The organism is Candidatus Planktophila sp. (genome assembly GCF_044348745.1).
Taxonomy (GTDB): Bacteria; Actinomycetota; Actinomycetes; order Nanopelagicales; family Nanopelagicaceae; genus Planktophila.
This window is the reverse complement of the sequence record NZ_JBIKSG010000009.1, coordinates 1-40,714: the sequence shown is the minus strand read 5'-3', so window position 1 is coordinate 40,714 and position 40,714 is coordinate 1. Positions and strand designations below refer to the sequence as shown.

Annotated in this window: 34 protein-coding genes; 19 read left to right on the top strand and 15 right to left on the bottom strand. The window is 45.6% G+C overall.

The features are described 5' to 3' along the window. The 3 genes from AC9UH7_RS03090 to xseA form a co-directional block, all read right to left on the bottom strand. Window positions 1–1,211 (bottom strand): fumarate hydratase (locus tag AC9UH7_RS03090; protein ID WP_509594913.1); only part of this gene is annotated, 1,211 nt, incomplete at its 3' end. Between the two features lie 7 nt (window positions 1,212–1,218). Next, window positions 1,219–1,410, bottom strand: a complete 192-nt coding sequence (locus AC9UH7_RS03085) for an exodeoxyribonuclease VII small subunit (protein ID WP_509594911.1) — start codon at window positions 1,408–1,410, stop codon at window positions 1,219–1,221. Between the two features lie 20 nt (window positions 1,411–1,430). Continuing rightward, window positions 1,431–2,633: an exodeoxyribonuclease VII large subunit gene (gene xseA, locus AC9UH7_RS03080; RefSeq protein ID WP_509594908.1), complete on the bottom strand. Its 1,203-nt coding sequence runs from the start codon at window positions 2,631–2,633 to the stop codon at window positions 1,431–1,433. Between the two features lie 25 nt (window positions 2,634–2,658). Between xseA and AC9UH7_RS03075 the strand changes: the two genes are divergently transcribed. Next, window positions 2,659–3,615, top strand: coding sequence for a 4-hydroxy-3-methylbut-2-enyl diphosphate reductase (locus AC9UH7_RS03075; protein ID WP_509594905.1), 957 nt, complete (start codon window positions 2,659–2,661; stop codon window positions 3,613–3,615). Here AC9UH7_RS03075 and AC9UH7_RS03070 read toward each other — a convergent pair. Next, complete coding sequence (locus AC9UH7_RS03070; protein ID WP_509594902.1) at window positions 3,612–4,034, bottom strand: hypothetical protein; 423 nt, start codon at window positions 4,032–4,034, stop codon at window positions 3,612–3,614. The genes AC9UH7_RS03075 and AC9UH7_RS03070 overlap by 4 nt on opposite strands. After that, complete coding sequence (locus AC9UH7_RS03065; protein ID WP_509594899.1) at window positions 4,031–5,179, bottom strand: DNA recombination protein RmuC; 1,149 nt, start codon at window positions 5,177–5,179, stop codon at window positions 4,031–4,033. The genes AC9UH7_RS03070 and AC9UH7_RS03065 overlap by 4 nt, the downstream gene beginning before the upstream one ends. A 49-nt stretch (window positions 5,180–5,228) precedes the next feature. Between AC9UH7_RS03065 and ychF the strand changes: the two genes are divergently transcribed. Further along, on the top strand, window positions 5,229–6,302 hold the full coding sequence (ychF, locus tag AC9UH7_RS03060) for a redox-regulated ATPase YchF (RefSeq protein WP_509594896.1): 1,074 nt from the start codon (window positions 5,229–5,231) through the stop codon (window positions 6,300–6,302). Here the strand turns inward: ychF and AC9UH7_RS03055 are convergent. Next, entirely contained in the window at window positions 6,299–7,651 is a 1,353-nt protein-coding gene (locus AC9UH7_RS03055) for an aspartate aminotransferase family protein (RefSeq protein WP_509594894.1), read from the bottom strand. The two genes, ychF and AC9UH7_RS03055, sit on opposite strands and share 4 nt — an antisense overlap. Window positions 7,652–7,714: 63 nt before the next feature. Between AC9UH7_RS03055 and AC9UH7_RS03050 the strand changes: the two genes are divergently transcribed. From AC9UH7_RS03050 to AC9UH7_RS03030, 5 genes are all read left to right on the top strand, one after another. Continuing rightward, the gene (locus AC9UH7_RS03050) at window positions 7,715–9,199 is read left to right on the top strand and encodes a CoA-acylating methylmalonate-semialdehyde dehydrogenase (RefSeq protein WP_509594891.1); all 1,485 of its coding nucleotides are present in this window, start codon (window positions 7,715–7,717) and stop codon (window positions 9,197–9,199) included. Between the two features lie 34 nt (window positions 9,200–9,233). Next, window positions 9,234–10,424 (top strand): acyltransferase family protein, encoded by a 1,191-nt coding sequence (locus AC9UH7_RS03045; RefSeq protein WP_509594888.1) that lies wholly within the window; start codon window positions 9,234–9,236, stop codon window positions 10,422–10,424. A gap of 135 nt (window positions 10,425–10,559) precedes the next feature. Beyond that, window positions 10,560–12,461 carry a translational GTPase TypA gene (gene typA / locus AC9UH7_RS03040; RefSeq protein WP_509594886.1) on the top strand — a complete coding sequence of 634 codons (1,902 nt, stop codon included), beginning with the start codon at window positions 10,560–10,562 and terminating at the stop codon, window positions 12,459–12,461. 83 nt (window positions 12,462–12,544) lie between these two features. Beyond that, window positions 12,545–15,652 (top strand): ATP-dependent helicase, encoded by a 3,108-nt coding sequence (locus tag AC9UH7_RS03035; protein ID WP_509594884.1) that lies wholly within the window; start codon window positions 12,545–12,547, stop codon window positions 15,650–15,652. After that, window positions 15,652–18,846, top strand: a complete 3,195-nt coding sequence (locus AC9UH7_RS03030; RefSeq protein WP_509594882.1) for an ATP-dependent helicase — start codon at window positions 15,652–15,654, stop codon at window positions 18,844–18,846. The genes AC9UH7_RS03035 and AC9UH7_RS03030 overlap by 1 nt, the downstream gene beginning before the upstream one ends. A gap of 27 nt (window positions 18,847–18,873) precedes the next feature. Here the strand turns inward: AC9UH7_RS03030 and AC9UH7_RS03025 are convergent, their stop codons facing one another. Next, window positions 18,874–19,680, bottom strand: a complete 807-nt coding sequence (locus AC9UH7_RS03025; protein ID WP_509594879.1) for an endonuclease/exonuclease/phosphatase family protein — start codon at window positions 19,678–19,680, stop codon at window positions 18,874–18,876. 27 nt (window positions 19,681–19,707) lie between these two features. On the opposite strand from AC9UH7_RS03025, the gene nudC reads away from it, so the two are divergent. From nudC to AC9UH7_RS03005, 4 genes are all read left to right on the top strand, one after another. Further along, window positions 19,708–20,664 carry an NAD(+) diphosphatase gene (nudC, locus tag AC9UH7_RS03020; RefSeq protein WP_509594877.1) on the top strand — a complete coding sequence of 319 codons (957 nt, stop codon included), beginning with the start codon at window positions 19,708–19,710 and terminating at the stop codon, window positions 20,662–20,664. Next, the gene (locus tag AC9UH7_RS03015; RefSeq protein ID WP_509594874.1) at window positions 20,652–22,331 is read left to right on the top strand and encodes an ATP-dependent helicase; all 1,680 of its coding nucleotides are present in this window, start codon (window positions 20,652–20,654) and stop codon (window positions 22,329–22,331) included. The genes nudC and AC9UH7_RS03015 overlap by 13 nt, the downstream gene beginning before the upstream one ends. A gap of 115 nt (window positions 22,332–22,446) precedes the next feature. Continuing rightward, on the top strand, window positions 22,447–22,605 hold the full coding sequence (locus tag AC9UH7_RS03010) for a hypothetical protein (protein ID WP_509526618.1): 159 nt from the start codon (window positions 22,447–22,449) through the stop codon (window positions 22,603–22,605). A 145-nt stretch (window positions 22,606–22,750) separates the two neighbouring features. Continuing rightward, a complete protein-coding gene (locus tag AC9UH7_RS03005; RefSeq protein WP_509594872.1) occupies window positions 22,751–23,149 on the top strand; it encodes a WhiB family transcriptional regulator in 399 nt (132 codons plus the stop codon). Here the strand turns inward: AC9UH7_RS03005 and AC9UH7_RS03000 are convergent. The 4 genes from AC9UH7_RS03000 to AC9UH7_RS02985 all read right to left on the bottom strand — a co-directional run bounded on the left by AC9UH7_RS03000 (window position 23,146) and on the right by AC9UH7_RS02985 (window position 26,242). Beyond that, window positions 23,146–23,958: a type II secretion system F family protein gene (locus tag AC9UH7_RS03000; protein WP_509594869.1), complete on the bottom strand. Its 813-nt coding sequence runs from the start codon at window positions 23,956–23,958 to the stop codon at window positions 23,146–23,148. The genes AC9UH7_RS03005 and AC9UH7_RS03000 overlap by 4 nt on opposite strands. Next, window positions 23,955–24,671 carry a type II secretion system F family protein gene (locus tag AC9UH7_RS02995; protein ID WP_509594866.1) on the bottom strand — a complete coding sequence of 239 codons (717 nt, stop codon included), beginning with the start codon at window positions 24,669–24,671 and terminating at the stop codon, window positions 23,955–23,957. Before AC9UH7_RS02995 ends, AC9UH7_RS03000 begins: the two co-directional genes overlap by 4 nt. After that, a complete protein-coding gene (locus AC9UH7_RS02990) occupies window positions 24,668–25,708 on the bottom strand; it encodes a TadA family conjugal transfer-associated ATPase (protein ID WP_509594864.1) in 1,041 nt (346 codons plus the stop codon). Before AC9UH7_RS02990 ends, AC9UH7_RS02995 begins: the two co-directional genes overlap by 4 nt. A gap of 99 nt (window positions 25,709–25,807) precedes the next feature. Continuing rightward, window positions 25,808–26,242 (bottom strand): nucleotidyl cyclase domain-containing protein, encoded by a 435-nt coding sequence (locus AC9UH7_RS02985; RefSeq protein WP_509594861.1) that lies wholly within the window; start codon window positions 26,240–26,242, stop codon window positions 25,808–25,810. Window positions 26,243–26,271: 29 nt separating this feature from the next. Here AC9UH7_RS02985 and AC9UH7_RS02980 point away from each other — a divergent pair, with 29 nt between their 5' ends. Further along, window positions 26,272–26,649: a hypothetical protein gene (locus tag AC9UH7_RS02980; RefSeq protein WP_509594858.1), complete on the top strand. Its 378-nt coding sequence runs from the start codon at window positions 26,272–26,274 to the stop codon at window positions 26,647–26,649. A 23-nt stretch (window positions 26,650–26,672) separates the two neighbouring features. Here AC9UH7_RS02980 and AC9UH7_RS02975 read toward each other — a convergent pair whose 3' ends face one another. After that, window positions 26,673–27,392, bottom strand: a complete 720-nt coding sequence (locus tag AC9UH7_RS02975) for an SDR family NAD(P)-dependent oxidoreductase (protein ID WP_509594855.1) — start codon at window positions 27,390–27,392, stop codon at window positions 26,673–26,675. A gap of 144 nt (window positions 27,393–27,536) precedes the next feature. Here AC9UH7_RS02975 and AC9UH7_RS02970 point away from each other — a divergent pair, with 144 nt between their 5' ends. Beyond that, on the top strand, window positions 27,537–31,199 hold the full coding sequence (locus AC9UH7_RS02970) for a multifunctional oxoglutarate decarboxylase/oxoglutarate dehydrogenase thiamine pyrophosphate-binding subunit/dihydrolipoyllysine-residue succinyltransferase subunit (RefSeq protein ID WP_509594852.1): 3,663 nt from the start codon (window positions 27,537–27,539) through the stop codon (window positions 31,197–31,199). Window positions 31,200–31,225: 26 nt separating this feature from the next. Then, window positions 31,226–31,543 (top strand): hypothetical protein, encoded by a 318-nt coding sequence (locus tag AC9UH7_RS02965; protein WP_509594849.1) that lies wholly within the window; start codon window positions 31,226–31,228, stop codon window positions 31,541–31,543. A 107-nt stretch (window positions 31,544–31,650) separates the two neighbouring features. On the opposite strand, the gene AC9UH7_RS02960 is transcribed toward AC9UH7_RS02965, so the two are convergent. Then, on the bottom strand, window positions 31,651–31,986 hold the full coding sequence (locus AC9UH7_RS02960) for a hypothetical protein (protein WP_509594846.1): 336 nt from the start codon (window positions 31,984–31,986) through the stop codon (window positions 31,651–31,653). Between the two features lie 273 nt (window positions 31,987–32,259). On the opposite strand from AC9UH7_RS02960, the gene AC9UH7_RS02955 reads away from it, so the two are divergent. From AC9UH7_RS02955 to AC9UH7_RS02935, 5 genes are all read left to right on the top strand, one after another. Continuing rightward, on the top strand, window positions 32,260–32,688 hold the full coding sequence (locus AC9UH7_RS02955; RefSeq protein WP_509594843.1) for a hypothetical protein: 429 nt from the start codon (window positions 32,260–32,262) through the stop codon (window positions 32,686–32,688). A gap of 208 nt (window positions 32,689–32,896) precedes the next feature. Beyond that, window positions 32,897–33,568 carry a hypothetical protein gene (locus tag AC9UH7_RS02950; protein ID WP_509594840.1) on the top strand — a complete coding sequence of 224 codons (672 nt, stop codon included), beginning with the start codon at window positions 32,897–32,899 and terminating at the stop codon, window positions 33,566–33,568. Window positions 33,569–33,842: 274 nt separating this feature from the next. Beyond that, window positions 33,843–34,757 (top strand): S1C family serine protease, encoded by a 915-nt coding sequence (locus AC9UH7_RS02945; RefSeq protein ID WP_509594837.1) that lies wholly within the window; start codon window positions 33,843–33,845, stop codon window positions 34,755–34,757. A 901-nt stretch (window positions 34,758–35,658) separates the two neighbouring features. Further along, complete coding sequence (locus tag AC9UH7_RS02940) at window positions 35,659–35,859, top strand: hypothetical protein (RefSeq protein WP_509594834.1); 201 nt, start codon at window positions 35,659–35,661, stop codon at window positions 35,857–35,859. 88 nt (window positions 35,860–35,947) lie between these two features. Continuing rightward, window positions 35,948–38,707: a class I SAM-dependent DNA methyltransferase gene (locus tag AC9UH7_RS02935; RefSeq protein WP_509594831.1), complete on the top strand. Its 2,760-nt coding sequence runs from the start codon at window positions 35,948–35,950 to the stop codon at window positions 38,705–38,707. A 288-nt stretch (window positions 38,708–38,995) separates the two neighbouring features. Here AC9UH7_RS02935 and AC9UH7_RS02930 read toward each other — a convergent pair whose 3' ends face one another. Together AC9UH7_RS02930 and AC9UH7_RS02925 are read right to left on the bottom strand one after the other, a co-directional pair. Continuing rightward, window positions 38,996–39,535 (bottom strand): helix-turn-helix domain-containing protein, encoded by a 540-nt coding sequence (locus AC9UH7_RS02930; RefSeq protein ID WP_509594828.1) that lies wholly within the window; start codon window positions 39,533–39,535, stop codon window positions 38,996–38,998. A 227-nt stretch (window positions 39,536–39,762) separates the two neighbouring features. Then, window positions 39,763–40,512 (bottom strand): tyrosine-type recombinase/integrase, encoded by a 750-nt coding sequence (locus tag AC9UH7_RS02925; RefSeq protein WP_509594826.1) that lies wholly within the window; start codon window positions 40,510–40,512, stop codon window positions 39,763–39,765. Window positions 40,513–40,714 lie beyond the last annotated feature (202 nt).

Here is a 40,714-nt window from a genome sequence, read left to right as displayed (position 1 = left end):
AGCGCTTTGATCTTGGCGTGGGCAAGGTCTCGGGCCACAACTAAGGTGCCAGTGAGTGAAAGTCGGGTCTTAACAGGGTGCTGTGAGAGTTGGGCTAACACATCTGCCATTGGCTGATTCAAATCAATTGCAACCACATCATCATTGAGGTGGGCATCAGTTGTTTCAGGTAAGAAATGTGCAGGATCGCGCTCTAGTTCTTCTAGGAAAATTCCATCCTTAGTGATCTTGGCCTTTGCTTGACGATCCGCCGAACAGGAAACTGCGATCGCAATAGGCAGTGATGCACCATGTCGCGGCAAGCGAACAACTCGAACATCGTGGCAGAAGTACTTGCCACCAAATTGAGCACCAATTCCTAGAGTGCGGGTGAGTTCTAGAACCTTTTGTTCCAACTCAAGATCTCGGAACCCATGCCCGGTTGCTGCATCCCCTGAAGTTGGCAATGAATCCAAATACTTAGTGCTGGCAAGCTTTGCTGTCTTCACCGTGTGTTCGGCACTTGTGCCACCAATGACAATTGCCAAGTGATACGGAGGACATGCCGCCGTTCCAATCGAGCGCAGCTTTTCATCCAGCCAATTCATAAATGAGGTGGGGTTTAAAACTGCCTTTGTTTCTTGATATAAAAATGATTTATTAGCACTTCCGCCGCCTTTGGCGATAAACATAAAGTTGTACTCATCCTGATGATCGCTATCTGCATAGATCTCGATTTGGGCGGGCAGGTTGTTACCTGTGTTTTTCTCCTCCCACGTTGTGACAGGGGCCATTTGTGAATAGCGAAGATTGAGTTGGGTATAGGCATCATAAATACCTTGAGAAATCGCAACCTCATCTTTGCCGGTCGTTAATACGTATTGGCCCTTCTTGCCCATAACCAATGCGGTTCCTGTGTCTTGGCACATCGGCAAGACTCCACCAGCTGCGATGTTGGCATTTTTCAAAAGATCAATCGCCACGAAGCGATCATTAGGGGAAGCCTCTGGGTCATTAACAATATTTGTTAACTGCTGCAGGTGTGCTGGGCGAAGGTAATGGTTGATGTCATGGATTGCTTCTGAGGTTAACTTTTCAAGTGCTACAGGCTCAACCTGCAAAAACTCTTTATCGCCAAGCTTTACAACGCTGACGCCCTCTGTGCCAATGAGGCGGTACTTAGTTGTGTCCGCACCAAGTGGCAATAAATCAGAGTATGAAAAATTAGGCATGGGATATCTACGGCTTTACCGCATCAAGTTTTTTCTTAGCCCCGTCCAACCATTCCTGACAGATCTTGGCTAACTCTTCGCCGCGCTCCCACAACTTCAATGACTCTTCCAATGTTGCACTGCCCTCTTCAAGGGCTTCGACAACTTCAGCTAGCTCATCTCTGGCTGCTTCATAGGAGATCTTTTTGGCTTCGCTCATGTGCTAAATCTACTCTCTCTTTACTCGCCGGTGGCTGTGGCTTTGGTCTCGCCCTTAGCAAAACGAAGACGTAATAAATCGCCCTGCTTTAACTTCTTTGGATCTGTGACTATCTGCCCATCCTGTAACTGAACTACTGAATACCCTCGATCCAAAGTTGCTTGCGGTGAAAGCGCCCGCACCCGTGCCTTGACCTGCTTGAGCTCCTCTTTGGCCAACTCCAATTGGTGGGCAAAGGAGCGATTTGAGCGATCACGCAGCCCAGCGATGATTTCAGCCCTAGTTGTGATTAAAACTTGGGGATCTTTCATGACGGGGCGGTTTTTAAAGTTAGCGATTTGGGTTGCTTCAAGGTTGATGCGATTTACCAAGGTGCGACGGGCCCGATCACGCATCGCACCGATCATTGCAATCTCTTCTGCAATATCTGGAACAACTCTCTTTGCAGCATCTGTTGGTGTGGATGCTCGGTAATCTGCCACTAAATCCAAAAGGGGAGAGTCTTTTTCATGGCCGATGGCAGAGACAATTGGTGTTGTGCACGATGCTGCTAATCGCACTAAAGATTCATCGCTAAAGGGCAAGAGATCTTCAAAGGATCCACCACCGCGGGTAATGATGATTACCTCCACATCTTTATTGGCTTCTAATTCGCGCAAGGCATCTGAGACTTCAGATACTGCAGCTGCGCCTTGCACAGTTACTTCACGAATTTCAAATTGCACACTAGGCCAGCGACGCTTTGCATTTTCAACTACATCTTTTTCAGCATCGGTATTGCGACCACAGATCAGCCCAATAACTTTAGGCAGCAAGGGCAGGGCAACTTTTCTATCTGAATCAAAGAGTCCTTCAGTTGCCAATAGGTTTTTAAGAGCTTCAAGACGAGCCAGCAATTCGCCCACACCAACTTGGCGAATCTCACGGGCAGAAAAAGAGAGGGAACCATTCTTGGTATACCAGGATGGCTTTGCATACATAACAACTCGTGCGTTATCGGGCAGTGGCTTAACGGTGGCAATCACCGATTTGTGACACATGACCGAGATCGACATATCTACCGATGTGTCACGCAGGCGCATAAATGCCATCATGCCGCTGCGCTCGTTTAACTCGCTGATTTCGCCTTCGATCCAGATAGGACCTAGCCGATCAACGTAATCCTTGATCGCTTCAGAGACGACCCGAACCGGGGCCGGGGATTCACTTGAAGTTTCGAACATGGGATGAGCCTAATAGACTGACCCCATGACTAAGAGAGTTCTACTGGCAGCGCCTCGCGGATATTGCGCAGGGGTGGATCGCGCCGTTGTTACTGTAGAAAAAGCGTTGGCTCTCTATGGCGCACCGGTCTATGTGCGCAAGCAGATCGTGCACAACGTCCACGTTGTTGCCTCCCTGGAAGCAAAGGGCGCGATCTTTGTCGAGGAAACAGATGAAGTTCCAGAGGGTAAGACAGTTGTCTTCTCCGCCCATGGAGTTTCACCACTTGTTCATGAGCAAGCAGCAGCTCGTAATCTAAAAACTATTGATGCAACCTGTCCCTTGGTTACCAAGGTTCACCACGAGGTGCGCCGTTTTGCTACAGAAGATTCTGAAATTTTGCTTATTGGTCACCATGGCCATGAAGAGGTTGAGGGCACAGCAGGTGAAGCACCAGATCGTGTTCGCATCGTCGATGGCTTAGATGGTGCTCGCACAATCCAACCAACACCGGGCAAGAACTTAGTCTGGTTATCGCAAACAACTTTATCTGTTGATGAAACGATGGAAGCTGTTGCAATCTTAAAAGAGCGTTTTCCAGATATTCAGGCACCACCTAGTGATGACATTTGTTATGCCACCCAAAATCGTCAAGAAGCGATCAAAGAAATCGCACCTCAAGCTGATTTAGTAATTGTGGTTGGCTCTCGTAACTCCAGTAATTCAGTGCGCTTGGTTGAAGTTGCGCTGGAATACGGTGCAAAGGCTTCTTATCTGGTCGATTACGCCGAAGAGATTCAAGATGAGTGGTTTACGGGCGTGGAAACTATTGGCCTAACAAGTGGTGCATCAGTTCCTGAGATTCTCGTTAAAGACGTTTTAGCTACTTTGAACGAGCACGGCTTTAAGGATGTTCAAGAGATTACCGCGGCAGAAGAGTCACTGCTTTTCGCCCTACCACCAGAGCTTCGCAAAGATATGAAGGCGGCAGGTCAGGCTTAATCCTGTTCTACAGCAACCTTACGTTTTGATGGTTTGCTCTTGGCTTTTTGATTAAGGAAGACAAACCAGCCATACACAGCAGCGATAATTAAATACGGAGCAACAGAGGCAAGAGCTGCGATGAAATCAATGCCAACTCGAGAAGGTCTGAAACCTTCACGAAGAAGAATCATGGCAAGAACGGATCCAGCAAAAGCCAATGGGGGAGTTACAACTGAAACATAGCTTGTTCCTGTGCGACCAAAGCGAAGTGAGCCATAAAGGCCCACACAAATAGCAATACCCGTGAGGATTCCAACACCAGAGCGCAATGTCATCTCAATAAAAACAAAGAATCCAATGAAGATGGTTTGCAGGATGACGATTCCTTGCTTCTTTAGGCCAGGGCCTTGAATCTTAATTTTTTGTAATGAACTCATTTCTCATCTACCTCTTCTGCATCAATGTAATCATCTCCGCCATCTAACTCTGCATTCTTTAGATCCCGTACTGCGCCCGGTGCCTCTGGGTACTCAATAGCTAACTTATCTTTATCTCCAGTAACACCTAAGTTATGGATTCTTCTAGCAGGTGCCAATACAGTCTTTTCAGCTGTAGGGACAAGATCTTCATATGCTTTAGATGTTTGCGAAATTGCTTTACCGACAGCCACAATCTTTGTGTGAAGCAAAGTGATGTTTTTCAAGAAAGTGCTTGCCACCTTTTGAATTTCATCAGCATTTTCAGCTAACTTGTTGCGAGTGAAGATATAGCCAATGGTGCGAAGTAGCGCCATCATTGAGGTTGGGGTTGCAACAGTGACACCGACTTTAAAGGCCTTTTCCAGAAATTGAGGATCTGTGCGAAGGGCTTCAGAGAGCAAAGTTTCAAAGGGCACAAAAAGAACAACGAAATCAGGTGAACCCTGTGATTTGTGATAGCCACGCTTTGAGAGCGCATCAACATGCTTCATCAAATCCTTGCCATGTTGCTGAAGGTGTTGATCTCGCAACGCTTGATCATCTGTGGCGAAGGCATCAAGAAAACGTTCAAAAGGAAACTTAGAGTCAATAAATAATTGGGAACCACCGGGCATCTTGACTGTTACATCTGGAATGCCAGAAGAGTCAGAATCTGTAGTTGAGCGCTGCGCGGTGTATTCATGTCCTTCTCGCAGCCCTGCCCCTTGCAGCAGTAGCTCTAACTGAGCCTCACCAAACTTGCCACGGGTCTGTGCATTAGAAAGAGCTCCAGCGATCTTTTTTGTTTCATCAAAGATTGATTCCGAGGCACGGCGCATTTCTAGAATAGTTGTATTCAGATTTGCTTCAGCTTGTGTGCGGCTGAGATTAGCTTCATTGGCCTGGGTAGTTAGCTTTGTAACTGATTCTTTCACTGCTACTAACTCTGCATTTAACTTGATGGCAGATTCAGTCTTACCTCGTTCTGCCTCCAGTTGGATCTTGTAATCATCGAGCAGGGCTTGATTACCTGCTGAATCCTTGGATTTCAGGGAGGAAAAGAGGTATCCAATCGCAGATCCTGCGATCAGTCCTATTACTAAGGTCACTACGTATGCGGGCATGGGCCTATGGTGGCAGTGACCACTGACAATCCCGCGTAGGCTTACCCCAGTGAGCCTCTCAATCGGAATCGTCGGACTGCCAAACGTGGGAAAGTCCACCCTTTTTAATGCCTTGACCAAGAACAACGTTTTGGCTGCTAACTACCCCTTTGCCACCATTGAGCCCAACGTGGGAATGGTGGGAGTGCCAGATGAGCGCCTAGCCAAGCTAGCCACAGTCTTTGGTTCAGAGAAACTACTGCCAGCTGTTGTCTCTTTCGTCGATATCGCAGGAATTGTTAAGGGTGCATCAGAAGGTGCCGGACTTGGAAATAAGTTCCTGACAAATATTCGTGACACCGATGCAATCTGCCAGGTGATCCGTGTATTTAGCGATGGCGATGTTGTCCATGTTGATGGCCGTATTGATCCAGCATCTGACATGGAAACAATAAACACAGAATTAGCGCTCGCAGATTTACAGACAATTGAAAAAGCAATTCCTCGTCTTGAAAAAGAGGCACGTGTTGCAAAAGAGAAGGCTCCAATCCTGGAGGCGGTAAAGGCTGCCAATGATTGGTTGCAATCTGGAAAGCCGTTGTCACAGAGTCCTATTGATCGTGAACTATTGGCCGAGCTTCACCTCTTAACTGCAAAACCATTTTTGTATGTATTTAATGTCGATGCTGCCGAAATTAATGATTCAGATTTAAAGGCTAAGTTGCAAGCACTAGTTGCCCCAGCAGAAGCGATTTTCTTGGATGCAAAAACAGAGGCAGAGTTGGCAGAGTTAAGTGATGAAGACGCCCTTGAATTGCTTCAATCAATTGGTTTGAAAGAACCAGGACTTGCAACCTTGGCACGTGTTGGCTTTGATACTTTGGGATTACAGACATATTTGACTGCTGGTCCAAAAGAAACTCGCGCGTGGACAATTCACAAAGGTGACACCGCGCCAATGGCAGCAGGAGTTATTCACACAGATTTTCAAAAGGGATTTATTAAGGCTGAAATCGTTAGCTTTGATGAACTAATGGCGGCAGGCACCATGGTTGAAGCCAAAGCAAAGGGCAAGGTTCGAATGGAAGGCAAGGACTACATCATGCAAGATGGAGATGTAGTCGAATTTAGATTCAACGTCTAAACGCCGGTGTAGTACTTTCCAATTTCAGCTAAAGACTTATCCAGAATCTCAAGACCAAGCTTGGCATCTTCCACAGAGATATTGCATGGCGGGCATAAGTGAACTCTGTTGAAATTATTAAATGGCATTAGTCCATTCTTCTTGCAGGCTGCAACTAACTCATTCATGGCAGGACTTGATGCACCATAAGGAGCAAGTGGCTCATGTGTTGCACGATCACTGACTAGATCAACACCCCAGAACACTCCAGCACCGCGAATATCGCCAATAACCTTGTGCTTCTTAGCTAATTCAGCAAGGCCTGGACCCAGAATCGTTTCACCGATCATGGTGGCGTTTTCTAGCATCTTCTCTTCCTTCATAACATCAATAGTTGCAACCGCAGTTGCACATGCCATTGGGTGACCCATATAGGTAAGACCACCAGCAAAGACCTTGTCATCAAAGGTGTGTGAAATTTCTTTACTGATGACAACGCCACCAAGTTGGATGTAACCGGAGGTAACACCCTTTGCAAAGGTAATCAGATCAGGAACAACGCTTGAGTGTTGGTAGGCAAACCATTTACCGGTGCGACCAAAGCCAGACATCACTTCATCTGCAATCCACATGATCTTGTACTTGTCACATAGCGCACGCACACCTTCTAGATATCCCTTAGGTGGAACTAACACTCCAGCTGTTCCTGGAATAGATTCAATTAAAATTGCCGCAATAGTGTTTGGACCTTCAAAAATAATTGTTTGTTCAAGATGTTCTAAGGCACGCTTGCACTCTTCCGCCTCATCCTTTGCCCAGAATGCTGTGCGATAGAGATATGGTCCCCAGAAATGCACATGACCGAAGGCAAACTCATTAGGAAATCTGCGGGGATCTCCAGTTGCATTGATCGCAGCACCTGTATTGCCATGATAGGAACGATATGTTGAAAGCACCTTGTGTTTATGTGTGTGCATACGGGCCATGCGAATAGCATTTTCAATGGCATCGGCGCCGCCGTTTGTGAAAAAGACTTTGGCAAAGTTATCGCCAGCTAACTCAACAATTCTTTGCGCCGCTTCATTGCGAGCCTCATTGGCATGCTGCGGGGCAACTGTTGTGATTACCTCAGCTTGGGCTTGAATCGCTTTAATCACCTTAGGGTGCTGGTGTCCGATATTTGTGAAAACTAGTTGTGAAGAAAAATCTAAGTAGGTCTTGCCTTCAAAATCCCAAAAGCGCGATCCAGCACCACTTGCAATGGGCATCGGCGAAATTGCTCCTTGGGCAGACCATGAGTGAAAAACGTATTCATGGTCAGCAGCGCTAACTGCCGCTTGCTTTGCTGGATCATTAATTGGAGCGCTCATCTGTGTCCTCGAACCCTTTGTAGTTAGTAGCGCCATCATAAACCTCTGAAGTAGATTGCACCTATGACCCAGATAACGCATTGGATTAATGGCGCCCTTGATACCCATGCCGCGCCGCGCAGCGGAGAAGTTTTTAACCCTGCAACCGGAAAGGTCACCAAAACCGTTGCCTTTGCTGATGCAGCAACAGTTGATCGCACAGTAGCTGCTGCAACTGAAGCTTTCACGTCTTGGCGTCATAGTTCTTTAACAAAGCGAACCCAAGTTCTTTTTGCCTTTCGTGAGCTAGTCCAGCAAAACAAGGAAAAAATTGCCGCCCTCATTACCGATGAGCATGGAAAAGTATTAAGCGATGCTGCCGGTGAGGTAACCCGAGGTCTGGAAGTTGTTGAGTTTGCTTGCGGAATCCCACATCTACTCAAGGGTGGTTTTTCAGAAGAGGTATCAACTGGTGTTGATGTGTATTCAATCCGCCAGGCACTTGGCCCAGTTGCAATTATTTCTCCCTTTAACTTTCCAGCGATGGTTCCAATGTGGTTCTTCCCTGTTGCAATTGCATGTGGAAACACAGTTGTTGTTAAGCCATCTGAAAAAGATCCTTCTGCCGTTATGTTCCTGGCACAGTTATGGAAAGAAGCAGGATTACCTGATGGAGTCTTTAATGTGGTTCACGGTGATAAAGAGGCAGTTGATGCCCTGCTTACACACCCAGGAATAAAGTCTGTTTCATTTGTTGGTTCAACTCCTATTGCACGTTATGTCTATGAGACAGGCACTAAAGCTGGCAAGCGCGTGCAAGCATTAGGTGGAGCTAAAAACCACATGATTGTTCTGCCTGATGCTGACCTTGAACTTGCAGCAGATGCCGCAATTAACGCTGGCTTTGGTTCAGCAGGTGAGCGGTGCATGGCAATCTCTGCAATTGTTGCAGTAGAGCCAATTGCATCAGCCCTTGTTGAAAAGATTAAATCACGTATGTCTTCGATTAAAACTGGTGATGGCACACAAGGCTCTGACATGGGACCCCTTGTTACTAAAGTTCACCGCGACAAAGTTGCTTCCTATATTGAGGCTGGAAGTAATGAAGGTGCAACTGTTGTGGTCGATGGTCGCACACTAGAAATTGCCGGAGATGGCTTCTGGCTGGGCCCTACCTTGTTTGACAATGTGAGCCCAGAAATGTCTATCTATAAAGATGAAATCTTTGGCCCAGTTCTAAGCATTATTCGGGTTAAGACATATGACGAAGCATTGAATTTAGTGAACTCACATCAATATGGAAATGGAACAGCGATCTTCACAAATGATGGCGGCGCAGCTCGTAGATTCCAGAATGAGGTAGAGGTTGGAATGGTGGGTATTAATGTTCCGATTCCTGTGCCAATGGCGTATTACTCATTTGGTGGATGGAAGAACTCTTTATTTGGTGATTCTCATGCACATGGCACCGAAGGTGTTCACTTCTTTACGCGCGGCAAAGTTGTTACAAGCCGCTGGTTAGATCCAAGCCATGGTGGAATTAACTTAGGTTTCCCTCAAAACGATTAAACACTTTTTCTAGTTCTTCGGATAACCTCGCTCCATGAAGATGCAACCCGTAAGAATTCCGGGAGCTGACGGATTACGGGCACTTGCGTGTCTGATGGTGGTGTTGCACCACACCTCCCAGCGATTGAATCCGACCAATTCACCAGACTGGCTTCAAGCGCTCCACTTCTTTGGCATGCGGGGCGAAGTTGGTGTCAGCCTTTTCTTTGTATTGTCAGGCTGTCTTCTCTCACTTCCCTTTTGGAATAACTTTGCTAACAAAGAACCAAGTCCTTCACTCAAGCTTTATCTGATCAATCGGGGAGCCCGCATCATCCCTGCATTTTGGCTGAACTTGACTGTGTGTACTTTTCTTGGATTATGGGTCTTTAATCAAGATATCAATTGGTGGCGCTTTCTCTCAGGTCTTTTCTTTATTAATAGCTACCACTACTCAACATTTTTTCCTGCCGAGATCAATGGCCCACTCTGGTCTATTGGTCTTGAAGTTTCCTGCTACTTATTACTTCCAATTGTTCTTTTCTTAATCATCAAAAGCGTGAAGAAGTTATCTCATGCGATTGCAAGCTTGGTGGTGTCGATTGTTCTGCTGCAATTACTCAACCCATTGATCATAAATACATTCATGACAAGCAATGTTTCAAAGGGATGGCAATACGGACTAACTGGTGGTGCAAAACAATGGCTTCCGTATTGGAATATCAACACCTTTTTTGCTCAATTTTTGTGTGGCTCGCTTGCAGCATTAATTATCGTGGCACTGAGATCTCGGGGAACTGCAAAGTCGCGCTATTTTGATTGTGCAGCCATTTTTTTCGCACTTGCTGCGATTTGGCTGGTAGCCGATCGATTGGTAGTCGGAGCGCCTGATCGCCTAACTGATCAACCATACCTCGCCCCTTTTTATGCAATTCTTATGGCGTCAGTGTTGGTTGCATCAGCATTTAGCGCCCACACCTATAGAGCTTTGGACAATAAGGTTTTTGCCTGGATCGCCAAGCTTTCCTTCAGTATTTATCTCTGGCATATGGTGTTGATCGTATTCATTGAACGAAAAGCGGGGAAGAATTATGTTTACTACGCGGTCACTGATACATCCGAATGGGTTGTGTTAAGTAGCATCGTTCTCATAGGGTCAATATGTATCGCAGCATTATCGTGGCGCTTCTTAGAATCCCCAGTGCTGCAATATGTGCGAAAAGCACCCCATTTATCCCGCAAATAACGGGCTGATTAGTCCATATGCACCGCAAAAGGTAGAATAAACACGTGCGGCTGATTGAATTGGCCTCTGCAAGACCAAATCGTTGATAGAGGCAAGGCCTTATATAGGGCTGGCTTCCTAAGGAAAGTAGTTTTCGTGGCCAAGATTCAAGAGCATCTAAAAAACCTGCCAGTAAAAAAGCGCGACGATCTGCGTAACGTCGCGATCATTGCCCACGTTGACCATGGAAAGACAACACTGGTTGATGCGATGTTGTGGCAGTCCGGTGCATTTGCAGCACACAAGGTTCAGGGCGAAGGCCAGGATCGCATGATGGATTCAATGGATCTAGAACGCGAAAAGGGAATTACGATTCTTGCCAAGAACACAGCTGTTAAGCGCGGCAACACAATCGTTAACATTATTGATACACCAGGCCACGCAGACTTCGGCGGCGAAGTAGAGCGCGGTCTTGAAATGGTTGACGGCGTTATCTTGTTGGTAGATGCATCAGAAGGTCCACTGCCACAAACACGTTTCGTTTTGCGTAAAGCGCTAGAAAAGAATTTGCCAGTTATCTTGTTGATCAACAAGGTTGACCGTCCAGACTCTCGTATCGCAGAAGTTGTTGACGAGGCATATGAGTTATTCCTTGACCTTGGAGCAAATGAAGAGCAGATTGAATTCCCGGTTGTCTATGCATCAGCAAAAGCTGGCCGTGCTTCATTGACTCGTCCTGCAGATGGTGGAATGCCAGAAGAGACAAACTTGGATGTTTTGTTTGACACAATTTTCACCGCAATTCCAGCACCTGAATATCATGAAGGTGCGCCATTGCAAGCACACGTTACAAACCTTGACTCATCACCATTCTTGGGTCGTCTTGCACTATGTCGTGTGCGCGAAGGTGTTATTAAAAAGGGTCAGAACGTCACTTGGATTAAGACAGATGGCACAACGGAGCGCGTGAAGATTTCAGAGTTACTTATTACTGAAGCGCTAGAGCGCGTTCCAGCGCTAGAGGCACACCCTGGAGACATCATTGCCGTGGCTGGTATCGACACCATTACATTGGGCGAGACCCTGGCTGATAATGAAAACCCACACGCACTTCCTTTGATCATCGTTGATGAACCATCTATTTCCATGACAATCGGTATTAATACATCTCCTTTGGCAGGCAAGAGCGGCAAACTGCTTACTGCGCGCCAAGTTAAGGGACGTTTGGATGCAGAACTAGTCGGTAACGTTTCATTGCGTGTTCTCAACACTGATCGTCCAGATACTTGGGAAGTTCAGGGCCGCGGAGAACTACAGCTAGCAGTCCTTGTTGAAATCATGAAGCGCGAAGGCTTTGAACTAACTGTTGGTAAGCCACAGGTAGTTATCAAGAAGATTGATGGCAAGGTTCACGAGCCAATGGAGCGCTTAACAATTGATGCACCAGAAGAGTATCTCGGTGTTCTTACACAGTTGATGGCACTTCGTAAGGGTCGCATGGAGCAAATGGTTAATCACGGAACCGGTTGGATCCGTCTTGATTACAAGGTTCCATCACGTGGGCTTATTGGTTTTAGAACTGAGTTCTTAACTGAAACTCGTGGAACTGGTTTGCTCCACCACGTCTTTGATGGTTACGAGCCTTGGTTCGGAGATATTCGCACGCGTGCAACTGGATCACTTGTGTCAGACCGCATGGGAACAGTTACCTCATATGCACTCTATGGAACACAAGATCGTGGAACTATTTTCGTAGAGCCAGGCGATGAAGTGTATGAAGGCATGGTTATTGGCGAGAACTCTCGTAACGATGACATGGACGTTAACTGTGTTCGTGAAAAGAAGCTTACAAACATGCGTGCTTCAGGAACTGATGAATCAGAGCGTTTGATTCCGCCTAAGAAGCTCAACATGGAAGGTGCTCTTGAATTCTGCCGCGAAGATGAGTGCGTGGAAGTAACACCTGCTGTAGTGCGTATCCGCAAGGTTGTTCTCAACGGTGACGAGCGAGCACGTGCTACATCTCGTGCGAAGAAGGCAAACCTGAACGTTAATTAATTGAAAAGGAAATGGCCCGTGTTAATCACTTAACGCGGGCCTTTTTCATGTTCTGCCTCAATTTGTCACCTCTCTGAGGCAAGATGCTCACTGTGAGTAAGCAGCCATTCAGCCTTGTGCGACAGGTGATTAAGGCTGCCCCTGCGGCTTTGGATCCCGAACAGTTGGCTGCTGTTACTCATCGTGGTTGCCCCATTGTTGTGCAAGGTGGACCAGGCACAGGTAAAACAACAGTTTTAGTTGAAGCAGCACTTGCTCGGATCCAAGAGGGACAAAACCCAGACTCAATTCTCTTGCTGACCTATGGTCGCGAGAGAGCATCTGAATTACGTGATGCCATTGCGCTTCGCACAACTAAAACAATGTTTGAGCCATTAGCCAGAACATTTCATTCGCTGGCATTTTCGATTTTGAAGATGAAGGCAAAGGGGGATCCAGATCCAATTTTGCTCAGTGGGCCAGAACAAGAGAGTTACATCCGCGAACTCCTGCAAGGTGATATCGAAGATGGTTTTAAAGAATGGCCGGAAGATCTGCACAAGGCGTTAACAACTAATGGGTTTGCTCGAGAACTCCGCGATTTGATTTTGCGTGCATCTGAACGTGGAGTAGATGCAGATGAGTTAGCGGAGTTAGGCCTGCAAGAAAGTGAGAAGTATTGGGTAGCAGCAGCTGCTTTCTGGAAGAGATACACCAATTCAATGGTGATGCGTGAGTTCAGCGCACAGGATGCGAAGCTGCGTATCGATCCATCAGAGTTAGTCTCCCGCGCATCGATCCACTTACGCAATAATCCAGATTTGCTTGATGAACTTCGCACTCGTTTTACCACAATCATGGTGGATGAGTTTCAGGAAAGCGATCCCACACAACGCGAACTATTGGCATTGCTTGCAGGCAAGGATGTAATCATCTGTGCTGATGCAGATAGCGCAGTGGGCCGATTCCGTGGCGCAGATCCTGATGGATTGTCAGCAGCGCTAGACCCATATCGCGCGAAGGAAATTGTTTTGGGTCATGTCTATCGCAACGCAAAGGCAATCTTTGAAGTTGGACATAAGTATGTGCAGAAGTTTCCGGGATCCCCAGTAACCAGAAAACGCTCTGCGGCGGTTGAAAATCAAGGTTTTGTTGGGGTTCATCGCTTTAGAAGTGGGGCGGAAGAGGCAGCCTTTATCGCCCATCAATTCCGCAGCGCACATCTGCGTCAAGGAATTTCATATAGTGACATGGCAGTTATCTTGCGCTCACCAGGAGTTCAGGCATCTGCGCTGCGTCGGGCATTTTCACAGGTTGGTATTCCTGTTGCATCTGAACTTCAAGCCTTAGCTGGCAATCCTGCAATTACACCGTTCTTGTTATTAGCACGTGTAGCAATCGGTGCACAACCACTTAATCTTGACACCGCAGAGCGACTATTGCTTTCTGAATTTGGAGGCGCTGATTCAATTTCCTTGCGCCGTATTCGCAGAGCGATGATTACCGCCCGCCCAGAAGGTGATGAGCGCTCCGGCACACAGTTATTGCTAGATGCAATAGTTGACGGTGAGTTGTTTATTGAAGGTGCCGACAGTGTCCTTCGAGTTCATGAGCTGTTAAAGGGTGCCAAAGCAATTGCACGTAATAAAAGCGCTTTGGCCGATGACCTCTTGTGGTTTATTTGGGATAACGCAAAAACAAGTGATGGTCAAAAGTTAGCTGTTGCTTGGTGCAATCAAGCGTTGCGTCCAGGAATCCGGGGAGCAGCTGCTGATCGAGATCTTGATGCAATGATGCAGTTGTTTGAATCAGCAGCTCGTTACTCTGAACGCTTTCCATTGTCAGGTCCAGCTGCCTTTATCAATGAAGTGGCACAAGAGGACATTGCCGGCGATGTTATTACCGCCAAGGGAGTGCGACCAGATTTTGTAGAGATTCTCACCGTGCACAGCGCCAAAGGTCGTCAATGGGATTTAGTTGCAATCGCAGGTTTACAAGAGGGAACTTGGCCTAACTTAAAGCAGCGTTCTTCGCTTCTAGGTGCTGAACGATTAGTAGAGCGCAAGCGCAATCCAGAAACACCAAGAGATCAATTAGATGTCATTGCAGCCAATGGCCTCATGCAGGATGAAAAGCGGCTGTTTCATGTGGCTCTAACCCGCGCAAAACAATCACTTTTCGTAACCGCCGTCCAACGTGAAGATGAAGAACCATCACAATTTTTTGAAGAGATCGAAGTCATGTTGAGTCCAGTTAAGGGTAAGGAGCCCGTCTTAGCCGATGTTCCTCGTCCTATTACAGCACCTGCCTTGGTTGCCGAACTGCGCGGCCAGTTAGCTGGACCAAAGGCTAAAGAGGCTGCTGCGTTACTAAAGGCGATGAGCGCTGAGGGTATTTACCTAGCAAATCCGGCGAGCTGGATTGGTTCTGTTCCGTTAAGTACTGATGCACCTGTGATTGATCCAGACAAAGAAGTTATTGTCTCGCCATCAGGTGCTGAAAGCTTTTTGGAATGTGGCGTGAAATGGTTCCTCCAAAACAATGGTGGATCAGATGGCGATAGTACTGCGCAAGTTTTGGGTTCTGCGATTCACGCATTTGCGGCCAAGATGGTGCAAGAGCCAGAAATAAGCCGAGATCAATTAATTCAGTCTCTAGAAAACTCTTGGAAGTTGATTGATCCTGAAAGTGGATGGGTCAGTGCCTCACACCTTGAATCTGCGGTCACAATGCTTGAAAAGTTTGTTGAGTACCATAAGGAAACAAAGCGAGAAATCAAAGGTGCCGAATTACGTTTTGATGTGAAGTTGGGTCGTGCGCGCATTATCGGAACTGTGGATCGACTTGAGGTTGAGGCAGATGGCTCACTCTTTATTATTGACTTTAAAACTGGTAACACTGCAATCAGCAAAGAAGATGCAAAGAAGAATCTGCAGCTTGCCAGTTATCAATTAGGAGTTGCAGAAGGCGGATTTGCAGAAGGCACTAAGTCTTCAGGAGCAGAACTTGTGTATTTGGGCACTGATAGTGCCGGCCCTTCTATTCGACAGCAATATGCGATAGATCTGGAAGAAACTAAGGCAACGATCGAAACTATTGGTGAAGGCATGGGTGCTGCAACCTTCTTTGCCACCGTCAATAAGCGCTGTAAAGGCTGCCCAGTAAGGAAATCCTGCCCTGTTCAAAGTGATGGTCGGGCGGTGATTGAGTGATGACAAAAGCCCAGTACACACCTGAAGAGATTATTGAAAAGCTTCAGAAAAAATTTGGTTCAGAGATTAAACCAATCACTGAACATCAATCAGCGATCATAAGTAGCGGACTAGAACCTGCTGTCGTTATCGCAGGTGCTGGTTCAGGTAAGACTGAAACTATGAGCAACCGTGTGTTGTATTTAGTTGCTAATGGGCTTGCAACCCCTGATCAAATCTTAGGTCTTACCTTTACCCGCAAGGCGGCTGGCGAACTCTCTGTTCGAATACGTAAGCGTTTGCGTCAGCTTTCCCAACTTGAAGAGTTTAAGCACATCACCTCAACAAGCACCGCAGTTACTACCTATCACTCCTATGCAGGCAAACTCCTTAGTGAACATGCAATCCGCTATGGAATAGATGCTGATGCAGATCCACTAGGTGAAGCGGCTATTTGGCAGATTGCATCTGATGTTGTGCGCAACTGGTCAGATGATTCCTATCGAAATGACAGTGCTGTGAGCACAGTGATTAAGGATTTGCTTGGTCTTTCAAAGTTGATGCTAGAACATCAAGTTAAGGCATCAGATATTGAAGCAATCGGCAACGACATGCTCGAGAAGCTACAGCTACTTGCCGGTAATACCAATGAAGATACGCGAGCAGTTGCCCGTGCAATGCGACAACGTAATGGACTATTGCCAATGGTCGAAGCTTTCATGGAGCGTCGAAAAGCAGCCGGGGAACTTTCATTTGATGATCAGATGTCGTTGGCTGCAGATATTGCGCAAAACTTTGAAGATGTTGGCACCTTAGAGCGTGGCAAATACACCGTTGTTTTACTTGATGAGTACCAAGACACATCACAATCTCAGGTGCGCATGTTGTCTTCTCTCTATAGGGCAGGACACCCAGTCATGGCTGTGGGAGACCCATCGCAGGCCATTTACACATGGCGCGGAGCCTCTGCCGGCACGATGGCTTCATTTAGTAAGTACTTTCCTAAGGCGCAGGGTCAAACTGGCACCGAAGAGTTCTCACTGCCAAGAACATTCCGCAATGACAAGATTATCTTGGCTGCGGCAAACACCATCAGTGCTGAAATCAAAGCAGCAGGCGGGCAGCAAGTTGTTGAACTAGAAGCAAGGACTGGAGCAGGAGATGGAGAACTTGCTTATGGAATCTATGAAACTGTTGAGACTGAGTCACAAGCTATTGCTGAGTATTTCAAAGCGCTCTGGAAGCCAGAAGAAAAGAAGTCCTTTGCCGTCTTAGTTCGAAAGCGCAGTCAAATAGTCTCTATTGAAAATGCGCTGCGCGAGCAAGGTCTACCCGTTGAGGTAATTGGAATTGGTGGATTAATTCACATTCCAGAGGTGGCAGATGTAGTTACTTTGATGAAAATCATTACCGATCCTGATGCTGGATCATCTTTGATGCGCCATCTGACAGGTGCCAGAATTAATTTGGGCCCACGAGACATTGCTGCACTTGGTGCATTTAGTCGTGAACGCGCAAAGGCTATGCATGCTGACTCCAAGAGTTTCATAAAGAAGATTGCTGCAGGCAACCCTGATCAACTAGAAGCCGATGATCAGTTCTCAGGATCAATCATTGATGCGCTAGATGAGATTACGTCAGCGAAAAAGAGTGGATTTAGTGATCTTGGATATCAACGACTAGTTTCATTTGCACAAGATCTGCGCCGACTGCGTTCTCGTGCAGGGGGTCAGATCACAGATCTGGTGACTGAAATTGAAAACTACTTAACCCTTGAATCAGAAATTACTTTGCGGGAGGGCTCGCAAACTGGTCGTCGCCACCTAGATAGATTCTTGGATGAGGCCTCAAAGTTTGAAAGAAGTGGTGGATCTGTTTCAGCATTTTTGGATTGGCTAGATATCGCATCTGATGAAGAAGGTGGCTTAAAGGTTGGAGCCCCTGAAGTACGCACAGATGTGGTCCAAATCCTCACAGTTCACATGGCAAAGGGTGCTGAGTGGGACGTGGTGGCTGTGCCTGGATTATCTGAAGGCACCTTCCCTGGGGTTAATCGCTCTGACCCGGATAACTGGTTGAAGAATGAAAAGCATGTGCCTTTTGCTTTGCGTGGTGATGCTCACGAGCTTCCACGTTTTACATTAGATGGAATTACCAAAAACAGTGAAGCAGCAAAGGCGATCAAAGAATTTGCGCGCCAATGTGTTGATCACATCAAGATGCGCGAGGAAATGCGGCTTGCATACGTTGCCGTGACCCGTGCTCGCACACATTTGATCTGCACAACTTCTTGGTGGCGAGATGGTGCCAACTCTGTTTCTCCTTCAAACATCTTTACTTTGATTTCAGGTGCTGCAAGTGCCAACGGTGGTCGATTGATATCCGATGTGGCGGCACCTGATGACGATGCAGAGAATCCAACGCTTGAAAATCCACTGACCGCCATTTGGCCACGAGATTATTTAGGGGATAAGCGCGCACAATTTGATGCAGCGATCGCACTAGTGAATGCATCTGATGTTCATCCACTAGTTGACTCGCAGGATGAAGAAGTCAATTCCTGGATTATGGATGCCCATAGTTTAATTACCGAGCAACGAAATCGTGCCTCAGATGTTGTTCAGGTTGCTTTGCCTACACGACTTTCCACATCGACTTTGGTCGCCTTGCATGAGAACCCACATGAGCTTGCTCTCAACATTCGCCGCCCAATGCCACGGGGACAAGATCAGTATTCGCGACGTGGAACTGCATTTCACTTATGGGTTGAGCGTCAATTCACAGATGCAGCTACATTATTTGGTGATGAGTACTTAGATTACCTAGACCCACTAGATGATGATTCAAAATTAGAGGATCTAAAGGCTGCTTGGTTAAAAAGCAGCTTTGCTAATCGCACACCAGCCCGAGTTGAAGTCCCTTTTGAGACAACTATCGCTGGCGTGCTCATTAGGGGGCGAATTGATGCAATTTATCGTGACGGAGATGGTTTCCAGGTGGTGGATTGGAAGACTGGGTCAAAGCAGTTAGGAAAATCTGCGCAGGTTCAGTTAGCGATGTATCGCTTGGCGTGGGCAAAACTATCTGGCTGTGACATCTCAAAGATCTCTGCGGCATTCCACTACGTGCCAACGGGAGTTACTGACCAGCCAGCTGATTTGTTAGATGAAGCTGCTTTGATTGCCTTGATTACTGCAGTTGATTTACAGCAGTAGTTGGATTAATCAAACCAGTAGCGAAAATTATTCAGTCGGAATATCTATCTGCAATGGTAAGTGATCACTCATCCCAGCATGTGTGTAGGAAATTTGCTTTACATCGCCAGGTTTAAGGGTTTGCGAGAGCATGTAATCGATTTCGACTTTAGGTCCCCAGCTTGGGAATGTTTTACCAGTGGCTAGAGAGTTCCACTTTAAACCTTCTACTAATTTTCTAAATGGAATATTCATATCTCCCATGAAGAGTATTTTGCTGGAGTCAACTCCGAGTGTGTGTGACCAGCGTTTAATTTGAACTAATTGTCTGTAGTTGAAAAATGGCACAAAAGAAAGATGAGTGTTAATTATCAACCAGCCATTTTCTAAATGGGCAGCAAGCGCGCTTCGTGGATGATCGCGCACATAAAAACGTTTCATTTTTCCATCAACTGGAAACATCATGAATACACCAATAGGGGCACCTTTGAGATCTAAACGATGCCAAGATTTAACCGGTAAGTGCGAAATCATTCCGATTCCATACCCGGCTTCACCTTCTTGACTTTTGTCTGTCACAATTTTTAAGTCATTCGCTTCAGGTTTACGCCATTTTTCATCAGGATTACCAAACAATGATGGTGCAAAAGCCCAATTGGCAGCCCCCATTACCCGTGCAATGTTTCCAACCTGATTGTGGTTTCCAGATCGTTCTAGAAAATAGTCCACTTCTTGGACGCCAATAACATCGCTCTTTAAATTGAGTATTTCTGCCTCTAAAAGGGCCGAGGCATCAACGGTTGGGTCTGGGGGAATGGCCATTCCGTGCAGCAAATTCCAAGAGGTTACGCGCATTGCCCAAGGCTAGTAGCGTTCACCCCTATGAGCGCATTGTCACCAATAAATCGCGAAAGCGAGCTGCGCAGCGATGCTGCCAAATTGGCCCAGCTCTGGAAAACGGCTCAGATTATTCATTTAGTTGATGCTCGCTTGAGCGCTGGTGATGATTCACTGACCTTTATCGATGCTGCTGCTGTGACTGCGGCTCAGGAGGTATTTGAAGAAGGTGATCGCTTTTTCTTAGGCGTTGGTCGAGATGACAACCAGGCTTACTTTGCTTGGCGCACAACCTGGATCAATCCACCTGTAGATGATGGAACCGAAGAGTTTGAGAAACGAAAGTATGAAGGTTTTAAAGCCTTGCGTGAAGTTGGTGGCAATCTAGATGCTGACGAACTAGCACTTGCAATGCACGCAGTTGGATTAGCTAACTGGCATTGGACACATACCTATTGCGCCAGATGTGGTGCCAAGACTGTGAGCGATCTTGGTGGAAGTGTTCGTGTTTGCCCTGAAGATTTAACACAACATCATCCACGCACAGACCCTGCAGTTATTGTTTTGGTAAAAGATAAAGATGATCGCATCCTTTTAGGTCATCAACCAATCTGGCCGGAGAAGCGATTCTCAACTTTTGCAGGATTTGTTGAAACAGGTGAATCTTTTGAAGAGTGTGTATCGCGCGAAGTATTTGAAGAAGCAGGCGTTTATGCGTCAGAGATTAGGTACTTAACCTCACAGCCATGGCCATTTCCTGCATCGATCATGATTGCATTTGAAGCAATTACTCATCGCCCAGAAGAGGCTCGTCCTGATGGCACGGAGATAACTGAAGTACGCTGGTTTTCTCGTGATGAAATGAAAGCAGCTGTTGATGCGCAAGACATTTTGCTGCCTCCAAAAATATCTGTTGCACGTCGCATGATCGAAGCTTGGTATACGCGGGTTGATGGATACACCCGGGATCAGTTGCGCGGTGGTGAATCGTGGAGACCGTAGGTAACTTACGCGCCGAGGAAATTCTTGAGGCACTAGATAACGAACAACGCGCAGTCGCACTTGCTACTCGGGGTCCTGTTTGCGTTATTGCAGGGGCCGGAACTGGAAAGACCCGTTCAATCACACACCGCATCGCATATGCGGCAGCTATTGGCACCATGGATCCACACAAAGTTTTGGCACTTACCTTTACCGCGCGCGCTGCAGGTGAAATGCGCACACGATTGCGCTCACTTGGTGTTCCATCCGTTGCAGCCCGCACTATTCACGCAGCAGCCCTTAAGCAGCTCACCTTCTTTTGGCCACAGGTTTTTGGAGGTCGCACCCCTGATTTACTCACTACAAAGAGCGGATTTCTCACTGAAGCGATCAAGCGTGCACAACTACAAGGTGAGCTCTCGATCTCCTCGCGTGATTTGCTGCGAGATATTGCAACAGAGATTGAATGGGCCAAGGTTTCACAAATCGCACCTTCTGATTACCTAAGTGAATCTCAAAAGCGCACCGTCAAACCACGCATAAATCCTGAGCAATTAGCCAAGGTTTATACGGCTTATGAAAGCGTTAAGCACCAAGAGCGGGCTATTGATTTTGAAGATGTTTTGTTGCTGACAACTGCAATGATTGAAGAAGAACGTGAAGTTCGAGAAAGAGTGCAAGATCAATACCGATTCTTCACAGTTGATGAATACCAGGATATTTCACCGCTACAGCAGCGATTAATCAACGCCTGGCTTGGTTCACGCCAGGAATTATGTGTTGTTGGCGATCCTGCACAAACTATTTACTCATTTGCCGGTGCCACACCAGTATTCCTGAATTCATTCACACAACGCTTTCCAGAAGCAGAAGTTGTGCGTCTTACAACCGGATATCGATCAACCCCGGAAATCATCTTTACCGCTAATAGCATTTTGCGAAAAGGCGCGATGGGCAACGAGTTAGTTGCAATTAATGATCATGGCAGTAAGCCAACAATTACGCCCTATAGCGATGAGTCTGCCGAGATAGCTGGGATAGTTCGGGACATTACGCAGTTAATATCTGAAGGAACGCCTGCTCAAGAAATTGCTGTGCTGGCACGCACTAACAGCCAGTTAAATGGATTAGAAAAAGCAATGAACGCGGCAAACTTGCCGTATCAAGTTCGAAATACCGAACGTTTTTTTGAACGTAAAGAGGTTCGTGATTTCTTAAAGCAGGTTCGCACAGCATCTGTTATTCCTACCGAAGGTGTTGTTTGGTTAGATGAACTTCGAACATTAGCTCAACCCTTTTTAACAGGGGGAGCGATCGATGGCATTGCAGCTCTTCTTCATCTGGCACGTGAGCTCGACAGTGACTCTGGCTTTACACCAAAGAACCTGCGTGCCTATTTGCGAGAAGTCGAAGATCGCGTTCAGCAAAACAATCCACCAACAATGCCTGTTACAACCCTTGCGACTTTGCATGCGGCTAAGGGTCTTGAATGGGAGCGTGTATTTCTAATCGGTGTTAGTGATGGAATTTTGCCATTCGAAAACAACAGCACCACAGGTGATCAAGCATCTATTGATGAAGAACGTCGCTTGTTCTATGTTGGAATTACACGGGCTAAGTCAGATCTTCGCCTGAGCTATAGAGGTAAAGCTTCTCGATTCTTGGCAGAAGCTGGCCTGATCAACTAGCCGATTCACGCTCATTTATGGCCGGAATTAATTACCTTGCCAGTACCTCAAGCCATGGTTTATCCTTATGGCTTCAACTTCATGGCGAAGTTGAAAATGAATGGAAGGAACGAATATGTCTAACGCATCATTCGTATCAGCAAACGCATTGCGTTCTGCTGTAATTCCTTCTGCTCATACAACCAATAAGCCTTCTACTTGGCATGCTACGAAGCCAGCGTTTTACGCAGCTTTTTATGCCGGATACGAGGCCAATGGTGGTTCAATCGAATAATTCGATTTAGAACTAGAAGCCAAGGGCCTCGAATCCAAAAGGATTCGGAGCCCTTTTTGTTTTCCTAAAACAAACTTCACTCCAGAAAACCAACGACAACCACAAGAGACCGAAGCAAGAACTAACAGAAAGAAGAGGTGAGAACATGAGCGTTCTCTTCAGCGAACTACTACTACCAGGCTGGGCAGATGAGAAAATCGGTTTGGATGCCGTAACTGGCACGTATTCAGACGGGTCATCATTTAACTTGCCATGCCACACAGCAGATCCTGAGCTCTACTTTTCTGAGGATGAAATGCAAGTGCAAGAGGCCAAGTCACTCTGTGGCGGATGTCCTGTGCGAGCACAGTGTTTAGAGGGTGCCTTATCTCGGCAGGAACCGGCAGGTGTTTGGGGTGGTGAACTATTTGAAGAAGGTCGCATCATTGCCAAGAAGCGTAAAGCTGGGCGTCCAACTTTGAAAGAAATTGCTGCACGCAATCCAGAAGGTGAACTTATTGAACTCAACGTGGGAAAGAGTGAGCGCGAGGAAAGCGCTGCTTAACTCGCAAACATATTGAGGTTTGTTAATGAGGGCCATAGTGCGAAGAGGATGGAGATCGGCAGGATAAGAAACACCACTGGAATCATCATAGAGATTTCAGCCTTACCGGCCGCTCCCATAACTCGATTACGCTGATTCGCACGGGCTTCAACTGCATGACGAGACAGAACTTCAACTAGCGGTGCACCACGCAAAGTTGCTGTGACTAAAGCATCAATAAAGCGACGAATCATGATTGATTTAACTCGCCTTCCCAAGGCATCTAATGCTTCATTTATGGGCTGACCAGCACGCACGCCAGTAATCACTATTTGAAACTCCTTGGATAGTTGTCCCTCTGCTGAGTCAGCAACTCGCAGGATTGCAGCCATAGGGGTTTCTCCTGCCGCAATGGCCAATGTCAATAATTCAATAACAGCTGGAAACTCAGATTCAATCAATTCTCGGCGCTGCTTAACCGCCTTTGTTAAATCTCGATCAATTAAGAAGTAAACCGTGAAAGAAAATAGTAAGGAGGAGATTAGAGCTATGAAGAGAGCATGAGAAAGAAAGAGTGCTAAAACAAAGATAAGAGCAGCACCTGATGCACAATATCCATATTGTTTGATACGAAAATCGACATACTCCTTTTCTGTGTTGCGTCCGAGCTCCTCTAGTCGTGACCTCAAATATGTTCGGTCTTTAATTTCCTTTGCTTTAACTTTGACAAGACGTTGAAAATCTTTACTTGAATCAATCTGTTCATCAATGACAATCAAAAATGCAGCTGGAAAAACCAATAAAGCCGTGACAAGAAAGATTGCACTCACCGTGACCCTCCAACAAAAACACGTGGAGTCTGAGGTAAACGACCTAGTCTGTTCATCCAAAAATAGGCAATTCCGGTCATCACGAGTCCTGCACCTAAAATCACAGCCCCGGTAGTTGTCGAATATGCAGCAGCTGTACTGGGTTGTGTTGAAAGCATTAGAAGTAAAACCCAGGGCGCGATGGCGGAAAGATGTGCCGAGTTTTTAACCCAACCATGCTTGACTTCTATTTCCCGACGAAGCGCTAAGTCTTGTCGCAAAAAATCCCCCAAAGATCTCAGTATTTGTAACAACTCACTACCACCAAGTGCTTTAGAGATGATCAATGCTTCAAATATTTGGTCGCTTCCGTGATGTGAAAATTTACTCCTTAGTTCTTGAATGGCTTTGCCTACATCACCACTTCCGTACAAAGTGGCCTTAAATTGAGAAAATGCTGGACGCAGTAACTCAGGCCCTCGTGTGGAAAGCCCAGCTAAGGATTCATTGAGAGACAGGCCTGATTGAATGCCCGACATTAAGTGATCAATAACCTCAGGCCACGCAGCCGTCATAGCTGCCTCATCTATATTGTTTTTGGTTCGTATGGCCAGGAAGGAAATCGCTGAGGCTAAAATTCCAAATGCTAAAGCGATAGAGACTGAGCGTGAGATCACTAGAACAGCTGCGGTAGAAACTGAAGCAGAAATTCCAACACGAAAAGATAGCTTCACTTGTGCCACCACTTATCTAATTGCGCCCCTATTGCCACAAACTTTTCTGGATTAGGCAGGGAGCCAACCCCACGTTCATATGCGTTGCCATCCCATCGCCACAGCATTTCAATTTCTGCACGATCATTTTCAAATCGACCCGTTACCGCAGCAACTTCAGATATGCGACGCATGCCCTGTGAATCCAAGGTTGCGTGAACAATCAAATCAATAGCGGAGGCAACAGTAGGAGCAATGAATTTATGTGAAATATTCTCACCAGCCAGTAATGGCAAAGTTTGCAGCTTAACAATTGCATCTCGAGGAGAATTCGCGTGCAGCGTTCCCATCCCAGGCAAGCCAGAATTCAGGGCAATCAACAGATCTAGTGCTTCAGCTTCACGAACCTCTCCTACGATTATTCGAGAGGGACGCATTCGCAGCGATTCCTTGATAAGTCGCCGTAATGGAATTTCACCCTCACCTTGCAAGTTGGCGCTTCGAGTTTGCATCTGTACGACATCTGGAAGCTGAGGAGTTAATTCAAAAACCTCTTCAATTGTTACTACTCTTTCGCTGCGCGGTACGGCCCCAGCTAAAGCATTTAACACCGTTGTTTTGCCTGCTTGGGTGCCACCGCAGACTAAAATGTTAAGTCCAGCTTCCACGCAGTACCTAAGAGCGGTAGCTATTTCCTTGGTCATGACTCCAAGATTGACCAGATCATTTAGGCTTGAATTGCGCATCAGATGCTTACGAATATTGACTGCCCAATGTTGAGCGGTGATTTCTGGGATGACAACATGCAAGCGACTGCCATCGGGTAGTCGGGCATCGACAAAAGGGTGCGAGAGATCTAAGCGTCTACCACTCCACATTAAGGCCCGCTCAACAATGTTTCGCACATCATCTGCCGACAGCAATAAGTTCGTTAACTCACTTCTACCATTTCGTGCGATGAATATTCGTTCTGGTGAATTGATCCAGATTTCTTCAATTGTGGGGTCACTCATAAATGGAGCGATTGCACCAAAGGTAATGTCTAAGTCAAGATCCATAAGAGCAAACCTAGATTGACAGGCCCATTTATCTTCCTGCCAGAAAAAAGGGGTGGATAAAGTAGCTGCCACATTACAGACGGAAAGTTGTAATTCGCTCTATGTGTTTACTAAATCTGCATGATCCAATCGTTCTAGTAGCCGTAAAGAGTTTTCATCCTTATTGCTAAAGACGGTTGCAATTTTGATTTGTAATGTGTCATCGACGGTGAGTGAAGTAGCTTTAAGAAGTCGATTTACAAGCGGCTCAGCGTTGGTGCATCCATCGCGGACAATGATGACAACCTCGTTTATCCCCAGCCTACCTATGCAATCTTCCTGCCGGATTAGTTGGGTAAGTTCATAGGAAAAGTGCAAGATGTCATAGGCGCGTACTTGATCTAAATCGCGGTTATCGAAAACGATCTTTACTAATGCGATTGGCTTACTTGCTCGAGTTGCTAATGAAATTTCACGCCGCAATTGTTCATAAAAATAGGAGGGAGAGGCCAAGTGAGTTTGAGAATCGTGAATACCATCATGAGAAAAGAGCATTGTGACCTTTCCTGAGTTATTCTCCTCGTATGAATCAAGATCCTGCCAAAGCCGCCAAGGCTCGCGCACTAGTGGCATCCCTACTCTTTGTTGAGGCAGGCGTAGTACTGGCTATTGCGGCTTGGTTAATTGTGCTCACCTTCACCGCTGACTCTTTTGAATTTCTGCCATTACTTGGCGTGCTGCTATTTGCATTGCTCGGTGGGGGTGGGCTTCTCTTGTGTGGGCTGTTCTATAAGAGTGGCAAGTACTACGGACGCGCACCTGCCGTTTTAGCTAATTTGATTGCACTTGGCGTTGTCTCTTATCAAATTGAAGCGCACCTCTGGTTCGTTGCTATTCCTTTGGCAGCATTAGCTGGAACAACTTTGATTTCAGTATTGCGCGCTATTCCAACGGATTCATAAGAAATGTGCTTTGTGAGTTTGAGTTACCACTCAACAATCTGATTGTCTTCCCATAAAACACCAGTGGTATCGCCAGGATTAAACTCTCTTGTTGCAAGCCACAGTGCACAGGCTGCACCTTCTTCAGCACTTCGTGGTGCATCAGCTCCTCCCATATCGGTTCGAGAATGATTAGGACAAACAGCATCAACTAAAACTCCACGAGCACCCAATCCAGTTTCATGAGCAAGATTTCTTACAAATGCATTCACACCAGCTTTACTAATTCGGTATGGAGCAAGTCCGCCTGCATTACCAGGTCCTGACATTCGGCCAAGACAAGCTGAATAAATGATGATGCGCCCAGTTCTGGCTTCAACCATGGCAGATGCTAATCCATTAACAAGAGTGAAAACAGAATCAAGATTAATTGCCATAACTCGACGCCATTCAGCATCACTTGTTTTCAAAGTCTTAGACATCTTCTCGCTCATAACACCATGGGCAAGTATCAAGATCTCAGGAACAACGTGTTGTTGCGATATCAATTCGACTGTGTTGCGAACTGCTTGCATATCTTCAAGATCAACAGGATAGGTTGTGAAGTTTTGAGCGGGGTGATTTTGCTGGAGCAATTGCTGCGCCGATGAAAGGCGGTCTGAATCCTTGGCAATCATCACGATGTCATAACCCAGCCCAGCAAGAGAGCTGGCATTTTCAAAACCCAGGCCTCTGCTTGCCCCGGTAACCACTGCTAAAGCCATGGGTAAAGCCTGCCCCAGATGGGGCTAAAACGGAGACTGAAATTAGTGTGGTCAATCTCGCCCTGTGAGCGTCAAATCGTGCTTATGGAGGCCAGTTTCTGCCGATAGGCTTATGTCTGTAATCAATACAGAAGGAGCTTGCCAGTGTCGGCACAGGATTTTGGCGCAAATGATTGGCTCGTAGATGAAATGTACGAGCAGTATCTGGCGAATCCTACTTCCGTAGACCCAGCATGGATTGAGTACTTCAAAAACAACAAGCCAGGAGCTCCTGCAACTTCTGCAGCACCAAGTAAAGGTGTTCCACCAGTTCCTAAAGCGCAACAAAAAGCTGCACAACCTGCACCCGTTGCTGCGCCAACTCCAACACCTGCGCCACAACAACCAGTTCTTCGCGAAACAACACAATCGCAACCAACTCCTGCAGATCCGATTGTTAAGCCAGTTCCAGTTTTAATTACTCCAGCAGCATCATCACTTGAACCAATCCGTGGAGTTTCAGCTCGTGTTGTTCAATCAATGGAAGCATCACTGTCAGTTCCAACTGCAACTTCAGTTCGTGCAATTCCAGCAAAGTTGATGATTGATAATCGCATCGTCATTAACAATCATTTAAAGCGAAGCCGCGGCGGAAAAGTTTCATTTACTCACATCATTGCATTTGCAATGATTAAGGCAGTCAAAGCAATGCCAGAGATGAATGCATTCTTTGGAGAAATTGATGGCAAACCTGCAATTGGAAAACCAGAGCACATCAATTTAGGTGTTGCCATAGATTTAGCTAAGCCAGACGGATCTCGTCAACTACTCGTTCCTTCTATTAAGGGTTGCGAAGAATTAGATTTTGGACAGTTCTGGAATGCATACGAAGCCATCATTAAAAAAGCTCGCGGTGGATCACTGACCGTTGAAGATTTTGCTGGCACCACAATGTCTATTACTAATCCAGGAACAATTGGAACTGTTCACTCAGTTCCACGTTTAGTGCAAGGTCAAGGCTTGATTCTTGGCGTTGGAGCGATGGATTACCCAGCAGAGTTCCAAGGGGCAAGCGAGCAGACCCTGATAGAGATGGCTGTTAGCAAGGTAATTACACTCACAAGCACCTACGATCACCGCATTATTCAGGGCGCACAATCTGGTGATTTCTTGCGTCGTATGCACGAGTACCTGTTAGGTGCTGAAAACTTCTACGATGAAATCTTTAGTGCACTTCGCATCCCATATGAGCCAATTCGTTGGGCTACAGATTTTGCTTTCTCACGTGATGAGGAAATCAGCAAGACAGCCCGTGTTCAGCAGTTAATTCAGTCTTACCGAACATTTGGCCACTTGATGGCAGATGTTGATCCACTTGAATATATTCAACGATCACACCCTGATCTAGATGTTGTTACACATGGTTTAACCCTTTGGGATTTAGATCGCGAATTTGCAACAGGTGGCTTTGGTGGCGAACGCTTTATGACACTTCGCAAAATTCTTGGAATTTTACGTGATGCTTACTGCCGTTCTGTCGGTGTTGAGTTCATGTATATCCAAAATCGCGCAGAGCGTGAGTGGATTCAAAACCGGGTTGAGGTTGGTTATGCCAAACTTCCACGTGATGAGCAATTACGAGTCTTACGTAAGCTCAATAGCGCAGAATCATTTGAATCATTCCTTCACACAAAGTTTGTGGGTCAAAAGCGTTTCTCACTCGAAGGTGGAGAATCTGTAATTCCACTTCTTGATGCTGTTATTTCCTCTGCTGCCGAACATGGACTTGATGAAGTTTGTATCGGTATGCCGCACCGTGGCCGTCTTAATGTTCTTGCAAATGTTGCAGGAAAATCAGCTGGTCAAATCTTTCAAGAGTTCCAAGGTCACTACACAGAAAATCAGGTTCAAGGATCTGGAGATGTGAAGTATCACTTGGGAACATCAGGTGTGTTTACTGCTGATTCAGGTGCAACAACAAATGTTTACCTGGCCGCCAACCCTTCCCACTTAGAAGCGGTAAACCCAGTATTAGAAGGCATTGTTCGCGCAAAGCAAGACCGTATGAATGTAAAGAATGCTTACTCTGTAATGCCAATTCTTATGCACGGAGATGCTTCATTTGCTGGCCAAGGCGTAAATGCTGAAGTTTTGCAGTTAGCAGGTCTTGCTGGATACCGCACTGGCGGAACAATTCACATCGTGATCAATAACCAAGTTGGCTTTACAACTTCACCACATGCTTCACGAACCTCTGTATATGCAACAGATTTTGCAAAGATTACACAGACACCTGTGTTCCACGTGAATGGCGATGATCCAGAAGCATGTGTCCGAGTGGCGCGTTTGGCTTTTGAATACCGCCAAGAATTTAACAAAGACGTCGTCATCGACATGGTTTGCTATCGCCGCCGTGGCCACAACGAAGGTGACGAGCCAAGTTTTACTCAGCCTTTGATGTACAAGATGATTGATGCAAAGCGTTCAACTCGTACTTTGTATACCGAAGCACTTGTTGGTCGCGGTGATTTAACACCAGAAGAGGCAGATGAGATCGCTCGTGATTATCAAGCCCAACTCGAATCTATTTTTGCTGCCGTCAATAACATTGAGCCAGAACATGATGCAAACTTCAAAGTACCTGTCGCGCCAGAACCAGAGGCAATAAGTACCGCAATCTCTGAATCTGTAGCTCGTGAGATTGCTGCAACACAGTTAGCAGTTCCTGAAGGATTTAGCGTTCATCCAAAGTTAACTCCACAGCTTGCAAAGCGAGTTGAGTCTCTCAATGACGGATCAATCGACTGGTCTACTGGTGAAATGTTGGCCTTTGGTTCACTTCTTAAGGAAGGTCACCCAATTCGTCTTGCAGGACAAGATGCTCGCCGTGGAACCTTCTCAAACCGCCACGCAGTAATCATTGATAAAGAAAATGGCAATGAGTGGACACCACTTCGCAGTCTTATTAGTGATGAAAATCAATTCTTTGCAATCGATTCTTCATTGAGTGAATACGCTGCGATGGGCTTTGAATACGGATATAGCCTGGAGCGCGAAGAGGCTTTGGTTCTGTGGGAAGGCCAGTTTGGAGATTTCGCCAACGGTGCTCAAACAATTATTGATGAATTCGTTTCATCTGCCCTTCAAAAGTGGGGAGAGCGATCTTCTGTTGTTCTACTTCTTCCACATGGTTATGAAGGACAAGGACCGGATCACTCTTCTGCACGTATTGAGCGCTACCTGCAACTATGCGCCGAGCAGAACATGACTGTTGCTCAACCTGCAAGTCCAGCAAATTATTTCCACTTGCTACGTTGGCACGCAAAGAATCCTGCGCGCAGACCACTTGTTGTCTTCACGCCAAAGTCAATGCTTCGCCTAAAGGCAGCAGCTTCAAAACTAAGTGACTTCACTTCAGGCTTCTTCCAAGAGGTTATTGGTGATGACTCAGTTCAAAACGCCTCTCGCGTTATTTTCTGTTCAGGAAAGATTTATCACGATCTAGTAGCAGAGCGTGCAAAACTGGGTGAGACCGGAACAGCGATTGTTCGAGTTGAACTGTTGTATCCACTGCCTGTTGATGAAATGGTTGCTGAAGCAAACAAGCATCCAAATGCAAACTTGCTGTGGGTTCAAGATGAACCTGCTAACCAAGGCCCATGGTCACACATTGCACTTCGCACATCAGAGGCTCATGGCGGCCATGGATTTGGTAATCGCACTTTGCGCCGCGTTTCTCGTCGTGCAACAGCATCCCCAGCAACTGGTAGCCATCACTTGCATGAGGATGAGCAAAAAGCATTATTGCTCGAAGCTTTTACACGCTAAAAAGTTGTTTAGGGAGGTAATTCCCAATGTCTCAGATTTCAATCATCGGAGATGAAGGCGAGCCTGTTCTATACGCTTCATTAACCTCAGAGGGCAATCTCTTTTTTCAGTTTGAGTATCTTGGTAGAAACGAAAACGAAGGCGATTACGAGTTCAACTACACAGTTGAGCCAGATGATTTTCCAACAATTGCCAATAAATTTGGATTAAACCCAGAAGACCCAATCTTGACAGTGGTGCAGCAAATAACGGATATGGGTAAAGGAGAAGAGCTCTCGCGAGCACTCTCAAAGGAAGAAATCAAAAGAAAACTTTGGTCCTGGCTCAGCACTCCTTGGAACTAATAGCCTTATCGCTATGTGTCGACAAGGAGATTCAGAAAAGAGAGTTGAACGATTACTAGATATGTAGTCTTATAAGGTTTAAAGGGCTATGACTATACGAAACAGGTTCAAAATTTCCAATCATCTCTTGGCTCACGTTCGTCATACATTGACAGACCACCTAATACCATTTTCTCGGTAATCACATCTTTACCCTCAATGTTTAGTTCGGTACCCGCAGGAATGGAAACGCATCGACCTCTCTTCGCATTTTCTTTATAAGCCAAATCAGAGTCAGTCAAATACACATTCTTAGAACAGCTGGTGCAGAATCGCTCTGACTCACCACCATCTACTTTGAGAAGTTCATCCCACTTCATTGAACATTCAAAAGCCAAAACGGATTCAATTTCTCGGGGACGGCGAGAAATACCACGCTTTATAGCTGCAATGATCTTTTGCATATTTCAAGAATAAGACCTAATCCTTTCAAGAGTCAATGAAATAGATGGTCAAAAGATTCGCTAATGTCGTAAGCGGTAATTCGTAGGGCATCACGAGATCAGTGACTAAGAGTGTGTTAGGTATTTTTCGCTTACACTTAAACCTACCTAACAGCCCTTACTGAGCTTGTTTACACACGCTCAGTAAGTCACCGTGCTCTACCAAATGTCCTTCTCTCTCAGTTTAACTGGTCAACGCTTTTCAAACAAGCCTCCAGATGAAATGATATTGCTATGAAGCCAAATCTATTTTCAGGTGTAAGTAAGTTTATCGCTGGTGTTATTGTGGCCGCTCTCCTTACAAGTTGCGGACTGCCTACTTCTGAAACAAGTTCTAATTCTGTTGCCCCTGTCGAAGCTACTGAAAATGCAGATGAATCATCTAACGTAAGTGGGGAAAAATCGGATTTTGCTGCTTGTTCTTCCGTAAAAATTGCTTTTGACGACTTATTTGCAATGTCGGAAAGTGGCCAATATTCGCCTGATGAATTAAATAAACAGCGGATTGTTGCATATGAAAGTGGATTGCTTAGTGTCCAATCTGAACGCCTTTATTATCTTATGGATTTCTTGCGCAGCTGGAATATGAATCCTGTGGGATTATCTATGAACGAGTACTTTGAGATGCAATCAATCTGTGAATCACTTGGGGTTAGTTTCTAATCAAACCAGAATATTGCCCTGCCTAACCTACTGATTAAGAGTGAGACCCCATCTGTGTCTGTGCGTACCTTTATTATCCCTGATTCCTGAATACAAGCGTGAGATGCTCCTCTGAGTGTCCAGTAATTTCACAAGATCCCTTGGGCATGTTAGGCATTTGTTAGGAAAGTTGGCTCGAAATTTAAGCCTCTCCCTGCATAATTGTGTAATGAGATCGAAGAGCTTTCTATCGGGGATTTTTGCATTTGCTCTTTTGTTCACGATTTCGGGCTGTGCTTCCGATCCTTATGAAAACGCAGGAAGTTGCGAAACGCTGGGAGAGTCTCGCGAAAGCGAAGGAGTAGTTCAAGTCTGTATCGGCATAGACGATAACTTGAAATGGTACATAAGCGGCAAGTATTTTGACGATTTTCAACTACTGGGAGAAATCGTTAATCGAGGCGTTTTAGGTGTTTTGGACATTACTGAAGCTGAAATGCGCGAACAGGGTCTATGGGAGTACTTCTTGCAATTTAAATTAGAAGTAACTAGTGAAGACATCGCAAACTATGCAGAAGGGGATACTCGCTGGGATGGAATCATCGAGGCAATCGCTGACTATGATGCAGAGACCCAAATCCAAAATGAGTTAATTGAGGAACGCAATACCACTTTCAACGAGTGGCAAAGAGGGAATCTGTCTCAACAAAAGGCTTTTGAAGCTCAGCAGAAGCAAATGGAACACATGAATGGTCCTTACAATGAGGCTGGTAAAAACTTAGACAGAAAAATTGCTGTCCTATCAGCGGACATAGTAAACAAGTATGGAATTGTGGATAAGAATGACGCCTTTTGGTTTGCTTTAAGAATTGTTAAAAGTCAAGACACTTATAATGATTAAAGCAAATTGGCCAACCATTACCTTCACAGAATTCACGCTTTGTTCTGATCTCGGGCTTACTGTCGTAAGTGGGTGGTGAGGGACTCGAACCCCCGACCCGGTGATTAAGAGTGTGTTTGGTATTCCGAGCTCACGCTCAGACCTACCTAACAGCCCTTACTGAACTCGCTTTAACTCGCTCAGTAAGTCACCGTGCTCTACCAACTGTCCTTCAGTAGAAAGTTTAATCGGTCAACGCTGTTCAAACAAGCCTTTAGGTGAAATGATTTTCCCTATGAAGCTGAGCAAATTTTCAGGGACAAGCAAGTTTCTCGCTGGTCTGCTCGTAGGTGCAGTTTTGTTTAGCGGCTCAGCCATCGCAGTTAATAAATATGTTTCAGATAACACTCCGGAAAATGGATACTTGTTGTGCGCAAATAACAAAACAAAGGTAGTAACTTTTCCAAACAAATTTAGCTGTCCTTCAGGAACAACTGCTCTCGATTTAGGAGCAATGACTTTTAGTGAAGGCCCCCAGGGCCCCCAGGGCCCCCAGGGACCTCAAGGTCCTGCAGGAGCTGTCGGTCCTAAAGGAGCTGACGGCACAAATACAAAAGCCTTGATTGATGCTTTGGGCAAAATTGTTGACCCTGCGGTTTATCTCATAACTTGTGGAAGTTTTGTAGGTTCTGGTTTTGGAATTGACATAACTCTTAATGCTGACGCAAAAGCAAAAGGCTACGTTGGCGTTGTAGCTACGAACTATCACGTAGTTAAAAATTGTCTTGGAAGTAGTGTTTCGGTTACACAAAACGGAAGAAATTTGGGTGGAAACGCATATAACTGGGACATAAAGAATGACATTGCTCTTGTTTATACAATTGGAGCGGTTAAGACATTAAGTCCCTCACCCACAAAACCTGCTCGAGGAGAAACCGTAGTTGCGTTCGGCGCACCATATGGGTTGGAAGGTTCCGTATCTGTGGGAATTGTTTCGAATCTTGATGCAGACTCAGTGGTAACTGATGCGGCAATCGATACCGGAAACAGTGGTGGACCATTAGTTAATACCTCTGGACAATTCATTGGTATGAATACTTGGGGTTGGGAGGCTTCACAAGGTTCTTCGCACGCATTGACGCCGGGAAATTTCTGTCGCCAAGTGTTGGTTTGTCCAGTAGGTTCAAATTACTTAGCTTGGAGTCGCTAGTTCCTACCACTGATAAGCCATCAGTCGCAGACAACGGCGGTTGCTACCTTTAAGTACCAGTTATCCTCTACTTCCCACGCAAAATTACCTTAATTAATAACTTGAATACCGACGGCACGCGTGTACCCTTTTGGGATGCCTCGCTACCAATGCCCACGCTGTGGTGGTACGGATTCTTTTGGTCAATGGGAGCAAAGGTTTAAGAATACAAATGTTTCTTATTATGATAACCGACGACATCCGATAGGAAGTTCGGATAACGGGTTTGGCGTCTCGAATGTGAGACAGCAATATTGCGCGAACTGCGTTTCAGTAAAAATGGATTTCATATTAACTGTCGATGATATTGATTTTATCAGAAACTTGTTGAGGGGAATTGGAAATTTAATTTCCGCATTGATTGAACTTATAGTCCGAGTAATCTCTCGGACTGCACCCTATTTTCTACTCTCTATATTGTTTGGAGTTTTGTACCTAACAATAGAAAGTGTTAATCGCCCACTCCCAAAATTGTATTTAGTCGCTAATCTATTTGTGAGTTTGACCCTATTTCTATTTGTTGAAATTTATAGAAAGCTGAGAATTAGAAAAGAAGACAATAAATTTCTGAAAGATAGATTTTATAAACTTCAATTGCCAATCAGGCGCAAACGCTTTTATTTTATTTCCTTACTTATGCTAACCGTAGCTAATACAACCTACCTTTACATTTATCAAAATATCCTAAGATGATGATTAAGTAAGCGCCTTAAGGGGCTTTTGATTATTGGGTACTAGAGCTACTGACTAACTATTACTGAGTTTGGCTCTCCGAGTTCCGACTTTTAGGGCGACTCTTCTTTAAACCTGATGACTGAGTATCAGTGGGCGATTTGTCAGGGGTAGGACCTAGATTTCAGTCATGAAGCAATGTCCAGAGTGCGGCTCACAGGCAGGCCTGAGGGAAATCATTTATGGCCTTCCTGATAAACCATTTGATGATGAGCTGTACGAGACAGGTGGTTGTTGCATTTCCGAGAAAGACCCCACGCGCATTTGTCGTGATTGTGGCTGGGAAGGCGAGTTCGTGAACAATCTTGAGCGTTTGACCCCAGGTTATTAAATTCGAGCATGCCTCATATCTATATAGTCCCGTCAAAATTTTCTGTTATTTCCATCTGCTCATCTGCATGGAGAGTTAAGGTAGGCGAGTGAAAGAAACCCTAAGAATTCCTGACCTTTCTCAAAATGCTGCCGCGGGATTTGCTGAGAGATGGAAGGGGGTCACTGAAGAAAAACAATATTCAGACAGTTTTTGGAGTGATTTCTTTCGCAACTTGTGTGGCGTTGAGGATGAAATAGTTGCTGGGATTGAACGTCAGAAGCGAGTAAAGAGTTCCATTAGCGGCAACCAAGAATATATTGATGTTTACTGGAAAAACGTTGCTCTCATTGAACACAAATCTGCAGGATTAAATCTTGATAAGGCAGAGTTGCAGGCTCGAGGCTATTGGCTCAGTCTTCCTCCTGGTTACCGGCCAAAGACAATCATCATTTCCGATTTCAAGACTTTTAGATTAATTGATGTCGCTCTGAACCGAACGCATGAGTTTCCATTATCTAAACTTCCAGAAAATATTCATCGCTTCGAAGCAATCATTTCGGGTAACCGAACACGAATTTCCCAAGAGGAAATAACAGTCGACCAAGAGGCGGCCAGATTAATGGCTAACTTGTATTTAGAGCTAGAGTCTCACGGCTTTGAAGGTCATGAAACTAGTGTCTTCTTGATTCGCTTACTTTTCCTATTATTTGGTGATGACACTGGAATGTGGGAAAAAAACTTATTTCTAAGGCTTGTCATGGGGACGAGGGAAGATGGCTCTGATGTCGGCTCTAAGTTCGACACTCTTTTTGAGGTACTGAACACTTCCGAAGAAATGCGTTCACAAGGACTCAGTAACGAATTCAGAGCTTTCCCATTTGTCAATGGAGGGATTTTTGCGGAAAAAATTTCCCTAATTGACTTCAACAAAAAGATGCGCGTTGCCCTTGTGGAAGTTGCGAACTATGACTGGACGACCATCAATCCAACGATTTTCGGCTCACTCTTCCAACTTATCAAGAACAAGGAAGCCCGTCGCGAACTAGGAGAGCACTACACATCCGAGGAAAACATCAATAAAATTGTGTATCCGCTTTTCATGAATGAGTTGCAAGAAAGGTTGGCAAGAGCCTGGGATAACAAGAAAGAGCTTAAGAAGCTCCGTCAAGATTTAGCTAAAATCAAAATATTCGACCCTGCTTGCGGATGTGGAAATTTTTTAGTTGTCTCTTATCGTCACTTAAGACAATTAGAGCTGGAACTTATCGCTCGACTAAATCACTTAGAGGGTAGTGAAGACTCAATGCAACTTGACGGTTCAATGGGCTTATCTGTCTCATTAAATCAGTTCTATGGAATTGAAATCGAAGAGTGGCCAGCGCAAGTAGCGCGCATGGCTTTATTTCTTACTGACCATCAGGAAAACATAAGGTTAGAACGCGTAACGGGTGCAACTCCAAATAGATTTCCCATAAAGAATCATGCAAAAGTCTTGAATGCAAATGCGCTTCAGTCTGATTGGAATGAATTACTAGCAATCGATGAGCACACCTACATACTTGGGAATCCACCATTCATAGGTATGTCTTTAATGTCTGAAGAACAACAGAGCGATAGGAATTCAAGCTTTCTCGAGTTTAATGAAGAAAGTTCCAGAACAGGTCGACTCGATTTTGTGACTTCTTGGTATGCAAAGTCAATTGCTGCAGTAAAGGGGAAGGGAACTAAATGTGCCTTTGTTTCAACAAATTCTATTACTCAAGGAGAACAAGCGCGAACGCTTGGACCATTCTTTGTGAATACTGGATTTGAAATAGATTTTGCCTATCCAACTTTTTCGTGGACTTCAGATTCAGCTAACGCCGCTGCCGTTCATGTTGTAATTATCGGATTTAGTGAGTTAGCAGAAAAAAAGAGCAAAACCATCTTCTTCGTGAATGATGATGATGGGCAAGTTATTAGCAAACAGGCAGAGCACATTAATTTTTACCTGGTAGATGGACCTGAAATTGAGTTGGTTAAGCGGAAATCGCCGATTGTCGCAGGGCTTCCTGACTGCACCAAAGGAAGCCAACCAACTGACGGTGGAAATCTTTTCTTTAAAGGAGAAGAACTCGAAGTGGCGAAGAAGGATTTGGTTGCTAGCAGGTATCTGAAGAGATTTATTGGAGCGACAGAACTTTTGTATAATGAAGAGAGATTTTGCCTTTGGTTAGTGGATGCAAAGCCTCAGGATTTACGGTCCAGTTCCATAATAAAGAAACGACTTGAAGCAGTTGCGGCCGTGAGGTCAAAAAGTCCAACAACTTCCGTTAAGGAGCAGGCAAGTACTCCGGGGCTGTTTACTCAGATTAGACAACCTTCTGGCAGATACTTCGCATTACCTAAAGTTAGCAGCGAAAAACGAGAATATATCCCGGGTGCATTTTTTGAAGAAGACGAAATTGCCGGAGATGGTGTTTTGACTTTCCCAAATGCACCACTTTGGCTTTTTGGCTTCCTGCAGAGCAAGGCATTTACTGAGTGGGTGGCAACATTTTCAGGCCGACTTGAATCTAGATTTCAGATACTACCTGCGATTGTTTACTTCACATTTCCCTTTATCATTCCGAACGATGTTCAAAAACAAGAGTTAGAGCTGCTTAGCGAGGGCGTCCTCCAGGCTAGAGCTGAAAATATTGGCGCAACTCTTGCTGACCTGTATGACCCAATTGCAATGCCTATTAACCTTCGAAAAGCGCACAATGCCTTGGATAGGTTTATCGATTCTTTGTACAGCAAGACAGGCAGAAATAATTCTGCCGAGCGGTTGAATTTATTGATTGCCAAATACAACGAGATTCTTGCAAACGAACGACTAACTTAGGACCTGACTGAAAGTACTGTGAGCCGTAAGGTCCAATTGCTCATTTCAACCTTCATTGGATTGTTAGGGCCTGGGCAGATAGTCATTCACCGCTTAAGTGTTATAGAGGAAAACCGTTAAATTCCGTCACGGTTGGCCGTCTTCGGCGGCCCAGTTCCTTCAATAACTTAGGTTAGATAAAAGGCCCGTAGGGCCTTGCAAGTTATGTTACTTGGAAATCAGTCCTGGGGTGCCCCTGAGGCACACCGGTTCACCACAGGTACTGTAAGTAAGTACCATTACAAATCATTAACTGGCCTTCTTCTCTTCAGATTCAATTTCTCCTTCTACCTTCAAATTTGGCTTTTTTCTAGTGCTTAGCAATGTGACTTCGTCACCACATCCGTAATGGTGATACGAATACTTTCCTAGTCCAATTTCTCCTAATTTAACGGCTGCTCCACAGCCACATCGCCCTATGACTGGCGCAAATGCCAAGGCATGGCGATTCATCCTGTCGTTATTCCAACAGGCATCTTGAAGGTAATAGATGTTTCTAAGCTTCTTATCGCCAATAGGCATCTGGAACTTCTTAATGAATCCAAACTCTTCAAGTGTCCGAATTCCTGCGATAACTGAAGTTCTACCACGACCAGCCTCACGCATTATGAGAGAGATTGAGGGGAAAGATTTGTTTCCTGACTTTCCCAAGTGGCTCACCAGGCACACCAAAACATCTTTGGCTACATGCTCACGCGCAGCCACCAGAACCTTATAGGCGGGAATTGGCAGCGGCGAATACAGCCCTCCGGGACCAATAGTTAGGACTTCTGTTACATCGTCTTGCATTCATTCTCCTTGGTTTTTAGCAGGTCAGTTAACCCTATGGAAGTTTTAACTAACTGGTAGCGGCTAGTCATCCATGAAGAAAAGAATAAACCGACTAATTGAATAGCGTAAGTAGGCAAGAATTCCTAACCCGTTAGAGCAATTATCCCAGAAAGTCCCTACTAATGGAAGTAATTCTTTTCTGTTATCGATTTTTATGGTTTAGAAAGGAACATTCAAAAGTAATGTCAAGTTTTAATTCGTAGCGCTAACGAAACTCCTGCCGCATCTATCTCATCATCAAGAACAGATGTATAAACCTTCAGTGTCATCAACGGGTCAGAGTGACCAAGAAGCTTTTGTGCAGTTGTCACATGAACACCTTCTGTCTTAAGTAAATAGGCATAGGTTCTACGAAAGCTATGAACGGTAACACCTTGTTTATTGGCGCACTTTTGAAGTGGCTTGTAGGTAAGAGGTAGTTGCGAAAAGTGCCCAAGATAGGGAACCTTTCGAACGCTACTCTTAGATTTGCAGGCACCATTGACAGTCTTTGAGACCCAGACAAATCCATCTCTGATGTCAGATTCTCTGAGGGCAGCTGCTTCACTCCAACGAAGTCCGTGGAGAGCTAAGAAGCGAATCTGCTCGTTGTAGCGACCCCAGTCGACTGCGTTAACTTCATCCCAGGTCAGAAACTTCTTGTCAGCGATTTGAATCTTGGGAGTCTTAAGACCGTCCGCCGGATTTACAACACAAACTCCATAAAGCTTTGCTTCACGATAAATAGTCTTGACCAGCATCAAGCAATGCCGAGATGTCTGAGGTGGGAGAGACAAGAGCTTTTGTTGTAACACCATTGGAGGTACGGCATCAATCTCATAAGCCCCAATAGAGGGTGCTAGATGACGTTTGTAGAGACGCTTGTAATCGTGGAGAGTTTTAGGACGGACATTAAGAACTGCCCAAAAAGATTCAACCCATTCATTTACTAACATTTGAAACCTTCCCATAAGGAAGGACCTACCGATTCCTACTCACCAGGTCATCGACCTGAAATGAAGTATTCCTCGGGCACACTCACGCTTGTAAGTGGGTGGTGAGGGACTCGAACCCCCGACCCGGTGATTAAGAGTCAGCGCGCTCTGCTCTTCTTGTATCGAAACAGCACAACACCAATAACCTCATTAGCCGGAATCC

Excerpts from the sequence above, each read along its gene's own strand:
- AC9UH7_RS03085 (WP_509594911.1), bottom strand. The coding sequence starts at position 1,410 with ATGAGCGAAGCCAAAAAGATCTCCTATGAAGCAGCCAGAGATGAGCTA.
- xseA (WP_509594908.1), bottom strand. The coding sequence starts at position 2,633 with ATGTTCGAAACTTCAAGTGAATCCCCGGCCCCGGTTCGGGTCGTCTCT.
- AC9UH7_RS03075 (WP_509594905.1), top strand. The coding sequence starts at position 2,659 with ATGACTAAGAGAGTTCTACTGGCAGCGCCTCGCGGATATTGCGCAGGG.
- AC9UH7_RS03070 (WP_509594902.1), bottom strand. The coding sequence starts at position 4,034 with ATGAGTTCATTACAAAAAATTAAGATTCAAGGCCCTGGCCTAAAGAAG.
- AC9UH7_RS03065 (WP_509594899.1), bottom strand. The coding sequence starts at position 5,179 with ATGCCCGCATACGTAGTGACCTTAGTAATAGGACTGATCGCAGGATCT.
- AC9UH7_RS03055 (WP_509594894.1), bottom strand. The coding sequence starts at position 7,651 with ATGAGCGCTCCAATTAATGATCCAGCAAAGCAAGCGGCAGTTAGCGCT.
- AC9UH7_RS03050 (WP_509594891.1), top strand. The coding sequence starts at position 7,715 with ATGACCCAGATAACGCATTGGATTAATGGCGCCCTTGATACCCATGCC.
- AC9UH7_RS03045 (WP_509594888.1), top strand. The coding sequence starts at position 9,234 with ATGAAGATGCAACCCGTAAGAATTCCGGGAGCTGACGGATTACGGGCA.
- AC9UH7_RS03035 (WP_509594884.1), top strand. The coding sequence starts at position 12,545 with ATGCTCACTGTGAGTAAGCAGCCATTCAGCCTTGTGCGACAGGTGATT.
- AC9UH7_RS03030 (WP_509594882.1), top strand. The coding sequence starts at position 15,652 with ATGACAAAAGCCCAGTACACACCTGAAGAGATTATTGAAAAGCTTCAG.
- AC9UH7_RS03025 (WP_509594879.1), bottom strand. The coding sequence starts at position 19,680 with ATGCGCGTAACCTCTTGGAATTTGCTGCACGGAATGGCCATTCCCCCA.
- nudC (WP_509594877.1), top strand. The coding sequence starts at position 19,708 with ATGAGCGCATTGTCACCAATAAATCGCGAAAGCGAGCTGCGCAGCGAT.
- AC9UH7_RS03010 (WP_509526618.1), top strand. The coding sequence starts at position 22,447 with ATGTCTAACGCATCATTCGTATCAGCAAACGCATTGCGTTCTGCTGTA.
- AC9UH7_RS03005 (WP_509594872.1), top strand. The coding sequence starts at position 22,751 with ATGAGCGTTCTCTTCAGCGAACTACTACTACCAGGCTGGGCAGATGAG.
- AC9UH7_RS02990 (WP_509594864.1), bottom strand. The coding sequence starts at position 25,708 with ATGGATCTTGACTTAGACATTACCTTTGGTGCAATCGCTCCATTTATG.
- AC9UH7_RS02985 (WP_509594861.1), bottom strand. The coding sequence starts at position 26,242 with ATGCTCTTTTCTCATGATGGTATTCACGATTCTCAAACTCACTTGGCC.
- AC9UH7_RS02980 (WP_509594858.1), top strand. The coding sequence starts at position 26,272 with ATGAATCAAGATCCTGCCAAAGCCGCCAAGGCTCGCGCACTAGTGGCA.
- AC9UH7_RS02975 (WP_509594855.1), bottom strand. The coding sequence starts at position 27,392 with ATGGCTTTAGCAGTGGTTACCGGGGCAAGCAGAGGCCTGGGTTTTGAA.
- AC9UH7_RS02965 (WP_509594849.1), top strand. The coding sequence starts at position 31,226 with ATGTCTCAGATTTCAATCATCGGAGATGAAGGCGAGCCTGTTCTATAC.
- AC9UH7_RS02960 (WP_509594846.1), bottom strand. The coding sequence starts at position 31,986 with ATGCAAAAGATCATTGCAGCTATAAAGCGTGGTATTTCTCGCCGTCCC.
- AC9UH7_RS02955 (WP_509594843.1), top strand. The coding sequence starts at position 32,260 with ATGAAGCCAAATCTATTTTCAGGTGTAAGTAAGTTTATCGCTGGTGTT.
- AC9UH7_RS02950 (WP_509594840.1), top strand. The coding sequence starts at position 32,897 with ATGAGATCGAAGAGCTTTCTATCGGGGATTTTTGCATTTGCTCTTTTG.
- AC9UH7_RS02945 (WP_509594837.1), top strand. The coding sequence starts at position 33,843 with ATGAAGCTGAGCAAATTTTCAGGGACAAGCAAGTTTCTCGCTGGTCTG.
- AC9UH7_RS02940 (WP_509594834.1), top strand. The coding sequence starts at position 35,659 with ATGAAGCAATGTCCAGAGTGCGGCTCACAGGCAGGCCTGAGGGAAATC.
- AC9UH7_RS02930 (WP_509594828.1), bottom strand. The coding sequence starts at position 39,535 with ATGCAAGACGATGTAACAGAAGTCCTAACTATTGGTCCCGGAGGGCTG.
- AC9UH7_RS02925 (WP_509594826.1), bottom strand. The coding sequence starts at position 40,512 with ATGTTAGTAAATGAATGGGTTGAATCTTTTTGGGCAGTTCTTAATGTC.